51 protein-coding genes and 3 tRNA genes (1 of these 54 running past the window's edge) are annotated in these 57,671 nt (G+C 40.5%); 17 read left to right on the forward strand and 37 right to left on the reverse strand.

Translation table 11 applies throughout. The annotated features are described in order from the left end of the window. Nucleotides 1-115: 115 nt before the first annotated feature. Nucleotides 116-922 carry a substrate-binding periplasmic protein gene (locus ORQ98_RS20370; RefSeq protein ID WP_274690665.1) on the reverse strand — a complete coding sequence of 269 codons (807 nt, stop codon included), beginning with the start codon at nucleotides 920-922 and terminating at the stop codon, nucleotides 116-118. Nucleotides 923-1,350: 428 nt separating this feature from the next. On the opposite strand from ORQ98_RS20370, the gene ORQ98_RS20375 reads away from it, so the two are divergent. Continuing rightward, the gene (locus tag ORQ98_RS20375; RefSeq protein WP_274690666.1) at nucleotides 1,351-1,491 is read left to right on the forward strand and encodes a hypothetical protein; all 141 of its coding nucleotides are present in this window, start codon (nucleotides 1,351-1,353) and stop codon (nucleotides 1,489-1,491) included. 137 nt (nucleotides 1,492-1,628) lie between these two features. Here ORQ98_RS20375 and ORQ98_RS20380 read toward each other — a convergent pair whose 3' ends face one another. The 3 genes from ORQ98_RS20380 to ORQ98_RS20390 all read right to left on the reverse strand — a co-directional run bounded on the left by ORQ98_RS20380 (nucleotide 1,629) and on the right by ORQ98_RS20390 (nucleotide 3,068). Continuing rightward, the gene (locus ORQ98_RS20380) at nucleotides 1,629-1,985 is read right to left on the reverse strand and encodes a PilZ domain-containing protein (protein ID WP_274690667.1); all 357 of its coding nucleotides are present in this window, start codon (nucleotides 1,983-1,985) and stop codon (nucleotides 1,629-1,631) included. Between the two features lie 162 nt (nucleotides 1,986-2,147). Continuing rightward, the gene (locus ORQ98_RS20385; protein WP_274690668.1) at nucleotides 2,148-2,387 is read right to left on the reverse strand and encodes a PAAR domain-containing protein; all 240 of its coding nucleotides are present in this window, start codon (nucleotides 2,385-2,387) and stop codon (nucleotides 2,148-2,150) included. Between the two features lie 444 nt (nucleotides 2,388-2,831). Continuing rightward, nucleotides 2,832-3,068: an HP1242/YdcH family protein gene (locus tag ORQ98_RS20390; RefSeq protein WP_180570912.1), complete on the reverse strand. Its 237-nt coding sequence runs from the start codon at nucleotides 3,066-3,068 to the stop codon at nucleotides 2,832-2,834. Between the two features lie 620 nt (nucleotides 3,069-3,688). Between ORQ98_RS20390 and ilvG the strand changes: the two genes are divergently transcribed. Together ilvG and ORQ98_RS20400 are read left to right on the forward strand one after the other, a co-directional pair. After that, the gene (ilvG, locus tag ORQ98_RS20395; protein ID WP_274690669.1) at nucleotides 3,689-5,350 is read left to right on the forward strand and encodes an acetolactate synthase 2 catalytic subunit; all 1,662 of its coding nucleotides are present in this window, start codon (nucleotides 3,689-3,691) and stop codon (nucleotides 5,348-5,350) included. Continuing rightward, on the forward strand, nucleotides 5,337-5,594 hold the full coding sequence (locus ORQ98_RS20400; protein WP_274690670.1) for an acetolactate synthase 2 small subunit: 258 nt from the start codon (nucleotides 5,337-5,339) through the stop codon (nucleotides 5,592-5,594). Before ilvG ends, ORQ98_RS20400 begins: the two co-directional genes overlap by 14 nt. A 195-nt stretch (nucleotides 5,595-5,789) precedes the next feature. On the opposite strand, the gene ORQ98_RS20405 is transcribed toward ORQ98_RS20400, so the two are convergent. The 7 genes from ORQ98_RS20405 to ORQ98_RS20435 all read right to left on the reverse strand — a co-directional run bounded on the left by ORQ98_RS20405 (nucleotide 5,790) and on the right by ORQ98_RS20435 (nucleotide 11,845). After that, the gene (locus tag ORQ98_RS20405; protein ID WP_274690671.1) at nucleotides 5,790-7,040 is read right to left on the reverse strand and encodes a diguanylate cyclase; all 1,251 of its coding nucleotides are present in this window, start codon (nucleotides 7,038-7,040) and stop codon (nucleotides 5,790-5,792) included. Nucleotides 7,041-7,192: 152 nt separating this feature from the next. Then, the gene (locus ORQ98_RS20410; protein WP_274690672.1) at nucleotides 7,193-8,278 is read right to left on the reverse strand and encodes a nucleotidyltransferase domain-containing protein; all 1,086 of its coding nucleotides are present in this window, start codon (nucleotides 8,276-8,278) and stop codon (nucleotides 7,193-7,195) included. After that, nucleotides 8,262-9,227: an HprK-related kinase A gene (locus ORQ98_RS20415; protein WP_274690673.1), complete on the reverse strand. Its 966-nt coding sequence runs from the start codon at nucleotides 9,225-9,227 to the stop codon at nucleotides 8,262-8,264. Before ORQ98_RS20415 ends, ORQ98_RS20410 begins: the two co-directional genes overlap by 17 nt. Next, on the reverse strand, nucleotides 9,224-9,532 hold the full coding sequence (locus ORQ98_RS20420) for an HPr-rel-A system PqqD family peptide chaperone (protein ID WP_274690674.1): 309 nt from the start codon (nucleotides 9,530-9,532) through the stop codon (nucleotides 9,224-9,226). The genes ORQ98_RS20415 and ORQ98_RS20420 overlap by 4 nt, the downstream gene beginning before the upstream one ends. A 55-nt stretch (nucleotides 9,533-9,587) precedes the next feature. Continuing rightward, entirely contained in the window at nucleotides 9,588-10,160 is a 573-nt protein-coding gene (locus tag ORQ98_RS20425; RefSeq protein WP_274690675.1) for a hypothetical protein, read from the reverse strand. 219 nt (nucleotides 10,161-10,379) lie between these two features. Further along, nucleotides 10,380-11,234 carry a sulfurtransferase gene (locus tag ORQ98_RS20430; RefSeq protein ID WP_274690676.1) on the reverse strand — a complete coding sequence of 285 codons (855 nt, stop codon included), beginning with the start codon at nucleotides 11,232-11,234 and terminating at the stop codon, nucleotides 10,380-10,382. Nucleotides 11,235-11,347: 113 nt separating this feature from the next. Next, complete coding sequence (locus tag ORQ98_RS20435; protein WP_274690677.1) at nucleotides 11,348-11,845, reverse strand: hypothetical protein; 498 nt, start codon at nucleotides 11,843-11,845, stop codon at nucleotides 11,348-11,350. A 439-nt stretch (nucleotides 11,846-12,284) separates the two neighbouring features. Between ORQ98_RS20435 and ORQ98_RS20440 the strand changes: the two genes are divergently transcribed. Both ORQ98_RS20440 and ORQ98_RS20445 read left to right on the forward strand, forming a co-directional pair. Further along, the gene (locus ORQ98_RS20440) at nucleotides 12,285-12,737 is read left to right on the forward strand and encodes a cereblon family protein (protein ID WP_274690678.1); all 453 of its coding nucleotides are present in this window, start codon (nucleotides 12,285-12,287) and stop codon (nucleotides 12,735-12,737) included. A gap of 76 nt (nucleotides 12,738-12,813) precedes the next feature. Continuing rightward, nucleotides 12,814-13,581 carry a substrate-binding periplasmic protein gene (locus ORQ98_RS20445; protein ID WP_274690679.1) on the forward strand — a complete coding sequence of 256 codons (768 nt, stop codon included), beginning with the start codon at nucleotides 12,814-12,816 and terminating at the stop codon, nucleotides 13,579-13,581. Nucleotides 13,582-13,670: 89 nt separating this feature from the next. Here ORQ98_RS20445 and ORQ98_RS20450 read toward each other — a convergent pair whose 3' ends face one another. Then, nucleotides 13,671-14,366, reverse strand: coding sequence for a tRNA/rRNA methyltransferase (locus ORQ98_RS20450; RefSeq protein ID WP_274690680.1), 696 nt, complete (start codon nucleotides 14,364-14,366; stop codon nucleotides 13,671-13,673). A gap of 428 nt (nucleotides 14,367-14,794) precedes the next feature. On the opposite strand from ORQ98_RS20450, the gene ORQ98_RS20455 reads away from it, so the two are divergent. Then, nucleotides 14,795-15,064, forward strand: coding sequence for a hypothetical protein (locus ORQ98_RS20455; protein ID WP_274690681.1), 270 nt, complete (start codon nucleotides 14,795-14,797; stop codon nucleotides 15,062-15,064). A 68-nt stretch (nucleotides 15,065-15,132) separates the two neighbouring features. Here the strand turns inward: ORQ98_RS20455 and ORQ98_RS20460 are convergent, their stop codons facing one another. Then, nucleotides 15,133-16,260: a M14 family metallopeptidase gene (locus ORQ98_RS20460; RefSeq protein WP_274690682.1), complete on the reverse strand. Its 1,128-nt coding sequence runs from the start codon at nucleotides 16,258-16,260 to the stop codon at nucleotides 15,133-15,135. A gap of 158 nt (nucleotides 16,261-16,418) precedes the next feature. On the opposite strand from ORQ98_RS20460, the gene ORQ98_RS20465 reads away from it, so the two are divergent. The 5 genes from ORQ98_RS20465 to ORQ98_RS20485 all read left to right on the forward strand — a co-directional run bounded on the left by ORQ98_RS20465 (nucleotide 16,419) and on the right by ORQ98_RS20485 (nucleotide 19,602). Further along, nucleotides 16,419-17,234, forward strand: coding sequence for a substrate-binding periplasmic protein (locus tag ORQ98_RS20465; RefSeq protein ID WP_274690683.1), 816 nt, complete (start codon nucleotides 16,419-16,421; stop codon nucleotides 17,232-17,234). A gap of 231 nt (nucleotides 17,235-17,465) precedes the next feature. After that, nucleotides 17,466-17,738, forward strand: coding sequence for a hypothetical protein (locus ORQ98_RS20470; RefSeq protein WP_274690684.1), 273 nt, complete (start codon nucleotides 17,466-17,468; stop codon nucleotides 17,736-17,738). Between the two features lie 209 nt (nucleotides 17,739-17,947). Beyond that, nucleotides 17,948-18,088, forward strand: a complete 141-nt coding sequence (locus tag ORQ98_RS20475) for a hypothetical protein (RefSeq protein ID WP_274690685.1) — start codon at nucleotides 17,948-17,950, stop codon at nucleotides 18,086-18,088. 304 nt (nucleotides 18,089-18,392) lie between these two features. Next, on the forward strand, nucleotides 18,393-18,947 hold the full coding sequence (locus tag ORQ98_RS20480; protein WP_274690686.1) for a cytochrome b: 555 nt from the start codon (nucleotides 18,393-18,395) through the stop codon (nucleotides 18,945-18,947). Nucleotides 18,948-19,020: 73 nt separating this feature from the next. Next, nucleotides 19,021-19,602 (forward strand): YceI family protein, encoded by a 582-nt coding sequence (locus ORQ98_RS20485; protein ID WP_274690687.1) that lies wholly within the window; start codon nucleotides 19,021-19,023, stop codon nucleotides 19,600-19,602. Between the two features lie 146 nt (nucleotides 19,603-19,748). Here ORQ98_RS20485 and ORQ98_RS20490 read toward each other — a convergent pair whose 3' ends face one another. From ORQ98_RS20490 to ORQ98_RS20525, 8 genes are all read right to left on the reverse strand, one after another. Continuing rightward, complete coding sequence (locus tag ORQ98_RS20490; RefSeq protein WP_274690688.1) at nucleotides 19,749-21,239, reverse strand: glycine betaine ABC transporter substrate-binding protein; 1,491 nt, start codon at nucleotides 21,237-21,239, stop codon at nucleotides 19,749-19,751. Between the two features lies 1 nt (nucleotide 21,240). Further along, nucleotides 21,241-21,990 carry an ATP-binding cassette domain-containing protein gene (locus ORQ98_RS20495; protein ID WP_274690689.1) on the reverse strand — a complete coding sequence of 250 codons (750 nt, stop codon included), beginning with the start codon at nucleotides 21,988-21,990 and terminating at the stop codon, nucleotides 21,241-21,243. A gap of 102 nt (nucleotides 21,991-22,092) precedes the next feature. Further along, nucleotides 22,093-22,995: a phytanoyl-CoA dioxygenase family protein gene (locus ORQ98_RS20500; protein WP_274690690.1), complete on the reverse strand. Its 903-nt coding sequence runs from the start codon at nucleotides 22,993-22,995 to the stop codon at nucleotides 22,093-22,095. Between the two features lie 333 nt (nucleotides 22,996-23,328). Further along, nucleotides 23,329-25,812 (reverse strand): carbohydrate binding domain-containing protein, encoded by a 2,484-nt coding sequence (locus tag ORQ98_RS20505; RefSeq protein WP_274690691.1) that lies wholly within the window; start codon nucleotides 25,810-25,812, stop codon nucleotides 23,329-23,331. A gap of 198 nt (nucleotides 25,813-26,010) precedes the next feature. After that, nucleotides 26,011-26,265 carry a hypothetical protein gene (locus ORQ98_RS20510; protein ID WP_274690692.1) on the reverse strand — a complete coding sequence of 85 codons (255 nt, stop codon included), beginning with the start codon at nucleotides 26,263-26,265 and terminating at the stop codon, nucleotides 26,011-26,013. 184 nt (nucleotides 26,266-26,449) lie between these two features. Continuing rightward, the gene (locus ORQ98_RS20515) at nucleotides 26,450-28,696 is read right to left on the reverse strand and encodes a type I secretion system permease/ATPase (RefSeq protein ID WP_274690693.1); all 2,247 of its coding nucleotides are present in this window, start codon (nucleotides 28,694-28,696) and stop codon (nucleotides 26,450-26,452) included. A gap of 1 nt (nucleotide 28,697) precedes the next feature. Beyond that, the gene (locus ORQ98_RS20520; protein WP_274690694.1) at nucleotides 28,698-30,086 is read right to left on the reverse strand and encodes an HlyD family type I secretion periplasmic adaptor subunit; all 1,389 of its coding nucleotides are present in this window, start codon (nucleotides 30,084-30,086) and stop codon (nucleotides 28,698-28,700) included. Between the two features lie 13 nt (nucleotides 30,087-30,099). Continuing rightward, entirely contained in the window at nucleotides 30,100-32,235 is a 2,136-nt protein-coding gene (locus ORQ98_RS20525; protein WP_274690695.1) for a type I secretion system permease/ATPase, read from the reverse strand. Between the two features lie 576 nt (nucleotides 32,236-32,811). Between ORQ98_RS20525 and moaC the strand changes: the two genes are divergently transcribed. Genes moaC through ORQ98_RS20540 form a run of 3 tightly spaced genes read left to right on the forward strand, consistent with a single transcriptional unit; the run spans nucleotide 32,812 to nucleotide 34,001 of the window. Continuing rightward, the gene (gene moaC, locus ORQ98_RS20530; protein ID WP_274690696.1) at nucleotides 32,812-33,303 is read left to right on the forward strand and encodes a cyclic pyranopterin monophosphate synthase MoaC; all 492 of its coding nucleotides are present in this window, start codon (nucleotides 32,812-32,814) and stop codon (nucleotides 33,301-33,303) included. 2 nt (nucleotides 33,304-33,305) lie between these two features. Continuing rightward, nucleotides 33,306-33,551 (forward strand): molybdopterin converting factor subunit 1, encoded by a 246-nt coding sequence (moaD, locus tag ORQ98_RS20535; RefSeq protein ID WP_274690697.1) that lies wholly within the window; start codon nucleotides 33,306-33,308, stop codon nucleotides 33,549-33,551. A gap of 3 nt (nucleotides 33,552-33,554) precedes the next feature. Next, nucleotides 33,555-34,001 (forward strand): molybdenum cofactor biosynthesis protein MoaE, encoded by a 447-nt coding sequence (locus ORQ98_RS20540; RefSeq protein ID WP_274690698.1) that lies wholly within the window; start codon nucleotides 33,555-33,557, stop codon nucleotides 33,999-34,001. 210 nt (nucleotides 34,002-34,211) lie between these two features. Here ORQ98_RS20540 and ORQ98_RS20545 read toward each other — a convergent pair whose 3' ends face one another. Further along, nucleotides 34,212-34,706, reverse strand: coding sequence for a PIN domain-containing protein (locus ORQ98_RS20545; protein ID WP_274690699.1), 495 nt, complete (start codon nucleotides 34,704-34,706; stop codon nucleotides 34,212-34,214). Nucleotides 34,707-35,444: 738 nt separating this feature from the next. Here ORQ98_RS20545 and ORQ98_RS20550 point away from each other — a divergent pair. Both ORQ98_RS20550 and ORQ98_RS20555 read left to right on the forward strand, forming a co-directional pair. Further along, entirely contained in the window at nucleotides 35,445-38,036 is a 2,592-nt protein-coding gene (locus ORQ98_RS20550; RefSeq protein ID WP_274690700.1) for a collagenase, read from the forward strand. 169 nt (nucleotides 38,037-38,205) lie between these two features. Then, nucleotides 38,206-41,145 (forward strand): Ig-like domain-containing protein, encoded by a 2,940-nt coding sequence (locus ORQ98_RS20555; protein WP_274690701.1) that lies wholly within the window; start codon nucleotides 38,206-38,208, stop codon nucleotides 41,143-41,145. Nucleotides 41,146-41,195: 50 nt separating this feature from the next. Here the strand turns inward: ORQ98_RS20555 and maiA are convergent, their stop codons facing one another. The 8 genes from maiA to ORQ98_RS20595 form a co-directional block, all read right to left on the reverse strand. Further along, the gene (maiA, locus tag ORQ98_RS20560; RefSeq protein ID WP_274690702.1) at nucleotides 41,196-41,837 is read right to left on the reverse strand and encodes a maleylacetoacetate isomerase; all 642 of its coding nucleotides are present in this window, start codon (nucleotides 41,835-41,837) and stop codon (nucleotides 41,196-41,198) included. A 1-nt stretch (nucleotide 41,838) separates the two neighbouring features. After that, nucleotides 41,839-42,828: a fumarylacetoacetate hydrolase family protein gene (locus ORQ98_RS20565; RefSeq protein ID WP_274690703.1), complete on the reverse strand. Its 990-nt coding sequence runs from the start codon at nucleotides 42,826-42,828 to the stop codon at nucleotides 41,839-41,841. 244 nt (nucleotides 42,829-43,072) lie between these two features. After that, a complete protein-coding gene (locus ORQ98_RS20570; protein ID WP_274690704.1) occupies nucleotides 43,073-44,200 on the reverse strand; it encodes a homogentisate 1,2-dioxygenase in 1,128 nt (375 codons plus the stop codon). After that, nucleotides 44,193-45,269, reverse strand: a complete 1,077-nt coding sequence (hppD, locus tag ORQ98_RS20575; protein ID WP_274690714.1) for a 4-hydroxyphenylpyruvate dioxygenase — start codon at nucleotides 45,267-45,269, stop codon at nucleotides 44,193-44,195. Before hppD ends, ORQ98_RS20570 begins: the two co-directional genes overlap by 8 nt. Nucleotides 45,270-45,492: 223 nt before the next feature. Further along, the gene (gene tyrR, locus ORQ98_RS20580) at nucleotides 45,493-47,046 is read right to left on the reverse strand and encodes a transcriptional regulator TyrR (RefSeq protein WP_274690705.1); all 1,554 of its coding nucleotides are present in this window, start codon (nucleotides 47,044-47,046) and stop codon (nucleotides 45,493-45,495) included. A gap of 398 nt (nucleotides 47,047-47,444) precedes the next feature. Beyond that, nucleotides 47,445-47,786: a 4a-hydroxytetrahydrobiopterin dehydratase gene (locus ORQ98_RS20585; RefSeq protein WP_274690706.1), complete on the reverse strand. Its 342-nt coding sequence runs from the start codon at nucleotides 47,784-47,786 to the stop codon at nucleotides 47,445-47,447. A gap of 149 nt (nucleotides 47,787-47,935) precedes the next feature. Beyond that, nucleotides 47,936-48,733, reverse strand: a complete 798-nt coding sequence (gene phhA / locus ORQ98_RS20590; RefSeq protein WP_274690707.1) for a phenylalanine 4-monooxygenase — start codon at nucleotides 48,731-48,733, stop codon at nucleotides 47,936-47,938. A gap of 258 nt (nucleotides 48,734-48,991) precedes the next feature. Beyond that, nucleotides 48,992-49,564 (reverse strand): Tim44 domain-containing protein, encoded by a 573-nt coding sequence (locus ORQ98_RS20595; RefSeq protein ID WP_274690708.1) that lies wholly within the window; start codon nucleotides 49,562-49,564, stop codon nucleotides 48,992-48,994. A 363-nt stretch (nucleotides 49,565-49,927) separates the two neighbouring features. Between ORQ98_RS20595 and ORQ98_RS20600 the strand changes: the two genes are divergently transcribed. Beyond that, the gene (locus tag ORQ98_RS20600) at nucleotides 49,928-51,448 is read left to right on the forward strand and encodes an aldehyde dehydrogenase family protein (protein ID WP_274690709.1); all 1,521 of its coding nucleotides are present in this window, start codon (nucleotides 49,928-49,930) and stop codon (nucleotides 51,446-51,448) included. Between the two features lie 778 nt (nucleotides 51,449-52,226). Here ORQ98_RS20600 and ORQ98_RS20605 read toward each other — a convergent pair. The 7 genes from ORQ98_RS20605 to alaS all read right to left on the reverse strand — a co-directional run. Continuing rightward, on the reverse strand, nucleotides 52,227-54,314 hold the full coding sequence (locus ORQ98_RS20605) for a putative bifunctional diguanylate cyclase/phosphodiesterase (protein ID WP_274690710.1): 2,088 nt from the start codon (nucleotides 54,312-54,314) through the stop codon (nucleotides 52,227-52,229). Between the two features lie 466 nt (nucleotides 54,315-54,780). Further along, a tRNA-Arg gene (locus ORQ98_RS20610) sits at nucleotides 54,781-54,857 on the reverse strand. A 137-nt stretch (nucleotides 54,858-54,994) separates the two neighbouring features. Next, nucleotides 54,995-55,071, reverse strand: a tRNA-Arg gene (locus tag ORQ98_RS20615). 96 nt (nucleotides 55,072-55,167) lie between these two features. Further along, nucleotides 55,168-55,260 (reverse strand) — tRNA-Ser (locus ORQ98_RS20620). Between the two features lie 60 nt (nucleotides 55,261-55,320). Next, nucleotides 55,321-55,506 carry a carbon storage regulator CsrA gene (csrA, locus tag ORQ98_RS20625; RefSeq protein ID WP_163834898.1) on the reverse strand — a complete coding sequence of 62 codons (186 nt, stop codon included), beginning with the start codon at nucleotides 55,504-55,506 and terminating at the stop codon, nucleotides 55,321-55,323. A gap of 240 nt (nucleotides 55,507-55,746) precedes the next feature. Further along, on the reverse strand, nucleotides 55,747-56,982 hold the full coding sequence (locus ORQ98_RS20630) for an aspartate kinase (protein ID WP_274690711.1): 1,236 nt from the start codon (nucleotides 56,980-56,982) through the stop codon (nucleotides 55,747-55,749). 190 nt (nucleotides 56,983-57,172) lie between these two features. Then, nucleotides 57,173-57,671: the end of an alanine--tRNA ligase gene (gene alaS, locus ORQ98_RS20635; protein ID WP_274690712.1), read on the reverse strand. The gene runs 2,105 nt beyond the window's last position; only the last 499 of its 2,604 coding nucleotides appear in the window; its start codon lies beyond the right edge, outside the window; the stop codon is at nucleotides 57,173-57,175.

Raw genomic sequence — 57,671 nt, forward strand, 5'->3', positions numbered from 1 at the left:
TCAAATCCTCTCATAACAGTGGATTATACACATGATGCTGTATTATTGAACCTAGAAATGATTCGCGACTGGTATAATTTATCAAGTTTTGGGCTTTTGCTAATTATCGACTCACCTATTGTAAATATAGCTTATTAATTTTTTCGATAGTACCATCAGAGTACATAGCATTTAAGTTAACATTCAATTTTTCTATTAACCCTGGTTTATTATCAATCTTTGCAGCTCTAGAGATAATTAAATATGCGCCTCTTGGCTTTCTGACAGGCCGAGGCAAATCAACTACTTGGTCGAGTAATTTGAGTTTTTTTAACTCTAATATTGTTTCGTGATAATTGGTCACAATACCAACAACTCTGTTAGCCATGAGTCTATTAATATTAGCTTGAATATCTACTGCTTCTACAACATTAATTTTACCTGCAACTGCAGCTTGATCAAACACTTCTCCACTAAGAAAGCCGAGGTTTCGACCAATAGTTTTTCCATATAAGTCTTCTATTTTTTCAAATTTCAGATCACTATTTTTTTTGACAAATACTTTATAGGTACTGTAATGAATAGGCATATCAAGAATATGACCAAACTTTTTTCTTGTTGATGTTATAAATGCAGAGAACCCACCATCACTTTTTCCTGTTTTTATTTCAAATATTACCCTTTTCCATGGACGAAAACTGATATTGCACTTAATATTGCTACGTCGACATAGTTCTTTGACTATATCGACATCAATTCCTTTCGCACTATTACCTTCTTGCCAGGTAAATGGAGCAAATTTATCAAGGGTGACTAAATTCAAAGTTTGTTGAGCTAGAGTAAGCCCTGTAAAGATGCTTATATAAACAACACATAGGCTTATGATACATTTCTTCATAGGAAAGTTTATAAGTAATACATTTTTAGTTAATACGTTGGTCATACTAACTTTAGCAGATGCCTTTAAGCTTTTCTTGGAGCTGCATAGGGCTACAGGATATCTGGACAAATAGTATTCTCTTATTGGATCCCAACCATAATTGATCAGAAATTAATCGCTTCCAAGCAAATCAAGCATAATGCAACTTGATACTACTATAGCGCACTTCTAAAAATAGACGCCCAAGGTTCTGGTTTAGCACTCATACCTAAGAGCATAATACGAGTATGCAATGATTGCTTGATAGGTCAATTTCGGCTTATCTGATCTAAATGACACTCTTTGTGCAAAATATTAACTGAATGACAACAACTTTATCCTACAGCAGACATATATAGCTACTATAATGTGGACTCAAGTCAGAGATATTCTAATTTTGATGTAGAAACATGGTAGCAAAAATATCAGTGAAACCACTTAGGTGAAGAGTGATGGAATTTTATATTAACTTTTTTATTGTATTAACAGCCTTCTTTATCAGTGTAGTTGTTCCCTCTTTGGGGTTACTCACTTATGCAGGCTATAAACGAAATAAGTACTATCAGGACTATACAAGCAAAACCACACTTTAGTCCCAAATATTTCAACAGTGACAATAATTTGAACGAATATTACAAACTATTTCATTATCGTAAGTATACTTTTAGTGATGAATTTAGCAATGCTTAACAAACGTAATTATTTATAACGCCGTAATGGGGACTGCTAATTAAATTGAATTCTCTACAAAGCGATAAATAAATTTTTTAGCTAACGGCTGTATTTTTTTAAACTGCAAACCAATATGATAATCACTTTTTCTTTTTATCACATGTTTCACCTCAGCTATTGCATAAATAATCAGTTGATTATTAAGATGATGCGCTTTAATCATGATGGATAATTTTTGCTTTATTTGAAAGGAAACCGATGTGGTTAACAGTACCCCTTGCACAGAAATATTAATAGCCTCCGCAGGTAATGCTTCACCATGATCTGTTCCTTTAATTGCTGTCTGCCAGTTTATCTCTTTACGGGGATAGGCACGCTGTTCCTGAGATACTGGTACATCTATCAGCTTGGTCATACTTAACTGTTATACACTATATACCATTGAGTGGCTCGGTATCTGGCTGTTCATATTGCTTTTCAGCCCATGCTCTTTATATAGATATTACTAATAAAGGGCCATAATACCTACCCTCAATATCAAAAAGCTAATAATATTAGGCTAGTAATAAAATCTCTTTTATAACTGAGTTATTGAAGCCCCTTCAACTAATTTATTCCCATTACTCACATCACTACCAGTAATAGCCACTGGCCGACCATCAATCTTAATAAAAGGATGCCCTGTAGTAATCACACTACCATCACTTAGTTTATCGCCAACTCGAGCTACAGCCTTACCACTCTCTATATGATTAGGACTCCCCTCAACGATGACATTGCCTTTTGTGTCTTTATCACCAACAAGAGCCCATTTCATCTTACTACCCTTCTTTAATATCTTTGACCATGGCAAGCTTGCTATAAGCTAGTACATTTTGTATTACCTGACTTAAGGGAGTTTCGATAATAGTAGCTTCAAGGATAGCCTTAATAATTTACATTTCTTATTAACTAAAGCTTAGCTTATTCACACCCAGCTTGTAGCTAGTCGATTGCTAGTTAATTAACCTCATTATTATCAAGTTTTGATTAAGAAACCAATTAATAATAAGGTATTATTTTACAGTCAATTAATACATCAAACCTTGTACTATTACCTACAGAGACAATACTTAGAGACAACCATCAAAACAAAAAAATCATAAGCTACAGTTTTTAAAGCTGTAGACTTACTTAGTCCTAAAATACTATATTTCAAAATAGTGTTTACAATTTAATAAAAAAAGGTGATGCATAAGGCATCACCTTTTCAATTGACTCACTAATGGGAAAGCATAGCGTAAATCTGGTCCTTTAATTTCATTCGACGTTTTTTTAATGAAAGATAGTTTTCATCACTCGTCGGAATGTCTCTCATCATCAAGCCACATAGCTGGTGATCAAGCGTGTGATATTCAGCTGCCATTTTGGCAAAGGTGGGATTTTCATGTTTTAGTTTATTAATTTGTTCCCGGCATTGAGGGAACTCATCGACTAGGCTGTGTTTATGCCTCAACATTGTTTTCCTCCCTATTACTCATCATTAAGTCTAGTAAGCCGTCGTTTACCACGCCAGCTAATTTTTCAGCTATGTTAACCTTCTCAAACAAACAACATCACTTGCAGCAGACTCAAGGCAACCTTATTAGTGCCGATTAACCTTTGCCAGCACTTAAGCGATTAACAAACCACAGAACTATGAATAACGGAAATAACCTCACGACTTATTGATGCGAGTCAACTTTCAGTAAAGCCACTTATGACTCTTGTTTTTTCCATCAAACTATGCTCTGATTAAAGAGGTGGGTGATAGGATATGCATTACACCGTTTCTTATACATCACTCGCTTCATGTTTGACAGGCTTGTTTCCTGAACAAGTAACAACTAAGACGCTATTAGACTATTCAATACGTGTTAGGTGTGGTTTAAGTAAGTTATCTAGTGATAAGTTAAATTGTAATGAATGCTTTGTTAGCCATTAAAAAAATTATCGTGAAAACACTTGTGGTGATTATTATTATGCACCAACAAGGGGGTTCACGTGGCTAACCAATAACCGAGCTACCGAATACTAAAACCCCCGACTTGAAAAAGCCGGGGGTTTTTTTTTGCAACAACAGTGATGTGAATTGACTCTATGAACGGCGCCCAGCACATTATTAAAACCCTAGAAACAGCAGGCATCAGCACATTATTTGGCTATCCCGGCGGAGCAATCATGCCCGTTTATGACGCACTCGTTGATAGCAAACTCAACCATGTTCTCTGTCGCCATGAACAAGGGGCTGCCTTAGCTGCTGATGGCTATGCCAGAAGCACGGGAAAACTAGGTGTTTGTTTAGCGACCTCCGGGCCAGGGGCTACCAATCTGCTTACGGGTATTGCCAATGCTCACTTAGATTCTATACCCATGCTGGCCATTACTGGGCAGGTTGCCAGTCCATTTATTGGTACGGATGCCTTTCAAGAAGTGGATATCCTTGGCATGGCTTTGCCTGTGGTTAAGCACAGCTTTCAAGTGCGAGCAGCCAATGAATTACCTTGGATGCTGAAAGAAGCAATGCAAATCGCAATGTCAGGACGCCCAGGACCTGTATTAATTGATGTACCAAAAGATATTCAACTTGCTGAAATACCTTCTTTAGTAGGCTTTCCTACAGCAGACTACAGTTTGCCTACAGCCGGCCCTGGTACAATTGAGGAGGCTAACCTACTAATCAAGCAAGCAAAGCGCCCATTACTATACAGTGGCGGTGGCGTTATGCTGGGTGGTGCAGTAAACGCCTTACGGAAATATGCCCAACAATCTGGTATCCCCTCAGTTAGCACCTTGAAAGGCATTGGTAACCACCTACCTGATGACCCTTATTATCTTGGGATGCTCGGCATGCATGGTACCAAAGCAGCTAATTTAGCTGTACAGCAATGTGATTTACTGATTTGTATCGGTGCTCGTTTTGATGATCGAGTCACAGGTAAACTGGACAGCTTTGCAGCAAAAGCAAAAATAATTCACCTGGATATTGATGCCGCCGAGTTTGGCAAACTTAAAATACCAGATGTCATTATCCATGGTGAGCTCAATTACAGTTTAAGCCAGTTAACTAATCCTGCTGCAATTGGCAATTGGCAACAATACTGTACAACACTGAAGCATCAGCACGCCTTCACTTACCCCAGCAACCCTCCTTCAATTTACGCTCCTCAGTTAATTAATCGCTTATCACAACTCGCAACTGAAAAAACCATTATCAGTTGCGATGTTGGCCAGCATCAAATGTGGGTAGCCCAACATTACCAGTTTACTCACCCCCGCCACCATCTTAGCAGCAGTGGCTTAGGCACTATGGGATACGGCCTTCCCGCTGCAATCGGAGCCCAGTTTGCCAACCCTGATGCCCAAGTGATTAATATTTCTGGTGATGGCTCATTTATGATGAACATCCAAGAGCTGGCAACCATTATTCGTTATCAGTTGCCCATTAAAATTATCATTATTGATAATCAACGACTGGGTATGGTAAGGCAATGGCAGACTCTATTTTTTACTGAAAGATACAGTGAAGTTGATTTATCAGATAACCCTGATTTTGTTAAAGTCGCCCAAGCATTTGGTTTAACAGCCCAATGTATTACCCAAGCAGAAGATGTTGAGTCTGCTCTGCAAACCTTGCTCAAAGCAACAACACCTTTTCTTTTACATGTATGTATCAACCCTAAAGACAACGTATGGCCACTAGTCCCCCCTGGTGTACCTAATGATGAGATGCTGGAGTGTACAAAAAATGAATTATTATGAGTTACAACTGGTTGCCCGTAACACCCCCGGTTGTCTAGAGCGGATTTTAAATACCAGTCGGGTTCGTGGCTTTGAAATAAAACATTTCAACGCCAAGTTACACCCCAGACACAACCATTTTAAAATTGAACTGGCTGTCGCCAGCAACAGAAGCCAACAACATTTGGTTATGCAACTCGCTAAGCAATATGACATTCGTGAGCTATCTCCTGCCAAGCGAAAATTTGCCGCTATAAAAGCATAATAAAGACTTACCTATTAAAGGCGACATATTTTACGATACTACATCACATACGAATGATTTTTAGATGCGACCATCAAATGCGAAATGCCATGCCCTTATAAATAAGTGGTGATTGGAGTGATGATAACAAAACCTGGAAATCACTCGTGAAAGGTATATTTTCTTATATGCTTTGTTAAGATTAGCTTGTGATATTTAGTCAATAATGAGTAAATTTCGGCCAGCTTGTTTTGCCCGATATAAGCATTTGTCAGCTATCGCCAGCATGTCACTGAGCGAGCTATATGTATTATCTGTTACTCCTATACTTATAGTGAAGCCTATATCGATACCACCAATAGTTAACTTCTGCTCAGCAACCAAACACCGAAAACTGTCTAGTAGTTGCTGACTTTTATCTACATCCAACCCTTTTAACAAAACGCAAAATTCTTCACCGCCCAATCTAGCTACAATAAATCGTGAAAACTTCTCTTTTAACACATCAGCGACTTTTGTTAATACATAGTCTCCAACCTCATGGCCATAACTATCATTGATCTGCTTAAAGTGATCAATATCTAGCATAGCCAAACTCAGTGGCTTATTCTGCTCTACAGCATTTTCATAGAGTTTCTCAGCCACCTGAAAGAAGTAGCGTCTGTTAGATAGGCCAGTTAAATAATCACTATTAGCTGCATCCTTCACTGCTTCGAGCAATTCCATTTCCTCTAGGTTATGCATTAACCTACAGTGTAACTCTTCATGATAAAAAGGTTTACGTAAAAAATCATTTGCGCCGTTTTTAATAAACTTAGCCGATAAGGCTCCACTACCCTCAGCAGACAAACCAATAATAATTAAGTTTTTATTATTCTGCTTATGCCGAATATTTTTTACTAGCTCATAGCCATTCATATTAGGCATATTATAATCGACAATCATCAATCGAATATCGGGTTGCTGCTGCAACATAGCTAAAGCTTCAATACCATCCTCTGCTTCCAATACTTGATAGAGATGCTGCTTTAAAGTTTTTCTAATAAAAGCACGGGTAGATTTTGAGTCATCCACTACAAGTACTTTAATAAACTGATTTTTTTGCAAACGCAAAATTAACTTAATAACATACTCATAAGAATAACGACTTTCTTTAAGTACATAATCAACAACCCCCTTATCTAACAGGGCTTCCCGCTTCTTATCATTATAAGAACCTGATAACACAATACAGGGAACATTCGCTGCAAGCACTTTATTAACCACTTCACCATTTGGCGCATCCGGTAAATTCAAGTCCACCACAGCTACTAAATAAGAACTATCTGACTGGTTCAGATATGACTCAGCTTCACTTAATGTTGCCGCAAATAATGGGGACAAATCTTGCTTCGCTTCAAATAAATGCTTAAGCACCTTTAAAACCATTGGGCTATCTTCAACAATTAGTACTGCACTCCCCTTCATACAGGCTTCCACTAGTAAAAGGCAGATTTATATACCACTATTTATATACAGCTACAGTGCAATGAGTCATTGAACCTTTTCATGACGGCTAGATAACAGTCATATTAGCTTAATAGTAGAGTATAGCAGTGTATCTCTTCAGCTAGAGTTAACTAAGCTTTTCCTGTCACTCGCATCCAAGATTTACGGGAAAGATGATTTAACAGCAATAAAGGAGGCATTTTCAGCCAATGGGAGCGTAAATAGAGCAACTGGCTTGCAACCTGTTTTCGTATTCGTTTTTGGCCTCTAGCCAAAGGCAACATAGCCTCTGGCATTGCCCAGCATTTAATACGCTGGAAAATACTGGTTGAACATTTGGGAAGCCTTGTCATCAGCTGCTCATTAACTGGAGTAGCAAAAAACTGCTCCAACAACCACAAAATATCAGCTAGTGGCAGCGTTACACCGAGCTTTAAAGCCCTCTCCTGCAGTTGCAGCCAAAAATCAGGAACATGCTTCTCCCCATAACGCAGTAGTTGATCAATATCGTATAAATCTCTAACTCGATTATGGTAATCCGCGTCATAGCCCAAATGCACGATGGTATGCAACACCATATCAGGCAAACACAAGGTGTTTAATCCTGGCTCAGCCAACGGAATAGATGCGGTTAGCAATAAAGATGGATCCGGGTTTAAACGACTGGTGCGGGGTAAAATTCGGTGATGAATATCAACATCATACAGCCGTTCACGATGACGATAAGGCGGCAGTTCATGCATCCACTGATGGTAGTATGCCTTATCATAGTCATTTTGCTTCGCACACTCCCAGCCATTGTCGATTAACAAGGTTTCGATTGTGGGCAAGTCAGCCTCATCAAATAATAAGTCAACATCTGCTAATAGCCGCCCTTCACTAACAGGAATTTTGTGATATAGGTATGCAGCTCCTTTTAACAGAGTCATTTGATAGCCAGCAGGATAGAGTACTCGCCTGAGCCGATTGATTTCCCAACGAGCATTACGTTGTAAGTATTGAGCAAATTGCAAAGCATCTTGGCACTGGCCTTGAACAGCTTCAGGTAGTTGTTGCCAAATCTGCTGTTGTTGAAAACTATTGGCTAAGGTAGCTAACATACCGGCTTGCTTAGCTTGAAAAAGTAAAACGTTCCACTGCTCTACTGAAAACTGGACTACAGTTGATGGTTGCTTTAATACCGTCAATAAATAGTGACTTTCAATCTGCTGTTTCATTAACCACTCGGCTTTTGTTATTGACTGGTGGAGAGACGAACTCCTGCTCATAAAGGCTAAGTAGCAACGGAATAACTGCCCGTAAGCTATCAAAATTCAATTCATAGCAATTACACTGATCTACTAACTGACGTGCAGCTTGAAAACCTGTGGTCGCTAATAATTTATAATTAAATGCATTATTGGCCAGTCTTAACAATGCTTGGGATTTCTCTACAGGAACCAATACATTATTAGCCCCTGCTTTGTAACGAGGGAAGATAATCCAGCGTGGTTGTGCTTTTTCCTGAGCCTGCTCAATACTTGCAGCAGGTGGACGAAAATGAGCCACCATTCCTTTGCGGGTTTTTTCAAATAAAGGGCCAATAACAGCTTCTGGGCTAAACCGCTTCATCACTTCAATTGAAGTATTTTTCAGTGGAGTCAACTTAGGCAATGGTTGTAATAAACCAGACTCTGGCTCGAGCAAACCAAACTCATCTGATAACATACGCCAGCCGCTGAGTGACAAAGCAGCACATAATGTGCTCTTGCCAGAACCCGGCCAAGCAGGAAATAGAATCGCATGGCCCTGCCGTTCTACTACAGCAGCATGCAACATTAAATAGCGATGAGCATGAGTCGCGATACACCAGTTGCTGCCCCACTCCAGCATGGGTAATGCGTGGTCTAGTGGAAAGGGCGCCATACCTGGATCGCCATCCGCTTTAAATTCCACCTGTGGTCGCCACCAACGACGCCATAACCGTGGTCGCCTTACCTGGATAGCAAAATCTATCAGTTGTGGTTGGGAAAATGTTGGATAATGAGCAAATAACCAATGTAGTTGGGAAACAAGTGTTTTACAGTTTTTAACGGTTAATTGAAATTTAAATGGACCTATTTGATACACCAAACCATTGCGAAGCCGCTCCTGTAGCTCCATTACTGTTAAATCAGCAATTTTCATGTAAATTCCGGCTCAATTAACCCTAAACAGTCCAAGTTATGGATCAAGCTACTGATTGATTTAGCAATCTGCTCTAAAGGCTGCTGCCATTGCTTAGCAAGGCTGATTATTAGTTGTTCAGCTGACATTGGCTTTTTAGCTAATAACAATAAGACATCTAACGACATGGTGTTTAATAAGTGTGTATCAGCAGATAAGCCATTAAACACAATAGTGTCTTCTCCCCAATCTGCCCACAGCAGCTGACCAAGGTCTGCCAAACGCCAGTTAATAGCTTCATCTTGTTGTTGGGTAAACGTTCCCATGGCTTATAGGGTAGACCAGATTAGTGTTGTAACCCAAGGGCTACAACACTTTTGTTCAGGGGCTTGGTTGGATGGAGACCCAACAAGAGTTAGTCAAGGGTGAGGTGCCTGGAGCGCTTTCAACACTCATTTGACGCATATCATCAAAGTGGACGAGAACACTCACGCTTTCAGAGCTTAACTGCCCTTCATTATTACTAACTGCTTGCTGCCATTCCATGAGTTGATCTTGATTGGGTGCTTCCGTTAATTGATTCATGTTTAACACATAGAGTGTACCATTAACTTCAATAACCTCTTGAGGCTCACCATTAGGGAGTGGCATAAAAATGTGCTTAGTACCCATTGCCCTTACCCAGCTTGGATCTTCACTCATACCATCCGCCTCAGATACCACCGCATCGGGAGCTGGTAAATTAGCCTCAGCTAGCTTCATGTCACAGGTTGCGCTGGTCGCCGCTAAAGCTGCACCACTTCTTAGGGTTAATACTATCGGCGCCCCAACTGCAGAAGCTTTGAGAAACTTCCGGCGCTGCACCTGCTTACTTGATAACTGCTCAAGGTCACTGGTCAAGGTTGTCTGCTGCCCATTCTCAACTGATTGCTTGCTATGCTCATTATTACTCATTGTCCCGCCAACTTGTTATCCGTTAAAAACTATCCTTTATTAAGCAAGGTTTGGTCCATACAATAATTTTATTTATACCTACAGAGCCAATAAGCGATTGACCATTATTACGATAATCCGCTATTAGCCTTCTGTAAAATTATGGGACAACCTTAGCCAGTCTATTTCAGCGAATATTTAAGGCTCTAACAAAGTCCTCCTGCTGATTTACTGTAGTAGTTATCCCTTATTTTGGACCACAGCAACTGGCCTGCTTGCGCTGGCCACCCATTCACTCCAAGAGCCAGGGTATAATCGAGGCCGCCCTATGCCTGCCAGTTCCATTGCAAAGATATTATGGCAAGCAGTCACTCCAGAGCCACAATAGCACACCAAATCTGTGACCTCTTTAACTGGCAAGGCTTTAAATCGCTCAGCTAATTGATGCTTCGGTAAAAAGCATCCTATTTTTGTTAAATTTCCTTGAAAAGGTAAATTAAGTGCACCAGGTATATGGCCTGCAATAGGGTCGATTGGCTCCTGCTCTCCCGAGTAACGCATTGCAGCCCGAGCATCAACCAAACACCACTTTGGTTGACTCAATTGCTGTAACACCTCATCAGTTGATACCCACATATCGGAATCTGGCTGCCCTACAAAGTTACCCAGTATTTTAGTCGGCAGCTCTGTCGTCACTGGCAACTTAGCCTCCTGCCAGGCCTGAAAGCCACCATCTAGAATAGCGACTTGAGTCTTACCCAACCAGGTTAGCAGCCACCAGAGCCTTGCAGCCTGACTACTATCTTGTTGATCATACACAACGACTATTGAGTCCTGGTTAATACCCCAAGTCCTCAGTTGCTCATTTAAACGATTTACATCAGGCAACGGGTGTCGTCCTGTTTCACCCGGCACAACTTGGCCAGACAAGTCTTTTTCTAAGTCAGCGAAAACGGCACCAGGAATATGCTGCTGATCATAAGCTTGTTGGCCAGCATCGGGATCAGCCAGAGAGAAACGACAATCAATTATGCATAAGTTATTATTAAGAGAAAGCTGCTTTGATAGCCAGTGGGGTGTTACCAGCATGTCCATAAAAACGACCTTGTAATTAGAGAAAGAAATAAAACCTAAGCTGTATTTTTATTTTCCCAGCTGATTTTAATTGGTAACACATATTTAAGAAATAGACATTTAAGAAACACTGCTTAGCTTTCTTCATCCATGGTCTTAATCGCTTCTTCAGCCGAAAGTTCTTTACCTTTTAGCTCAGCCATCACATCAACCCCATCTAACACAATAGGATCTTTAACTATAATTCTAGTTCGTTGGTTTCTAGTAGCAGTTGATAGATTATCTTGATCTATAGAAGGCTGAAGATTGTCCACTGTTTCAGTCATAGCCTGACTAGGAGTTGGCTGCAGCGCTTGTGCAGTGCTCTGCACCCCATTCGTTGTATGATTAACCTTTTCGCTGGACTGAATACTATCGTTATCATTCTGGATTAAGCTGCTTGGCTGTGAGTGTTGAACCGGCTCAATTACTTGATTGCTCAAGCCATCTTCCTTATTGCTTAAATTGTTTTCTGCCGACTGTTGATCAGTAGAGTGTAAATGCTCCTTCCAAGCATCCCATCCAACTCCAGCAACACCTACCGTCACTACCGTAGTCACTATTAATACAGCCCATAAGGTTTCTTTACTCATCTGGCCAACATCCTCTTAATCGTTTGTTACTGGCAAGCAATCATGAGTCTACTAGAATTAAGTAGATACTTAGCAGAAAATAACCATTACTTGATGATAGTGGAAAAAACCATCATTAATGTGTTCTTATGCCCAAAATATAGGGGTTATATTTAAGTAATACTTGTGGGGTGGTGAGATTTACTCAATTTCTTGTTATTTAACGTTTGCTGGTATTTAACAAAAGCAACATAACTGACACTCTACTATGAAAAGTAACCAACATATAGTAACCACCTCTGCCAATTGTAGTCATAAGGCTGATGAAGTACCATGCAGTATGAACTGACGAGGCTAATGCAAGGAACTGCATTTTAGCTCAAGGGCCTATTGGCGTTTGCCGAAGATACGCTTTTGTAAGCAAGCGCAACTTTAGTCTGTTCGCTCTTGGATGACGTGTATGTATAGCAGCTACTTATTACTCAGCCCTAACATTTTGATTACAAGTGCCTTACCTGTTATCGCTGAGCCTGAAGTCAAGTCTCAGGTTGATGAGTTGGTTGAACTGCTTGAGCAACCGGCCTCTGCTCTCCTATGTAAACACTGCCTGAATACCATCACTTATGAACATGAACGCATTGAAATCAGCGGTCAGCATATCCACTTAAAAATGAACCCGGCAGGCTTTGCCTTTGAGTTTGGTTGTTTTTGTGCTGCACCTGGTTGTAATCAATATGGCCAATATCATTCAGAAGCCTCCTGGTTCGCTGGATGCAGTTGGGCCATTAGCCTGTGCACTTGTTGTCAGCAGCATTTAGGCTGGCACTTTCGACAAAATGATGACAATAGCAGCTTTTATGGAATTGTTCTTGATAAGCTGGTTATGTCAAACCCACCAGAAGTTTCCGGCTAACGCTTAATAAGCCTGGCAACCTGTTCTTTTTCAGCTATTTTTCATAGAAAGCTGTCTATGTAGTTCGGTGCTTGTAATGCGTAAAATTGGCTGGATAGGATTATTTTTATTAACGACCCTTTTTTCTAGTTACTCATCAGCCCGAGAAAAAATCACCTTATCCACCCTTAATTGGGAACCTTACATCGGTCAAGAACTGGAAAACAAAGGCTATGTTAATGAAATTGTCAAAGCCGCTTTTTCAGAAGTGGGGTATGACTTAGAAGTTTTATTTTTTCCTTGGGCACGAGCATTACATGTTGCCACCCTTGGTCATGTTGATGGGTTATTTCCAGAGTATTACGATGAAAATCGACTCACTGATTTTGTATTTTCCGATCCATTTCCAGGGGGACCCGTTGGCTTTTATAAACGTAAAGACAAAAATATAAAATTTAGTGCAGACCCTCGCAAAAACCTTGCTGAAGCTCTCAAAGAGTTACGTAACTACCGATTTGGCGTGGTACGCGGTTACATCAATACCAAAGAGTTTGATGAAGCAGATTATTTAATAAAAGAAGAAGTAATCAATGACGATACTAATATAAAGCGTTTATATAAAAACCGAGTGCAACTTATTTTTATTGATAAATACGTTGCCCAATACATTATAGCCAAACGTTACCCATGGTATGCACTAGAACTGGAGTTTTTAGACCCTCCTTTAGAAATAAAACCTTTGTATATTGCTTTTTCTAAAAAAGCGCCTGACTACCAAAAAAAATTAGCGTTATTTAATCGTGGTCTTAAAACAATCCAAACAAATAAATTAATGGAAGAAATTATGATGAAACATGGATTTTAATGCATTTCAAGCCAGCAACTAAGTGGGGCTAAAATAGAGCCCCTTATCCTCTTCATAAATGAATGTTAGGATTTGTTACCAGCAATCGTTTATTTACTTTCATCGTCATCAAACTGCTTTAATATATCACTAGAAAAAGTATGTAAAAAATGGATATCTTTTTCTGCCAGTGCACCTAACCTTTCCATTGCCCAACGATACTCCACTGCAGTAGAAGAAATTGCCAAATATTCAAATACCTGAGCTAACTTGGCTTTTAGTGCTTTCATTTGCCCTTCTGGCGCGGATAATTCCAGATTATGGTCAACTGCCACTTTGGACAAAATATAGGCGTAAAGCATGACACTTTGACCAAGGTTTAGGGATGGCTGAGGGTTAGCTAATGGAATACTACTGGCAATATCACAGTGTTGTACTTCTTCTGAAGTTAAACCACTTTCTTCCCGCCCAAACACAATCCCTACTGACTTAACGGTTGTTCCTTTTGCCTCAATCAGCTGCTTAACCTCTTCAGGCGTATAATAATGACGTTTAGTGCTGCGCTTTTTGACGGTAGTGGCTACTGTAAAATCAAGATCTGCCGTGGCCTCTTGCAACTGATTAAAATGTTGTACATTTGCCAGTATTTCTTTCGCGCCATGAGCAACCCACTGCGCCTCTGGCACCAGGTGAGCCTGGCTATTAACTATCCGTAACCCATTAAACCCCATGGTTTTCAAAGCCCTTGCGGCCGCACCAACATTTTCAGGACGTTTGGGCTCAACCAAAATAAAATCAATTGACATATTTCCACATCATCACTGCATCAGATTAGTTCTCTGATTATACCGCAACCTCTAGGAATATTGCTTCTAACCTCCTTCAGTTCCAGACAGCAGCCCCTGAACGCCTATCACTTCATAATTTCCCAACTATTACGAATAGTCTCCAAAGAGAACACCATAACTTAATGAACAATAAACAATCTTAATTGTTACCTACCTCTCGAAAATAATGACTAAGATCACCAATGCGTATATTCCGCAACCAGATAGCCTTGAGTGATAGAATAATTCCAAGCTATGATGCGCCAGCCAATATAAAACAATATAAGCACAACAATAGGTGCCCAAAAGTAGCAAATCGAAGGGGGTTGTTGCAAAGCATCACCAATATTCTGGTTATACAATGCGTGATATTTTTGTCTCAACGTCTGATCGTTAAAGGAGCATTAATGAAACACTTACTACCTATTTTTTCAATTGCACTATTGACTGCCTGTGGCAGCAACCAAACAACCACAGACACTCATAGTGAAACAACTGAGCCTGTTAGCACCCAAGTTGAACCTGTTGAGCCAACACCTGTTGATACTGAAGCCGATAAGTTACGCCGCTTATGGGAACGCTACTGTAACCACGAAGCATTAACTATTGAAGAACGTCAGATGATTGCTGACTCCGAAATGCCTGAAGATCTACGTGGTCAGTGCACACAAAAATAAGCTGTGTAAGTTTTCAGTATACAGTTTCTAAAAGCCAGCAACTGCTGGCTATCAAGCAAGTAAAAGCGCTACCTTTCTATCAACTCTAACGTCTGCCAAATTGAGATTAACACATCTTTACCTAACTGCTTGGAACGCTCAGCTGACCAGCCTGTTAGAGGATCAGCCAGTAACTGGTTATCCTTAAACGGCATTTCCAATGTCATTGACAAGGTTTGAAAGTGATTGGCTAAATAACTGGCTGCCATTGACAGGTTCGCTTGGCCTGGCTGATCAACTGGATAACCGTGTTCTACTTGAAACTCAGGAGTTACCTGTAAAAGTACATCTTTAAACCGCTGCTCTAGGTTAGCAATATAGTCACTGTAATTAGGTATGCCTTCGGCTGTTACAACAAAATTATAAGGCAATACTTCATCACCATGGATATCTAAAAAGATATCTCCCCCTATTTCATGCATTTTCTTTCTTACCAAAAATACTTCGGGGCTTTTTTCTAGAGATGGATTTTGCCACTCCCTATTTAAATTAATACCTGCTGCATTGGTCCGCAAATGCCCTCTTACACTACCATCAGGGTTCATATTCGGCACAATATAAAATACAGTTTGTTTGAGTAGCTGCCTGGCCACCCCCAAATTAGGGTTTAATAAGGCTTCCAGGGTTCCTTCAATAAACCACTCAGCCATGGTTTCCCCAGGGTGCTGCCGAGCAATCAGCCAAACCTTATAAGGGGCTGTCGCTTCTCCTACTTGCAACATATTAAGATCTCTACCATCAAGCGTTTGCCCTAACAGATGGATGGATACACGCTCATCTACCATTGCAGCTTGTAGTAAATCCAAATGTCTTTCATAGGAATAAGGTTCAAAATAGGCAAAAAACAGGCTTGCTTCTTCTAGCCCAAACTTGACTGATAACACACCATTTTCATATTGAGTGGGCATCCGAAACCAGTTTTCTCGATCATAACTGGCAAGTACTTGATAGCCATCCCACCCATCTGCATAGGCAGCATTTGCTGCATTGGTAATATGAAACTGGTACTTTTCGCCCACTTCACCAACGAACCTAAAATAAAACCACTGATAAAAATCAGACTGATGATCTCTTTTTATTTCCAGCTGGATATTGTCAGCATCTTCTAAGGAGACAACGGTTATATTTCCACCGTCAAACTGATCACTGATATGCATTCGAACTTCCTTAAGTGAGTCTACACTTACATAAGCATTTATATAGATATGCTTTTTTATTAACAAACAACTGCCCAAAAAAGCTTTAGCGAAACAATTACTCGCTTATCTACTACTAATCAAAGCGAGTAACAGCAAGAATGAGGTTGCTACGTTCGATGGCTAAGCTCCTGTTTATATTAATGATAATACATTGGCTTCCCTTTACTCTGAGTTCCTTTGCTGCGCCTGTTATTAAGGTATACACTACTGATGAACCTCCTCTCAACTTTTCTACTGGCAAAAGTAAAGATTCAGCAGCAGGTACTGAGGTATCAGGTTTTGCCACAGATATTGTTAGAGAAATTCTTACACTTACCCACAATACCACCACACCTATCGTCTTACTGCCATGGGCTAGGGCCTATCAATATACATTACATAGCGAAAATGTATTTTTATTTAGTATGGGCCGCACTAAGCAGCGAGAACAGCTATTTCAATGGATCGGTCCACTGGCGGAAAAAAAAGCGGCTTTATATAGTACCCAACAGACTCAAGTCACCATTAATTCACTGGATGATGCGAAAGCTGTCAGTAGTATTGCAACCGTTATTGATGACTCTAAAGAACAGTACTTAAAAAGCCAGGGGTTTACTAATTTAAGTAGTAGCCCAAAATGGAGCCAAGCCATACAAAAGTTATTTATCAATAGAGCCGCCCTATTAGCTCAAACAGACTTAGATATTCCATTTATTATTCGAGAGGTCGGTTATTCAATTAATGCTATCAAGCCTGTTTATAAGCTTTATAAGTTCCAGCTGTTTATTGGCACTTCAAAAAAAACCTCAGCTCAATTAGTCAACCAATGGCAGCAAGCTTTAAACACTTTGAAAAAAAACGGTCGCTTCAAAGAGCTGATAAAAAAATGGTCACATCACTATCAGCTGACTAACTGGCAGTTCCAAAATGGAATGTTACAAGTCAATGATTAAGCTAAGTTGATACTACCATTGATAATAAATGGTTTCAGTTATTAAAAGGCTGCTGCACTTAACCACATTAAAACCTTAACAAGGTCTACACATTTGGTTTTTGAACTTATTGTAAATAAACTATACAACTCTCGTCCCAGTACTTCTTTTCTATATCACTATCATCAAACAGACTAAACCCTCCTTCATGGAGAGTCACTAGCCGATAGATATTTAAAGGAGTAAACCTAAATGAAAATTAAACCCATACTGCTGACAATTACTCTTTCATTAGCAACCGTTGTCAATACCAGTTATGCTCGCCCAGATTCCCAACCTCTTTCATTAGAAGATGCACTGAAAAAGCTTGAGTTAACTGCCGAGCAACAAGCCCAAACAGGTACCATTGTTGCCGAAGACAATAAACGTCATGAGGACATATTAGCTAAGCACAGTTTAACGGATGAACAGTTAACAACCCTATTAAAAGACTTTTTTAAAGCCAATACTGTAGACAGTTTTTGAATTATAAAACATTGCTCTACAGGCCATGTACCATAGGAAGGAGGAGTTTATTGCATGTTAAGCCTCAGGCTATCTTGCAATAAAGTATATGAGAGTAGAGCACTCCCCCCGTAAACACTAACATACAACACCTATAAAACTGTCCGCAGTATTGTAAAGCAAAACACACAACTATTCGATCTTTGAAACAAGTGCTGACAGCAGCCCAAATGGAAAGACTCATTCGTCTCATGAAACCACGTCGCCATAACCGCCCTTGTAAACCCAACCCTGATGACCAAAGCATCAAGCCCTGTAAAAAACCTAAACCAAGTGATGTGGTCATCTTAGACTTGGTAGAAAGTAACTAACGCTGTCTGCTCCAACAGTTTTTCTACCTCCCTTTTTCCAGCCACTCTGGACTATGGCTACAGAGTGGTTACTTTCTACAGTGATGAGTGCTTCCTCAGCTAAACCACTACTCAGTGACAAGCACTAACACAAAAAATTCATCAGTTTTTTTGATGAACTTATTCAGAATTTTATAGCCTATGTTACTGTTATCTGTAATAAGCTAACTCCATTATTTGATCAGATATCGAAGAGTCTGAACACTTTGGCTAATGTGATAGCCAAAATACAACTATGATTTCAGTGCGCTAGGCTTCTACATCAATGCATTTAAAAAACACCCAGAAACAGTATGGTTTAGTGAGCATTCTGCTTCACTGGTTAACAGCCTTGACGATTATTGGCCTGTTTGCGTTAGGCCTGTATATGGTGGAACTTGATTATTATGACCCTTGGTATAAACAAGGCCCTGATTTACACAAAAGCATTGGGCTGCTACTTCTGGTTGTGCTGATTTTTCGAACTGGATGGAGGCTTTTTACAAACTCACCGAAGCCATTAGAAAGTCATAAAATTTGGGAGCGAACGCTTGCCCACTTAACGCATATAATGCTTTATTTACTAATCTTGCTGGTTATTTTTAGTGGCTACTTAATCTCGACTGCTGATGGCCGGCCAGTGAGTGTTTTTGGTTGGTTTGATGTACCAGCACTAGTCACTGGTATTGACCAGCTGGAAAGCTACGCAGGCACTGTACATTATTACCTGGCATTTACATTAATAGGCTTAGCATCTCTACATGGACTGGCAGCAATTAAACACCATTTATTTGATAAAGATGATACATTACGACGGATGTTAGGAACTGTAAAAAAATAACAGTTACACAACACATTCCTTACAATAAATAAACCACAAACAAGCAACCATAAACAAACAACAGGAGCAATCAATGCGATTAAACAAAGTAGCTGGCATGTTCATGGGATTTATCCTACTAGCCTCAAGTCAGTTATGGGCTGCGGACTACAAAATTGATACCCAAGGTGCCCATGCGTTTATTCAGTTTAGGGTAAAGCACCTAGGCTATAGCTGGTTATATGGCCGCTTTAATACTTTTGAAGGGTCTTTCAGCTACGATGAGAAAAAGCCTGAAGCTACCAAAGTAAATGTCACTATTGATACTGCTAGTGTTGACTCTAACCATGCAGAGCGGGACAAACACTTACGCAGCGATGACTTTTTAGATGTAAAAAAATACCCTAAAGCCACTTTTGTTAGCAAAAAAGTCATACCAAAAGGTGATGATAAAGCCGTGTTAGTAGGTGACTTAACGCTTCATGGCGTAACCAAAGAAGTAACTATTGATGTAACCGCTATCGGCGGAGGAAAAGACCCATGGGGTGGCTACCGTCAAGGTTTCCAAGGCTCTACTTCCTTTAAACTAAAAGACTTCAATATCAAAAAGGACCTTGGGCCTGCTTCTCAAGAAGTTGAATTAATTCTCTCCATTGAAGGTATCCGTCAAGGTTAATACGCGAAAGCTGCTTCCCCCTTTTCAAAGGGGGAAGTCAGATTGCACCATAGCTCTAGTCACCCTATTTCCAACAGCAGTTTCAAAGCACTCTATCACTCCATATTTCCCGGCTTTTGCAATACCCTTTAGGGGGAGAAAAACTGTTATTTCCACTGATCCCTTAAGTGAGCCGGTATCCAGCGGATTTCTACTAATTCAAAAAACAACTCAGTTATCACCGCAAGCAGTGCAGCGGGTATTGCTCCATATAACACCAACTGAAAGTCATTCAGCGCTAATCCTGTAACAATCGGCTCCCCCAAGCCACCAGCACCAATAAACGCTGCCAAGGTTGCAGTACCAATATTGATTACTGCTGCAGTCTTAATACCAGTAAACATAGCAGGTAAAGCCAAAGGTAAATAAATTTTTCGCAGCTGTTCTTTATGGGTTAACCCCATTCCAACTGCTACCTGCTTTAATACCGGATCAATAGTTAATAAAGCAGTTGTAGTACTTCGAACAATAGGCATTAATGAATACAAAAATAACGCTACAACAGCGGGTAACCAACCAATACCAAATAGTGGAATAAATAGTGCCAATAGCGCAATAGAGGGAATTGTTTGTAATAGTCCAGTACTATAAATAACCACCCGACTGACAGTTCTATTACGATAGCAGAAAATGCTTAGGGGAATACCCAAAACACATGCAGCAGCCAAAGCAATTAATGTCAATTTCAAGTGTTGCAGAATATTTTTTGGTAACTGCTGCCAGGGTCCTACTAATTGTATTTCAGTTGTTTGCTTCAGCCCTTGGCTGACTAAAAACTGATGAGCAACTTCAGCGAAGGTTTTACCCTGATTAACCACTTCACCGTTCAAACGCTGCATAGTTGCTTCATCAAGAATACCTGATAACGCCTCTATACTTTTCACCATCACAGGGTTTGCATCAGCTCTTACTAACGGCACAGCATCATAACGCGGGAAATAACTATCGTTATCTTCTAACAGCAACAGGTTGAACTTATCGATGTCGCCATCTGTAGAATAAGCATCGGTAATATCAATTTTTTCCGCTTGAATGGCTTCATAAGCTAAGCCATGTTCAATACCAACAGGCTGATGATTTAACTGATAATGGATGGCTAGTTTTTCCCAGCCGTCTTCTCGTTTAATAAACTCGTGGGTCAGACCAAATTTCAGTTGAGGGTGTTTAGCTAAGTCAGCAAGTGTTCTAATTCCTCGTTTATTAGCCTTATTTTTATCCATCACTAACGCATAGGTATTATTAAACCCTAAACTCGGTAATACTTTTAGTTCATGTTGCTTGGCCAAGTCATTAAGTTGCTCAAGAGGTGGGGTATTTTTCAGTTTAAAAATAGCCTGGGCCAAAGTGCCGGTATACTCAACATAAACATCAATATCGCCATAACGTAATGCTTCGTAAGTAATAACTGTTTTTCCCAACCCCAGTTTACGCTCTACCTTAAAGCCGTCTGTTTCCAGCTTTTGAGCGACCAACTCACCTAACAAATAGCCCTCATTAAATGCCTTACTTCCTACCGTTATTGTCGTATTAGCATTATTAACAGACCCAAGTGCCCACTGACTTACCCAAAATAAACTAACTAAAAACAGTAACCGCATATTAAATATGATCCTTAATAAGACGTGCTATATAGTCATTTGCGGGCTGATCCATAACAGTAGACACTGTTCCGTGCTGCACAATCTCTCCCTTGTGCATCACCGCAATTTTATCAGCTATTTTCACTGCCTCTCGCATGTCATGGGTGACTAACAATACCGCTCTAGGCTCTTCTTGGTGTAATTGTAAAAACCGTTCATGCACTTCCTTACGAGTAATCGGATCAACAGCTGAAAAAGCCTCATCTAATAATAAAATACCCGGCTTTACCATAAGTGACCGACACAGGCCTACTCGCTGCGCCTGACCACCCGACAGTTGGTGGGGATAACGCTGTAATAATGTAGAGGGTAATCCCATGCACTCTGCAAGATAAGACACACGCTGTTGAATTGTTTGCTGTTGCCAATCATCTAGCTTTGCTAATAAAGCAATATTCTCGTAAGCACTCAAATGAGGAAATAAGCCTATTTGCTGAACAGCGTAGCCAATGCCTCGTCGAACTGTTGTATTAAAAGGATGAGTTTGAGACTGACCATGGAGTCGAATAGAGCCAGAAGCAGGAGGAACTAGTCCGTTGATAAGTTTTAGTAGAGTAGACTTACCACAACCACTTTCACCTACCACTGCTGTAATTTGTTGTTGAGGAAGCGCAAAATCAAGCTGATTAAACACCGCCAGTTGCTGATATTTTACACTTACCTGAGCAAGTTCAACTGCTAACTCATTGCCATATCTTGTCGTATTCAAACTGATTTCTCAATAATTTTGGTTAGGCTATGAGGTAACATAGCCTAACATGAAAACTATTTGAGTTCTAATGAGGAGACCAATGTGGGATTACTACTGTAATTAATTATTCACCTGTAACCAGTTATCCTCTAAATAATGACGCTCTTCGTCAATCAAGTGCAGTGTCAATGCCTGACGAGATCGGTTGGAATGGTTCTGTTTGCTAAAATGTGGCAACAAACCATTTAATATAATCAAACTCCCTTGCGTTACTTCTAAAGGAATAGCCGCACTGGTATCCCATTCTATATTTTGCAGGTCAACCATATACATTTCGCCATCCTGACGACAATAACGTTTAGCAAGTCCTTGCCTATGACCACCAGGAAGTGCGTATAAACAACCATTTTCAATGGTGGCATCTTCTAAAGCCAACCAAAGTCCTATTACACTAGTCGGTTCTGTATAAAGAAATGCTGCATCTTGATGACAATTAACTTCACCACCAATATAAGGCTGTTTAAAAATAATCATCGACTGAATAATTTTAGGTACTGACAAGGGCAGCTGGTTTATTAATTGGTTTAATTGATGGTTTTCTACAAACTGCTTAAATACCGGATCAAATCGATGTAAAGCATGGCCAATTTTATTAATTGCATGCTGTTTTTTCCTTGGTAAACAACCATCATCATCCATTGCCAGCTCTTCATAAAAACAACGAATATCATTGGCTGATTCGATAAAGTAGCGCGACTTATCATGTTGACGCTGCCTGGTTGAAAAAATGACTGGCTGTTCTTCACCGTTATTTTTGTGCTGTTGATTCTCTTGTTGACAGTGATTGTCAACTATCGCTTCTGCTTGACCCATTAATTGCTGGCAAATTGGTTTAGGGATAAAATCATTGATTATAAGAAAACCATTCTCATCGTAAAACTGCCAGGCATCACTCGCCATTCCTGGTTGCTGGCTCCAATTAAATTGTTGTGGCTTGTTAATTTCTCGCACTCTAGCGTCCATTCACTTATCCATTTATCTTCATACAGATATTGTAACTAATACTGACAACGAAGAATATTGAAGACACAAGATAATGATGTAAAGAGGGAATGGTTAGAATATTTGATTTTCAATATAATATCTGAACTAACAGGGTATCCTAAAATTAATTCAGGTATGAAAAGTTGGCCATCCATAGCCAACTATAGCCTTCTCGAATGATTTTTAGGGTTTGTTGTCGTCGCTCTTCGCCCAATCATTTATAAATACATAAACTCATGGGTCTCATCACTCGACGGCCGCCCCTAAAAACCATTCGATTTGGCTACATACGCTTCATGAGGAGATTTATAATTATTTTTTCTCTAACTTAATACTATCGACATAAAAATCAACTTTTGGCTCAGGACCAAAAATATACAGCTCTGCCGTTTTAAGTTTGCCTTTTGGTTTTAAATTAAAATCGGCTGCTAGCTCGTACCACTTATCTCCTTTGGGAAGCTTCATGTTATTTATACGCTGCCAATGGTAGCCATCGTCATCTACATAAAATAACTGTACATCCAGCATTTGGCCTGACTTCGCATCCGCTCCCAAGCTCGCAGAAAGTGAAATTTTATAGTCTGTATTTGCTTTTAAAATATCGTTAGTTTTCAGTGACAGGCCCGCATACCAATGGTTACGATCGGTTACTTGAACACTCCACTGGCCTTGATGGCTCATTTTATTCGTACGCTCAAGCTTGCCCATTTTAAATGCAGATTGCCATCCATTTAAATCATTTTCAAAGCCATGCTCAAACACCTTGTTATCATCAGGCTTCGGGTCTGGGTCTGGATTAGGTTTATCATTGATTGGAGAAATTTTCACCTCATCAATTAACAATGCTTTATCAGCTTTAGGGCCAAATAAGACAATATAAGCTGCTGTTACTTTACCCAATGTATTAACTTTAAATTGTTTTTTCAGCTCCTTAACATTTTCATCTACCTGATTAATGGCTAAATACTGGTAATAGTAAGCACCCAAATCATTTTTTAACAATAAAGTGACCATTGCTAAATCTTTTTCAGCTCCTTTAGGTAGTTTTACCTTAGCGCTAAATAGATACTCTTTATTTTCTTCTAATGGTTTTGCTAGTTTTTGTAATGCCCCATCATAATATTGTTTACGGTCAGTCACCTTAAGCCAATTATCTAGCCCACAGTCTTTTTTCATTTGCTCAACAGCATGTTTAATTGATTTGGTATAAAAGCGCTTCCAGGGGTTGAGTTCATTAAAGTCTGGTTCTCTAATTAAATTATCCTTCACCAAGTCAGGCTTTTTACACATAGGGTTGGGTTTTGGATCTGGCTTAGGATCGGGTTTTGGGTCTGGCTTAGGATCAGGTTTTGGATCCGGCTTAGGATCAGGTTTTGGGTCCGGCTTAGGATCAGGTTTTGGGTCCGGCTTAGGATCAGGTTTTGGGTCCGGCTTAGGATCGGGTTTTGGGTCCGGCTTAGGATCGGGTTTTGGGTCCGGATTAGGATCGGGTTTTGGGTCCGGCTTAGGATCAGGTTTTGGGTCCGGTTTCGGATTAGGGTTATTAATATCATCTGGAAAAGGGATAGTGTGCTTCCGTCGGCTAGACATTTCTGCCGCACGCTCTTTCCATAACCGCACTAAATTTGCCGTATTTTTATCACCGAGGGGTAAACCATTAGCATCTTTAATATCAGGGTTTGAATAAAAGTTGGAAGAATTTCCACACATATGGGTACGGGTTTTACCGTTATTGTAACCAAATGCATACGGCCACCGTTTCGCTTTATCTGCCTCATAACAGTGCCAGCCCCCTACGTTATGGCCTACTTCATGACGCCAGGCATTCGGCCATGGCGCACCAACTACTTGGGTATAACCCGTTACCCCTGCCCATCCTGCAGTACTATCTGGATGTTTAGTAGGCATTTGCACTACACCGACTAAATCAGGGGCATACTTTTCTACATCAGCTGCAAACCACTTTTCAACTTTACCTAATACATCACCAATAACACCTGGATTTTGATCGGTTATACCAATCCCCACTAGCCTTAACTTAATATTATTAACGCCTGAGTTTGTCAAACCGTTATTTACAGAAGCCACATACTTTTCTGCCTCTGCTTTAGGATCACCCACTTTGCTTGCTGCCTGATTGGAAAAACCAAGATATACATCGATAATGAAATTACCTTTTTTGTCGGTTTCACCTTTAGCCGTTTTATCTCTACCTTGGAACTCAGCCACTTGCCAGTTTTGAGCAGGTAGTACATGCTGGTCTAGCATTTCAGGCATTCGCTGCTTGCTGATCGTGTATCGGCCATTTTCATTTGGCTGTACTAAATAGCTATCATATTCAGTTTCAATCAGCCCTGTTAGCTTATTGGTGTCGTGGTTAATTGTGAAAATAACATTGCTATAGTTTTTAATATGATCAAAACCACTATCAAACACATATCCATAAATAATTTCTACATTATTAGTAGTCGACTGCTCCCGTCGCTTCACCTGCAGATTAAATGATTCTCCTGAAAATAAATTCAGCGTTGTTTGCTCTGGAAAAACTATTTTTCCATCCACAGTTTCAAGCTGCAGATCAACTTCTCGTTTCGCCTGTGTGTATTCAGCCTCAGCCTTAGAGATAGAGCCATACTGCTGATAACTACCATTAATTGGTGAGAACAGGTCTTCAGTCGCTGACACATTTATAACAGTTGCAGCAGCTTGAGAAACCAAAACTGCCGAAAGCAGCACAGTGATAGGTGACTTTTTATTTTTTAGTCTCATCGTTGTTTCGCTCATGGGTCGGGTCATAGAATGACCATACCCTAACGAAGCAGACGCTAACCCATCGCGAAACAAACCACAGATAGCAAACTAAATTTAATACCTGTAATCGAGTATATTAATTTGTAAAACAACTAATCAGAAATTATTAAAACTTTGCCTAGCAGGCTTATGACAAGCTTATGGTTTTGAATATATATTCCTTTATAACGAGACTTTTTACATTTAACTTAGCACCTCATTAATTAACTCACGTGCTCGATCAAATATCCCACCATTCAATCCTTCTCTATCTAACAATTGTTTTAGTTTTTCTGCTTCCTGCTTGGCTTTTTCCTCGTTACTTAACTCACGAGCTCGCTCAATTCTTGTCATAATATGGCTCACCTCAATAGCAACTTGAGACTTGCCAGCACCTTTCAATAAGGTAACCAACATTGCTATCAGCACAGCTAAAAGTGCCAACACAAACCAAATCATATGCTCCTCTCACTAATCATAAAAAGTAATACTGTCGAGTATAGTTGAGAAAGCGGCAAGGAAGGCAGATAAGGTGTATTAAATAAAGGATTGAAAGCAGCTCTATTCAAAACGACCTAGTGGTCCATGCGTGAAGTTGGGTAACAACTTTACGCATGAACCACTAGGCTACATTATCAGATGATTAGAACTTAAACGAAGCATTTAAACTAAATGCTGGGGCTTGAGTGGCTGTGGATTGATTACTTGCAGTATTTGGCTTCGACTGATTACTGGCTGTTTGCAGCTCCCATAACTCTGCATAATGACCACCAGATTTTACCAACTCGCTATGGGTGCCTTGCTCCGCAATTTCACCTTTATCTAACACCAAAATATTGTCGCAATGCTGTAAAGCATTTAAGCGGTGAGCAATGACTATAATCGTTCGCCCTTTAGCAATTGCAGGCATATTCTCCAGAATAGTTTGCTCAGATTCATAATCCAAAGCGCTAGTTGCTTCATCCATAATCAAGATTTTCGGGTCATTAATCAGTGCCCGAGCAATTGCCACTCGCTGTCGTTGACCGCCAGATAGATTTCCACCACGTTCTCCAACTGGTGTATCATAACCTCCTTGTAACTCACCGATAAACTCATGGGCACCCGCTAATTTAGCCGCATTAATCATATCCTCCTCAGTGGCTGAGGGGTTACTGATTATAATGTTTTCTCGAATAGTGCCATTAAATAAAAAGCTTTCTTGCAGTACCACACCCGTATTTTGCCTTAATAAAGCAGGGTCTATTAGAGCTAAATCCATTCCATCCACTAATACCTGACCGCTTTGTGGCACATATAAGCGCTGTACCAGTTTAGTGATAGTACTTTTACCTGAGCCAGAACGCCCCGTTAAACCAATCATTTGTCCTGCTTTTACTGTTAAGTCAAGACGCCTTAAGGCTTCAGGCGCATCGTCATGATAGCGAAAAGTCACTTTACGTAATTCAATTTCACCTTCAATAGTAGGCTGAGAAGTTTTGCCTGCTTGAATATTATTTTCGGCAGGATGATGCATAATATCACCAACCCGCCGTAAGGATATGGAAGCCTGCTGGAACTCTTGCCAAACTTGCGCGAGTCTTAACACTGGCATCGTCACATGGCCAGCCAGCATATTAAAGGCCACTAGCTCACCCACTGTCAGCTTACCTTCAAGCACTAGTTTAACACCAAACCATAAGAGTAATGCTGAAAATAGTTTTTGAATTAAACCAATTCCCTGCCCAGCAATATTACCAAGCAGCGAAGTGCTAAACGCTGATTTAACATAATTGGCTAATTTTTCATCCCACTGCTTATTGAATTGTGGCTCTGTTGCAGAGGTTTTGATGGTTTCAATACCAGTCACTGTTTCAGTTAAGAATGCAGTGTTATCAGCATTTTTTTCGTATTGCCGCTGTACTCGTTGGCGTAAGCTTGGCGTTATACACAACCAAAACCCAGCATAAATAACAAAAGAACCAATAACCAACCAGGCTAATAATGGCGCATAACTAAACATGACCGCCATAAACACACCAACAAATAATAAGTCCAACACTAAAGTTAGTGCTGTGCCTGTCATGAAGCTGCGTACTTGATCCATTTCCCGAATTCGCGCAATAATTTCACCGGTTTGCCGAGTACGGAAAAAAGCTAACGGAAGCCCTATTAAATGCTGGTAGACATAGCTGGTCAACTCCGAGTTGACCCGGCTGGCCAAGTGGGAAAAGACAATGGAGCGAATAAAGGTAAAAATAGGCTCAAATAAAGCCAAACTGAGTAAGCCAATGGCTAATACATGCAAGCTAGATAAACCGCGACTCACCAATACCTTATCAATGACCGTTTGAAATAGAAATGGCGTGACTAGAGCAAATAGCTGCAAGAATATGGAGACGATCATAACGTCACGAAATTGCTTGCGATACTTTTTGATAAACTGCCAGAACCACTGAAAGCCAAAGGGTAATGCATTCACTTTTACCACATCAGACTTATTCAATAACATCACTTGCAGTTTTTCTATTATCAGTAATGCTTTAACACTGATATTAACTACTTGCTGTGTTTTACCATTAAAAAGCTGCCAGCTGTTACTTTCGGCATCATTTTTTTCTAATACCCAATAATGCCCTTGCCAAAACAATATGGCAGGTACCGGTATTTTTTCTAGCGCTTTGGTTTCAATTGTCTGCCATTTAGACTTAAAACCATAACGCCCTGCACAACGTGCTATATCCAGCTCATCGTAAGCAGATTCATAGTTGCCATGACGATGCTGCAACTGTTGTGCATCAATAGCAATATCAAATAACTGACCTACCCTAACTAAACAACTAATGGCTGACTGGGTTTTGAGTTGGTTCAGTGCGGTATCCTGCTGATCTTGTTGCTGCTCCTGCTGCATATTACCGCTCCTTTAATGCTTCTGACTGGTATTCTTGCAAGGGGCTAAGCAAATATTCGATAACCCGCCGCTCACCCGTTTTGATTTCAGCGGTAATCGTCATCCCTGGAGCTAAGTTAATAGCATGACCATCAACCATTATTTGATCAGTTTCCATTTCTACCCGAGCAGGGAAAACTAATCCTAACTGTTCATTTTCCACTGCATCTTTAGAAACGTTGCTGATAACACCTCGAATAGTGCCGTATTTAGTATAGGGAAAACTATCAATTTTAATTTCCACTTCCTGACCAGGAATAACAAAACCCACATCCTTATTTAGCACTAATGCTTCAGCCTCTAATAATGCATCTTTCGGCACTACTACCATCAGAGTTTGTGCAGGGCTTACCACCCCACCAATGGTGTGTACAGCCAGCTCCTGAACCACCCCTGTAACCGGTGCAATTAAGGTTTGTAATCTGGCACGCTCTTTTGCTTTAATCAACTCTTGTTGAGATTGAGAGATGGTTTTTTCCGCTTCAGAAAGCTGTTGGCGCCACTGGCGTTCACGTTCAAATACCGCCTGATTACGACGATCAATAATATTGACTGCCGCAGCTTGTAGCTCTAATAATCGACTGCCTAAAACCGCTAAATCCGTCTCCAATTGTAGTTTTTCTTCTTCTAACTCTAGATATTGTATTTTTGGAAAAGCATCGCGTTTAACCAGGGAGTCCTGTGCAGCTAATCGTTTTTTAATGCTTTTTAAGACTTTTTTACGGCTAACCAGCTCTGTTTGTGTAGATGTTTGCTGAGCCTGGTTTTGCTTAATTTCACTGGCATAGGTTTTTTTAATGGCTTGTTTTTCACCATATTGACTCATCATCAATTGCTTAGCTTCTTCAGTTTGATTCAGCATTGCATCTTTTGGTGGAGTAAAGTTTTGCTTGGGGTTATCACTTAATAATGCCCGCAATCGAGCTGCATCCAACTGGGCAAATAACAACTGCTCTTTCAAACGCTGAGTATCTGCTACAGCGCCCGTGGGGTTTAACTCAATTAATACATCACCCTTTTTAACACTTTGCCCATCACGTACATGAATCGCAGAAATGACCGCTGTTTCAAGAGGCTGAATGACTTTGGTTCGGCTGCTTACCATCACCTTACCAGTAGCACTGGCAATAATATCGATGTGCCCCAAGCTTGCCCATAAGACAGTTAAAAACAATAAACCGCAAATTCCCCAGGCAATTTTACGAGATAATGGTGCAGGCGGTTTATCAGTTACTTCTAAATAAGCAGGCAAAAATTCGTATTCATGCCGCTGCCGTTTAACTGGCGCTGGCTCGTCTTTTAATTGCTGGTAAGCCGCAGCGGCTGTTTTTACATGTTTTCCAATACTCATATTTACTACCCAATCACACTCGCTGCATTGACCATAACTTGGCATAACAACCATTAGCTGCCATTAGCTGATCATGGTTGCCTGCTTCTACTATCTGTCCTTTATCAACGGCAATAATTCGATCACAGGCTTTAACCGTTGATAAACGATGAGCAATAACGATGACTGTACGCCCTTGACAAATATCAGCCATATTTTCTTGAATGACCGCCTGGGAAATATCATCCAGCGCACTAGTGGCTTCATCAAAAATTAATATCGCCGGGTCATTTAATAAGGCTCGGGCAATGGCAACCCGCTGGCGCTGGCCACCTGACAGGGAAGAGCCATTTTCGGCTAAAACCGTGTCATAGCCATCAGGCAGTTCAATAATAAATTCGTGGGCACCGGCTAACTTTGCTGCTCTCATCACCTGATCCATCGTAGCTGCCGGTTGGCTAAGTGCAATATTGTCACGTACTGTTCGGTTAAATAAATAATTCTCCTGCAGTACAACACCAATATGACTACGCATAGAGTTAGGATCTAACTGCCTAATATCTTGCCCATCTAGCAGCAGCCGGCCACGCTCAGGGATATACAACCGTTGAATCAGCTTTGTTAAAGTGCTTTTTCCTGAACCAGAAGGCCCCACCACTCCAATTAATTCACCTGGCTGAATAGTGAGTGACATTTCATTAATAACTGGTGGTAAATCGGGTCGATAACGAAAAATGACATTATCGATATCAATGCGCCCTTTGGGTTTCTCTAATAAACGAGCACTTTCTTTATTTTGCTCTGGTACTGTATTTAACACATCCCCTAGACGGTCCACTGATACCCTGGCCTGAACAAACTGTTGCCATAATTCTGCTAAACGAATCACTGGTTGGCTGACATGATTAGCCATCATATTAAAGGCAATTAACTGACCAATAGATAGCTCTAGATCAATTACCATTCTTGCCCCAAACCATAAGACCAGCACCATGGTGACTTTTTGAATCATCTGTACACCTTGGCTGGTTAGCACTTGTAACCACTGCACCTGATAGTTGGCTTTTACATAGTCATGGGTTTGGCTTTCCCAACGACGCTGCAGTTGAGGCTCTAAGGAGAGGCTTTTAACCGTTTCTACCCCACTAACCGTTTCAGTTAAAAAGGCATTATTAATTGCCCCACATTGAAACAGATTTTCAATTCGGCTTTGTAACGGGTTAGTGATTAAAACAGATAATCCAATATAAAGAGGCACTGACAATAAGACTAACGTTGCTAAAAAGAATGAGTAATAGTACATCACCGCAAAAAATACGATGGTAAAGGTTAAATCCACTAATAACGTCAGGCCAGCTCCAGTGATAAATTCACGGATAGTGTCTAACTCTCGAATCCGCATGACTGTTACCCCGACACTGCGGGATTTAAAATAAATAAGTGGTAAATTCAATAAATGCTTGAATAACTGGCTGCCTAATTGTACATCAATTCGCGTGGTGGTATGGGCAAATAAATATTCACGCAGCCCCTTTAGTACAATTTCAAAAATCGCCACAACAACCAAAACAATAACCAACACATCCAGTGTAGATAGCGCCTGGTGCACCAATACCTTATCCATCACCACCTGGAAAAATAAAGGCGACACCAAAGCCACCACTTGCAAAAAGAAAGCAGCTATAATGACTTCCTTTAGCAGCTTGCGGTGACGGATAAATTCAGGAATAAACCAGCTAATATCAAATTTTCGCTTCGCCCCGTCAGCAACAATTTTGCTTGACACTGAAATAATCGGGCCTTGCCACATTTGTTCTAGCGCAGTAATTTCTACTACTTCTGGGCGACCTACAGAGGGCCGTTGGATCAATGCTTGTTTATCATTCAGCTTAAGCAATAAACAATATTCACCTTCTGTCGATAAAAACAGCAGCGGTAATTCTAGACCAGTCATTTTCTCTGCTTTAGCCGCAGTTAATTTAGCTCTTAGCTGCAACTGTCGTGCAAATTGTTTAGTGGCTTGTTTGATTGGTAAACTAGAGAGCTCATTCACTAGCGCTTCATGCTGCTTTGGATCTTCAACTGCTTGTAATAATACAGCGATAGTCAGCATCCCTTGCAGGGCTGTTAGCGTGGTTTGACTATCTTCAGCGGTAGGCTGATACTTCATTCGACTACTCTTAACAACTCAATAATATGTAAAAGCTATTTTGCTTTAGAACCTGCTAAAGCGTATTGCAAAAAACGTTATTTCTTTGCAATAAACTCTCTCGGCTATGCTCTAGATATAAGCCACTCTTTGTATTCATCACGCTTATAACGGCACACTGAATTATTGACAGCCCAAATTCTGATCAAAATTCACCCAAAAAGCCGGCATATATGAACACAGTCATAATTAAAACACAAACCAAAACACAGCCAGAACCTAGGAGAAGATCACAGTTCAACCAATCGAATTTGCTCTAAGCATCTACTCCCATACACTTTTTAATTTTAAATCAAAGAGTTAGCAATAGCCTTGAGTTTATAATCAGGCAAACTCAAAAATACAAAACAAGACGACAATCCTGATGATTTTACCTACAGCCCAATGAGAAAATCAGCTGTTACTCCTGCTTGAGCCAGGTCATTGCATCGGCAACTACCAATTTAGCCCTTATTATTTATTCTGGTTCCCCTTGCAGCCTGGGCGGTGCTGTATTAAAACAGGCTCAATAGCCAATGTATTTAAGAAGTTATCCTTATGGAAAAACCGAACCAAACACTGACCCATATTGACCAGCAGGGTAATGCGCAAATGGTGGATGTCACTGAAAAGCCTGCCACCCACCGGGTAGCAAGGGCTCAGTCCATCATCACTATGCAACCAGATACCCTGGCAATGATTATGTCAGGTAGTCATAAAAAAGGAGATGTGCTGGCAGTGGCTCGTATAGCCGGGATTCAGGCCGCCAAACGCTGCTCAGATATCATTCCTCTTTGTCACCCTCTCATGCTAACCAGTGTCAAAGTGCAGCTGCTACCTGAACCTAAGCATAATCAGGTTCGGGTCATCACTGAGTGCAAAGTCACTGGCCAAACCGGAGTAGAAATGGAGGCACTCACTGCCGCTTCAGCCGCGACCTTAACCCTGTACGATATGTGTAAAGCAGTGGATAGAGGGATGGTTATTCAAGAGACCAAGCTGCTGGAAAAACAAGGTGGCCGCAGTGGCCATTGGCAAACAGAGGATTAACAATGATTAAAGTACTATTTTTTGGCCGTTTGAGAGAGCAATTAGCCGTTGACAGCATCGACTTAAACGACGACGTTGAGTCACTATCTGTGATGATTGAGCAACTCAAGCAACGCGGCGACAACTGGCAGCAAGCCCTATCCAACCCCAATCTTAAAGCCGCCATCAACCAAACCATGATGCCTTTTAATAGTGCTGTAAAAGACGGCGATGAAGTGGCTTTATTTCCGCCAGTAACAGGAGGCTGATTCATGATCAGCATTCAGCAAGCCCCTTTTGACATTGCTACCTTTGATCAAACGCTTCGCAAGCACTCCCCAAAAGTCGGTGCCATTGCCACCTTCTGCGGATTAGTCAGAGACTTCAGCGAACGACCCGATGTCACCGCAATTTACCTGGAACATTACCCAGGCATGACAGAAAAAGTGCTTAATGAATTAATGAAAGAAGCCAAGCAACGCTGGTCAATTATTGATGCGATTATTTGCCATCGCGTCGGTCAGCTATCATTGGGCGAGCCTATCGTATATGTCGGCGTCGCCAGCGCCCACCGCAAAGCATCCTTCGCCGCCTGTGAATTTTTAATCGACAAATTAAAAACCACCGCTCCTTTTTGGAAAAAAGAAATAACCTCTAAGGGAGAGCATTGGGTGGATGAGCGGGATAAAGATCAGCAGTCGGCGGCAGAGTGGGATTAGTAGTAGATAGGTTTGGCTCAAGTTCGTTTCTGTGTGTTCGATTTGGGCCAGCCAGTACACTCACTATAATGTGTCAAATTTTATAACAAGCATTTTTTTGATATTTGATCATAGAAATCAAACTGCGCTCTTTATATCACTTATCATCCACCAAATACCACACAGTAACTTATTTAATCTTTGTCAGTTTGTGTATCATTAATAATGAATTTATAAGCTCATCTTTTGAACGAGACTTTCAGGTGTCATAACAGGCATTGAAAAATGTTCATTAATTCTTTTTGCCGGACCAGAGCCTACGAGTTGTTTATCAGAAGTAATGAAACCGTCACACTTATTACATAGCGCATCTAAGTAAGCACCTCGATCCCTAATATCATTTCCAGACTTTGCCAGCTTTTCTAATTCTTTTTGTATTTCATCATTTTTTTTAGCATCATTCCAGCTACCTACTTGTTGTACCCAATTACCTACTTGATCGTCCCAACTTCCTATAGGCCAGTGATCCAATACAAAGAAAGTCTTAGCTAAATTCCATGCTTCATCTTTCTTTTGTTCAAGTTCATACAACGTATGAAGACTTACAACTATCTGTATAATTCCATTACGAGCAGCTTCTAGTATTTGTTGTAATGGTTGATAAGAATGTGAGTTTGAATTTACTGCATCAATAAAACAGTTAGTATCAAAAGTGTACTTTTTCATTTAGCCCTTCATAGTTATCTAGTTTTGCTCTCTAACTAAATCCCTTTTTATAGTCTAGTGTATTAAATTAATAACTGTATGATTAGAATACTAACTCCGTTCTATTAATTATAGACTTTCAATGAAAACTGGTTATTTAATAGACTTAAACCAACCAAAGGAAAATCGCTAAATATCTATCGTTCTTCAGTTACGTCTCGTTTTAACCGTTTTCCTCCTCTCTTAGAATCTATCTCAAAAGCTAGAGGATATGGAGTAACAAGGTATTCTGTAGCGGCGACATGGATGTCGCTTTAGCTTTTGATGGGCCAGGGAAGGCCCTTCAAGAGTGGTGAAGAATAGCTTGTTACTCCATATCAAACCCTCAAAACAAACCCCTTAAAAATCACACACTTAGAACGACAGTAAAGACAAATTAAAACTGCATACCATTTCACAAAACAATAAAGCTTGCCGGACCTTAAAGTTGCCGACCTGCTATTATTGCTTCGCGATTAAATAATAAGCCGCCTGTCTACTTTGGATGATTTTTGTACCGTGATTTTACCCTGCATCAGGGGTGTATCTTAATCGCATCAACTATTAAGGCGTCAACAACCGTATTTGTGGTTTCACATCTATGTTGAACAACGCCAAATAAATAACGACTGGAACTACTAACTGCATTTTCTAGGCAAACAGTGCTACACAAGCTGTTCTTATGCCTATTACAACATATAAGGAAAAGGCAACCCGACTATGGCTAAACACATACTGCCAGTTACCTTGGCTCTTGGCTTAAGTCATTTATCTACTGCGGTTTGGGCGGCTAATCAAGCACCTATTACCCAAAGCCACAGCGAAACAATCATCTCATCAGGCCCCCATAAAAGCTGGGTTTGGGCTCAAGACCCTAATAATGACTCCCTGACTTACCAGGTTGTGACTCCTCCTAAATATGGCCAGGTTAAACTGGACCCTAAGACAGGAAAGTTCATCTATACCCCAACATCAACTGTCGCTTATGATGAGTTCTCTTATCAGGTTTCTGATGGACAACTACAATCCAACCAGTCATCTGTACAGTTGAATTTTGAATCAACTGATCAGGCATCACAGCCTAAATCTACCAACCAGCCTAATAATCCAAATAATAATTCACCTGTGGTACAAGGCCATGCTGAACAATTAACCGAATACAAATTACACAACAGTCGGGTGTGGGCTAAAGACGATGATAATGATCCACTAACCTATCAAGTAGTCAAACAGCCTAAACATGGCCGATTAACCTTAGACCCTAAAACAGGCAAATACAGCTATCAGCCAACCAACCCTAGCGCAACTTATGACGACTTTAGTTATCAAGTAACTGATGGTAGCAGACAGTCAAACACAGCTACAATACAGCTGACGTTAGCGTTTGGTAATAGCACAGCTAATCCCGTTAATAATACGCCTATTCCAAATAACCCAACCACTAATAATCCTACGACTAATCCCCCAACAACAGAAAACCCAATTATACCTACAACTAACACACCTAAGCCTACCAAACCACCAGTCGCTACCAACCCAACAACCTCTGTCAAAGGTGATAGTTATCGATCCAAACAAGACTTTTCAAATAATGTAACTGAAGTACTAAATAGTGACTTTTTCACTCCCAACTTTCAGCATAATTCTCCCAACCGACTGGCCGATGTCACCAAAGCCGTTATCTTTTTAGCCCAACAAAATGACATTGATGATCCAGACTTGGATAAACTGTTGTATTTTTTACGAGCATTTAACTATTACACCCCTTTATCAAAAGTGAATGCCAGCTTACGTCAAAATTTAGAGGCTGCCCTTTTTCAAGTCAGCCAGATGTCTGAATTGGTTAAGCTGAAAAAAAGTAGTGCTGCTGTCATTGAAGGTTATGTAGTCGCTCTAGCCGGTTTAATGCGGGTAGCTGATATGCAGCCACAAATGGATCGTCATTTGCCTACCATTGAAAAACTACTGACTTTTTATGCCCAAGATGATTTAGCCTCTGAGCGTCGATTTGGAGATTCAGTTTTCCAAACCCTTAACTTATTTGACGACTTAGGTTTACAAGCAAAACATCATAAAAATGAGGCTCTAAAAGCAACCTTATTAGCTAGCCAGGTACCTCAATTAATTAACAGTTTAGCCCTTAGCCAAACTGGCATGTGGAATGGTAAAGATCCATTTGTGATGTTCAATGCTATCGAAGCACTTGGCAACCTATGGCTAAGGGATGCAACTAACTGGAACCAGCAGTTAGATCAAATGGCTTCTAATATTGTACGACACTACAATAGCTATAAAGACCAGGAAGAGCTAAAAAGTAACTTCTACATGTATTATGTAGATAAAACCCGTTATTACGTGCGTACTGAAAGTGCTCAACAGGCCTGTGATACTACGTTCAAAAACTTATGCCATATCTACCAGGAAGAAGAAGTTCTACCTAAGCAGCATGTTTGTAGCACAACGCTAAAAGTCCGTGCTCAAGAGTTATCCAATGACCAGCTTGCTACTATTTGTTATGAGCTGAGCAATATGGAAACCACCTTCCACCAAAAAATGATTACTGGTAAACAGCCCGTTGCAGAAGACAAAAATAAAAACCTGGAACTAGTTATTTTCAATAGCCCAGAAGACTGGAAAAAATACGGTGGTATTTTATTTAAGGTCAGTACCGACAATGGTGGTATTTATATCGAAGGTGATCCAACCAAAGCCAATAACCAAGCAAGATTTTATGCCTATGAAGTGTTCAGACCTGACTGGCAAGTATGGAACTTACGTCATGAGTATGTACATTATTTAGATGGCCGCTTTAATCAATATGGTCGCTTTGGTCACCACCCATTAGATCTCACTACTTGGTGGGCTGAAGGGTTAGCCGAATATATGGCTCATGAAAAAAATAACGAGCGTGGTTTAACTTATCTGGTGCGTCTAGGTAATAAAAACCGCCCTGATATGCATGCCATTGCAAAAACGACATACGGTGATGAAACTATGGTGTATCGTTGGTCTTACATGATGCATCGTTATCTTCACGAAAACCACCCAACAGAATACTTGGATTTGCGTCGTACATTACGCCAGAAAGACTCAAGTCAATATAAAGCGAACCTGTTGGAGATGGCAACTCGCTACAATGACCTATTTATTAAGTGGCGTGACAATGTACTAACAGACTGGCAGCAGAAAAAAGGGATTACCCCAACAGCTGCAGATAGACAACCAGTTTATCACCGTCCACATAAAACAGCATTTGTGCACAGACCTTTGGATAAATCTAGCAGTTTAGCTCGCCCGCCAATGGATAACTAAATCGCATCATTGTTCAAGCATCGTAGCTAACAGTAATTATACAGCGAATGATTAGCTACGACGTTTGATATATAAAACCTGAAAATATTAATAATGTTTTTTAGCAAAAAATACACAACACAAGACGTTTTTATATCTATTACAGCATATAAGGAAAGGTAATTTTATTATGGCTAAACATGTACTGCCAATTACTTTGGCTCTTGGCTTAAGTCATCTAGCTACCTCAGTTTGGGCTGCTAACCAAGCACCTATAACCCAAGGTCATAGTGAGACTATCAGCAAGCCTGGCACTCACAACAGTTGGGTTTGGGCACAAGACTTAGATAAAGATGCTCTCGCTTACAAAGTGGTCACACAACCAAAGTTTGGCGAAGTAAAAATGGATCCAAACACTGGTAAATTTACCTATACTCCCACATCAGCTGTCGACTATGATGAGTTCTATTACCAAGTGACTGATACAACCGGTAAGCTCTCAAATAAATCTGTTGTACAGCTAAACTTTGACCTCGAAGGCCAAACAAATCAACCCACTAATACAACTGATTCTGCCCAAAAATGTAAAGTTTCTGGTTTTATTACTGGTATTGACCCAGAGACAACTGCCAAAGTAACCTTAACTTCAGCAGCTGCTCTGCAAACTCAATCAATAACAGGCAATGGTCAATTCTGTTTTAAACAATATTCCGGTGCAGCCACTATCAAAGCCCATGCATCTGGTTATGTATTAGCAAACCATCAAAGAAAAGTTACCGCAGAAGAAATAAACTTCAACTTCACAAAAGCTTCAACTGATGAATATTCATACCATTTCAAATGGGAAGATACTGAAGAATACGACAAGTCAGAATACCAAACTCATGTTAATAAAAAGCGAACTATTACATTTTTAAATCAAACCATTGAAGTTGTAGATAACTCTGCATCAGATGCACTCCTTCATGACTACAATATTGTATTAGTGGATACACCTGATCAAGCTTGGTCTTTAGAACATGCTAACCGCTTACTCAGCACTATAAGAATGATTCCTCAGCAAAAAAGAAATCCTTATGGTGAACAAAGTTTAAGTCAGTCTGTTTGGGAAATTACCAGCGAAGAACTAGCTGATGATATCGAAATCATCACTCAAGATAACGTTCGCAAAATACGCATTAATGACAAAGTATTTATTAATGCTGCTCCTCGCTTAGTAGAAATTGACGGAGTGAAAGGCCGTTTTTTTTCTAAAAGGCTACACCATGCATTAATAAATGTCGTTACCGACTTTGGTAATGATAGCGCTGCAGTAGAAAAAATAATGAATGAGCGCTTTGGCGTTAGCTTAAAAGCCAATATTAGCCAACTGACAGCCGGAATTACCAATGAGTCTGCCAACTACTTCCAAGAGTTTTTACCAAGGGAAAAGGTTAAATTAATTAATATTTTTGAAGATATGCCTACAGGCATGCACAGTATCAAAGGCCTTAGTCATCTGGTCAGACGGAAAAATGGTATGGAGCATCCCATCCATCCTACCGCACCTGCTGTTGCTTGGAGAACAGGTAAAAACTCAGGCAATAATGGTTATATCGAATTTATGGAAAGTGCTTTTCGTCAGCAGTCTGATGACTATATTCATCGTTTGATAGTCCACGAAAAAGCACACTTTATTTATGGAAAAATGCTGAATGAGCAAACTCAACGTGAGTGGGCTGAAGTCGGCGGCTGGTATGTAAACCCAAATGACAGTGATGGCTGGAGTACATCTAAGCAAACAGAGTTTGTTTCCGCCTATGCCCATGCCAAAAATCCCAACGAGGACATGGCAGAATCCATTGATTACTATATCATCAACCCTGATAAATTACGCTCAAGATCTCCGAAAAAATTCGACTTTATTCAAAAGCGAATTATGAAAGGTAGTCAGTATATTTCTATTATTGATCAAGATAAAACTTTTGAAGTCCTTAACCTGTATCCTGATTATATTTACCCAGGCAAAATCAAAAATGTAGAAATTGGCGTAACCACTGAAAGTAATGGTGACAAAAAAGTTAATGTCACTATTAAATTACATGCAAAAAACAGTCAATTGGAAGGTGCCACCGCCACGTCTGTACGAGTATTTAGCCCGATTGGCACTTATAAAGATTTTTGGTTAAAACCAGTCAACCAATCAGGCACTGAAGTAAAAGTGGGGCCCCTATTAAAAGGCAGCTTTACTATTGATAAAAATGCGCCTAGTGGTTATTGGCGACCAGATCAAATTGCCTTAAACGATAACAATGGCAATCAGCGATTTAGTGGTATAGATGACTTTGGTTGGAAATTAAACATTGGTAATGATAACCCAGATACCACACCACCTGCCTATGTACCTAACAGTTTAAGACTTAATGTTAGTCAAGATAATAGTTCTTTTGCAGAGCCAATAAACAAAGTCACTGCCGAGTGGCAAGTTATTGAAAAAGTTGGCATGGCTGATAGCCATCCTTGTTACGGCACACTAGTACATGAATCAGCAAAACTATATTCTATCTATAAATATGGTGATTTCAATGCAGCCTCTAATACCTGTAAGTTAGCCTATATTATGCCAAACTATATGGCTTCAGGCTCATATAGCATCCATCAAATCAGGATGAAAGATAAAGCCCTCAACGAAGGCAAATTTGACTTCTTTAAGGAAGATGCTTCTCCAAAAGTTACACTTAACTCAACTAACCCTGATACACAACCACCAACGCTTAACCTAAATCAAATTAGTGTTAATGCAACACCTGTTAACCCCAATAATCCTAACGGTGAAACTATCGTTACGATTCGTTATCAAGTAAACGATAATAACTCAGGGTTTAATTATGCAAGAATGAAGCTTCGTGATCCACAAGGCGTCACTCACGATTTCATTCATCAGCCAAACAATGATGGACGACTTTTCTTTAAAGGTAACCCAAGCGCCCCTAAAGTGTATACCAAAAAAATCCACTTACCGGCAGGTTCAATACCCGGTATTTGGGGAGTTGTTGAAATGAGTGTTTATGATATGGCAAGCAACTATCAAAACCATAATTTCACTGAAGTCGCTTTAGTTGAACCAACCTTTAACGTGCTTAACGACTAACAAAAAAGCGCCGAAAGGCGCTTTTTTTATTCCTATATAATTAAGCGTATTTATTCTGCATCAGGTTGCATTTCTGGTGCAGCATTCTTTACTGCAGGTATTGACTGACAGTGCTCATAAATACGGTCAATATTGGGAAAGTCACTTAAGGATAAATTAAAGCGATTAGCATTATATGCTTGGGGAATTAGCACAATATCAGCCAGAGAAAACTCGTCACCAAAACAGAATGTACCTGCCGTATTAGTCAGTTGCGCTTCTAATGCCGAAAATCCATTTACTACCCAATGACTATACCACTGCTGTTTTTGTTGATCAGAAACACCTAACTGCTGAGTTAAATACTGTAATACTCGTAAATTATTTAACGGATGGATGTCGCAAGCAATGGCAAGTGCAAATGCTCGAATAGCCGCTCTTTCTGCATTATCAGCAGGCAGTAGTGGTCGTTCAGGATAATGTTCTTCTAAATACTCTAAAATGGCCATTGACTGCCCAAGCGTCATACCATCCAATTGAATAGTGGGAACCAGCTCCTGAGGATTCAGTTCTTTGTAGCTTGACTGATGCTGTTGGCCACCCTCTTTAACCAAGTGTACCGGTATTGTGTTATAAGGAAGCCCCTTCCAATTTAAAGCAATCCTTACCCGGTAAGCCGCAGAAGAACGCCAGTAGCTGTATAGGTTAATCATTTCATGCTCCCTTATAGGGTGAAACCACCTGTTCTATGGCACCAAAAATAGACTGGCCAGACTTATCAAACATTTCTATTCGTACTGTATCACCATACTGCATAAAAGGAGTCTTTGCCTTACCTTGTTCAATTACTTCCAGCATTCTTTTTTCAGCAAGGCAGCTTGAACCTTTACTTCGATCATAATTAGACACTGTTCCTGAACCAATAATAGCACCTGCACCTAGCGGCCGAGTTTTTGCTGCATGAGCAACCAGAGTTGGGAAGTCAAAGGTCATATCAACCCCAGCTTCTGGTGCACCAAAAAACTCATTATTGAGCTTACTATGCAATGGCAAATGTACTTTTTTTCCATCCCAAGCATCCCCCAGCTCATCAGGCGTTATCGCTATAGGAGAAAAAGCACTAGAAGGTTTGCTTTGAAAAAAACCAAACCCTTTTGCTAATTCGCCAGGAATTAAATTACGCAATGACACATCGTTAACCAGCATAAATAATTTAATATTGTCCGCCGCTCGCTCTGGTGTAATACCCATTTGCACATCATCTGTCACCACAGCAATCTCTGCTTCAAAATCAATCCCCCAACTAGTATCTGCCATTTCAATGGGTGCATAGGGCGCTAAAAAGACATCTGAGCCACCTTGATACATTAACGGATCAGTCCAAAATGACTCTGGCATTTCTGCACCACGGGCTTTCCTTACCAACTCAACATGATTGACATAAGCACTACCATCTGCCCACTGATAGGCACGGGGTAACGGTGACAATGCTTGTCGCTGATCAAAAGGCTGGGCATTTTTAACCCCCCCTTTATTTAAGGCCTGATAAATTTCTTGCAAGGTTGGCTCTGACTGCTGCCAGTTATCCAACGCCTGTTGTAAAGTATTAGCTATTTCCGGCACAGCCACCGCTTCTGTTAACTGCTTATTAACAACCACTAACTGACCATCACGTGAATTATTATTGATTGAGGCTAATTTCATATTGAATATCGTTAATTTTACAGTTTTAGAATAAATTAATATTTAACAGTTCCGCAACAGCTAGCTGATATGGGGTGACAGGGTGTTCTTGTAGCTGCGACAAGGAAGTCGCTTTAGCTCTTGATGGGCTAGGGATGGCCCTTCAAGAGCGGCGGAAGAATACCCTGTTATTCCATATCGTACACTAGACTTATTTTCAACACCCTTTTGTGACAATCCCATCACGAGAGTGTTGGTAGTACCTTTATTTCACCTGCCAACTATTGACATAATTGGCATCTTCTACAACAGCAATACTCTCCCCCACCTCTAAGGCATCTCGGGTATCGAGCATCACTGCTACTTCATCAGTAAATTTTTTCTTATATTCACGCCCAGCCTGAAAAGCTTTAGGGTGTGGTCCATGAGTAAAGCCAGCAGGATGAAAAGTCACCATGCCCTTATCAATATTGTCACGACTAAAGAAGTCCCCTGCATGATAAAAAAGCACTTCATCGAAATCATCGTTATTATGATAAAAAGGCACTTTCAGCGCGCCTGGATCACTCTCAATTGGCCTTGGTACAAAGGTACACACCACAAACCGACTGGCTACAAATGTAGTATGAGCTGAAGGCGGCAAATGATAGCGGTGACTCATTAACGGCCGAATATCCCGCCAATTAATACGTGCTACTGATAACTCGCCATGCCAGCCAATTGCATCTAATGGATTATAGGGAAAAGTGACTACCGAAATCTGATCATTACGTTTAATTTGCACTGACCAAGGAATATCTGTTTGCTGTGCTTTAAACGCATCATCAATAGCTGGTACATCCAGCATCGCAGGATCAAAAATGGCTTGATCTCCCACTAGCCCTTTTTCTGGTAATTGATAAGAGTCATTAGTAGCCTCTATCATTAATACCTGCATAGTAGCAGCAGGCTCCAGACGCCACATAGTGCCTCTGGGAATCACCACATAATCACCAGCAGTCAGAGTTAAGTGCCCATAATCACAATAGAAGTTGCCACCCCCCTCATGGATAAATAATAAATCATCACCATCTGCATTGCGGACCAACATTTCCATAGCATTATTACATTGCCAGAACCGGTATTTACAATGAGCATTATATAATACGGTTGTTGCCTGCCATGGTGAGCCAGTGGTTTGCTCAAGGTTATTTAAATTAAACAGCCTTGGCCGAAGAGGGCCTTCCCACTGGGACCAACCAGTGGGCGGATGCTTATGGTGCATATGACTACTAGGACCAAAAAAACCACTCCGCCCTAGTTCTCGCTCGTAAATTGCTTCTTCAGGAAAGTCCGCATGGGCCTGACGGGATATTGTGCCTTCCTTGTGGGGGAACCGTATCCACTTACGCATCGGCTAATACTCCCCGCCGTATTTGGTCTTCTTCAATTGACTCAAATAATGCCTGGAAATTACCTTCACCAAAGCCTTCATTGCCTTTTCGTTGGATAATTTCAAAAAAGACGGGTCCAATTACAGTATCTGTAAAAATTTGTAATAAAATGCCGTCTTTTGCTGGTGCACCATCAACTAAAATACGTAAGTCCCTTAGTTTATCAAGATTTTCACCATGTCCAGGCACCCGCTCATCCACTTTTTCATAGTAGGTATCTGGGGTAAACATAAAGCGCAAGCCGCGTTTTTTCAGGTTAGCGACGGTCTCATAAATATCGTCCGTTGACAGGGCAATATGCTGAATCCCTTCACCATGGTATTCACGAATAAACTCTTCTATTTGTGATTTATCGTCAGACGACTCATTAATTGGTATTCTAATTTTTCCACAAGGAGCTGTCATTGCTTTGCTGACAAGTCCAGTCAACTTACCTTCAATGTCAAAATAGCGAATTTCTTTGAAATTACCCAGCCGCTCATAAAAACCAGCCCAAGCAGCCATATTACCTTGTCGCACGTTATGGGTAAGGTGATCTAGCTCCAACAAACCAGCATCATTATCTCTTAGTTGTTCTTGCCAATCAGAGTAAAACTTAAAATCGATATCATAAATGCTCTGATCACCATAACGATCTACAAAATAGAGTGTGCTCTCACCAATACCATAAATTGCGGGAATATTTAACTCCATCGGCCCCAGGTTACCTTGGAACACTTTGGCACCACAACTAACCGCTTGCTCTAATGCACGATTGGCATTCTCTACTCGAAATGCCATGCCACAGACACTTGGGCCATGTTGACGAGCAAATTCCTCTGCCTGAGAATGCGGCTCTGCATTAACGATAAAGTTAATATCGCCTTGCCTGAATAGCCACACATCCTTTGAACGATGTTTCGCAATTTCTGTAAAACCCAGCTGTTGAAAGAGTTCTTTTAAAGACTGAATGCCCTGGTGGTCAGGTGCCGTATACTCGACAAATTCAAAACCATCAGTGCCAAGCGGGTTAATCGTTGCATGACTCATCATTATTATATTCTCCGTCATCTCACTTAGTTTTTGACTCCATAGTTAAAGGAGTACTCCAGATAACGAGGAAAATAAACAGTAGTGATATATATCAATAGATGGATATATTTCCACTGTTTTGTAAGCTTTCTGTTACAGCTAAAAACCTCACTTAGAAACAATCATACCGGACAGCAAAATAGCTACTCTGCTGTCCATATTGGTTGCCAACAACGTAAACTTAAGTTGACGCTCGGTGCTTCCCAATTCCATACTCTTTCAGCTTTTTAGCAATAGCCGTGTGTGAGACCCCTAACTTCTTCGCTAATAGCCGCGAGCTAGGATAGGCAGGGTAAAGCCTAGTCAATAACTCACTTTCGAAGCGTTTAGTTGCTTCTTCTAAAGTGCCCTCAAAAGCGTGATCAAAATAGCCATAGCCAGAAGCATAAGATGGCAGGTGTAAATCTTCTGGGCTAAGTTCTCTACCCTCCGCCATGGATGCAGCTCGATAAATGGCATTTTCTAGCTGCCTAACATTACCTGGCCAGGGGTATTGTTGAATTAAGTTACAACAAGCTTTACTTAGAGCTAACTGCTCCCCTAGCGAGATAGCAAAGCGTTTTAAAAAATGTTCAGCCATTGGCACGATATCACCCTTTCTCACCCGCAGGGGTGGCAGCGCTAAAGACAACACATTCAGTCTATAGAACAAATCTTCACGAAAAACACCCTGTTGGCATAATGCAGGTAAGTTTTTCTGAGTAGTACACATAATTCTTACATTCACTTTAACGACTTGTTCACTTCCTATTCGACGAAACGTGCCGTCTTGCAGTAACCGCAACAGTTTTACTTGTAAAGTCGCTGACATCTCCCCTATTTCATCTAATAGGACTGTGCCACCATTGGCCTGCTCAAATAGACCTTTCTTGCCAGACTCAGGGTCATTACTATATGCACCTTGCACATAACCAAATAACTCTGTTTCAGCAACACTATCGGGTAATGCTGCGCAATTCAGCACCAAAAAAGGTTTATCTGCCCGGCTACTAGCAAAGTGACAGGCCTTCGCTACCAACTCTTTGCCTGTTCCCGTTTCTCCTGTAATTAGCAGTGGGGCTTCTAATTTAGCTAAATGGCGAGCTTGTCGGATAACGTGCTTCATTGAAGGACTTACTGTGAAGATATCGCTAAAGTCAATCGTTTTAGCCTGATTCAACTCACTAGGCTTAGTTTCCCGTTGACTTAGCTTAAAGCACACTAAAGCGCCGACTAAATTATTTTCCTCTTCTTCAGGAACCTCTATTGGTAGAATATCAACGCAGGCCTCCTGACTATGCCAACGTAGCATGCGACTATGAGAAGCCTGATCACCTTCATGTAGCCAACGAGCCAGGTTAATGCCTTTAAACCAATGGTTAAAGGCACTACCAATAAACTCATCCTTAGTCACTCCTAACAGTTTTAACAGAGCATCATTAGCAATAGAAATATTACCTTTGATATCAACCGATAATACTGGTGTTGGCTGGGTAGCTAATAACACCAAAAATTCGTGATGCTCCCTTTCAACTGGCATGCAAGCAACTGTGCGAACATCCTTTACCCCTGTAATATGGCGAATGGCAGGAAGCAGTAGCTGCAGCTTTTCAAAAGGTAAAGTGGGTAAACTCAAATAGATAACACCAGCCAGATCTATTTCAACCCCTCTTAAATTGATCTGCTGATTAGAAATTATTCGAAGTACTTCTTCTGCTATACCTAAACGGTCCTGGCAAGTAATTTCAAGCCGCATAAGCGGTATCCGTATCCGTCAGTGAGTCTTATTTTTTCTATGGCCTTAAACGACAGTAAAGGATATATAACTATCGTTTTACTAGCCGTGAAGGGATACGATGTTATTACAAATTACCCGTCAATGGCTATTAACAAAAAGCATGAGAGGGTGTCTAAAAGGCAAGGAAATAGGAAATATAGGATGTTCTGGAACTACTGTTTAGAGCAGCAAAAGCACTAAAGGTCATGCATGACCTTTAGTGTCGTGAAAGGATAACCCCGCTATTTCATCAATATTTACCCCCTGTATCCTTTCAAAGAATTCATGGGGAGGAGGGTCATAACCCGTTTTCACTCACTTCCTATTATAAAGAAAGCTTAATCTTATTTATTTCAAATTGTAATGCAATCGTACAACTATTTTTCCAGCAATTCATCTGTCTTAGCAGCCATAATAAAGTCATTTTTATGCAGCCCTTTAATAGCATGGGTCCACCAAGTTACTGTTACTTTACCCCATTCCGTTAAAATAGCGGGATGATGGAAAACCTCTTCAGCTAACTCACCTACTCGATTTGTAAACGCTATTGCTTGCTTGAAGTTTTTAAACTTAAACTGTCGTTCAAGCTGCATGATGCCATCCCGAACTGCTACTCCCCAATCAGGTATCTGGCTGATTAACTCTTTCAGCTCTTCATCAGATACTTTAGGAGCATCCGCACGACAAGCCTCACACGTCATACTTTTTAATTCACTCATTTTTATTCCTTATTTTTATCAAAAAAACCTATCGGTCTTAACTATAAGAAAACCTTATCAATATAGTCAAAATATTGGTTTTGTTCTCTTTAGAGACTATTTGTACAGGTACGGGGCGTTTCTAAAAATGCTATTTTTAGAAACGTTCTTTATGCTGTCATGGTTTTTGGTGGATACTTAGGTGGCAACAACCCCATTTTTTTTGCCTTCTCTACATAAACCATTAAATCCATTTTTGATAACTCAAATAAATCATCAATTGAATTAATAATAAAGTAAATCGGCTGCATTATATCTATACGATAAGGGGTTCTTAACATAGTGACCAAATCAAAGGGCTCTCGCTCAGGTTTATCGCTATCTAACGCGTATTGGGTTTCACCAATAGAAGATAAAATACCACCACCATAAATACGTAACCCTTTAGCTGAATGTAACAAACCAAACTCAACAGTTAACCAATACAGTCTAGCTAAAAATACTCGCTCTTCCTTCGATGCTTTGTAGCCTAGCTTGCCATAGTGATGGGTAAAAGCAGCAAAAGCCGGGTGGGTTAACATAGGACAATGACCAAAAATCTCATGAAATATATCGGGTTCTTGTAAATAATCTAACTCCTCCCAGCAACGAATAAAGGTGGCCACCGGAAACTGTTTATTGGCTAGCATTGAAAAGAATTTATCAAAAGAAATCAGTGCAGGTACTCGCGCCACTTCCCAACCCGTGGCAGCTTTTAATACCTTATTCACTTCTTCCAACTGCGGTATGCGATCATGAGGCAACTGGAGTGCATCTAGCCCTGCCAGATATTCATCACAAGCCCTACCTGGAATACAGTCCATCTGTCTGGTAATCAGCTGATGCCAAACCGCATTTTCATCATCGCTATAACGTATAAAGCCACTAGCATCCGGTTCTTTAGCAACATACTTGGTGCCCTTAGCCATAATGTCCCCTTATATCTTATAGTAATTAGAGATCAGCCACCTGAGCAGGCCAATTAAGTGGGTTTTATCCAACATATACAAGATAAGACAATCAGGTAAACACAACGGCACAGATTGACAGGATATTAAGCTGTAACGATAAATTTACAGCTAATACCTATTAAAACCTCCTTCGAGAAGATGGTTGAGCGGATAGAACACATGGGATTGAGTCGCTGGGCAGCTTTTTACTTTTAGCCCAGCATGTATCATAAATAATCAAGAAGCAGCTTTTTGTGGGTCTAAATCAAAAAACGGCGAGTCTTTAATAATGGTATCAAGAATCCACTGGTCTTGTTCCTGAGAAAATAACCAGATTTCATTGTTGGGCTTTAATAATTTATCCCCTTCTACCAGCCGCCCAGTAGGCTCATGGTAGAGGTAACTCACCATCCTGCTGTTGACAATAACCCAAATTAAATCTCGATCCGGGTATTGGTAGTTAAAACCGCTTACTAATTTGGCATCTAATAGTTTTTGTTTATCCAGCTGATAACCGTATTTTTTTTGTTCCCAACGAGCAAATAACTGGCTCATTTGTTGTAAAAAACCTTCACTGACATAGCCTTTTAAGCCATCAACATTTTTTTGCTGCCTTGCTTCATAAAGTTTGGCAAATAACGCTTTAATTTGTACTTTCGATAAAGCGGTATTGGAAGTCTGGTCGTTTTTTGTCGTTGCCTCACTAAGCAGCTGTTTAGTTCTGGCTAGGCGCCAACAAAGTACTACCAGAATAACCCCTATCAGCCCGACTAAACTAAACAAGATTTCTGTTCTTTCAAAATATTCCATGTAAAACAATCAACCCTGCTATACCCTTCGCTTTGAGTATGTATATTAACTATTCAGAGCTAAAATCAGAGCCAAAAAATAATCCGCGAATAATATAATGCGACTCTCTAATGCTCAAAGAACAAAACTATACGCAACATAGTGGGTGGAAGCACTTCACTAGTCCACAAAATTGAGGGCATCTCTAAAAATGTATACAGCCCTGAAAAACTGGTCAAAAACCATACAGACATCAAGAAAATTTATTCCACTATAGCCATATGCTACAGTGATCTAGCTTAAGGAAGCGCGATACCTATAGTAAGGCAGCAAAAATAAGACTTAAACCATTACAACAATAATAGAAGCCAATAAGGATAACTAATGATTTACCAAAAACCAGGTAGTGAAAATGCTTTGATCAACGTTAAAGCGCGTTATACCAACTATATAAACGGTGATTGGAAAGCACCTGTTAAAGAGCAGTATTTACAAAATATCAGCCCCGTAACAGGTGAAGTTTATTGTGAAATTCCTCGTTCAACAGCAGAAGACATTGACCTTGCATTAAATGCCGCCCATCAGGCTAAACTAGCTTGGCGGAATACTGCTGTGACAGAAAGAGCCAATCTGCTATTAAAAGCAGCTGATCGCATTGAGCAACACACAAAAAAGCTGGCACTCATCGAAACCTGGGATAATGGCAAAGCGATCAGAGAAACCCTACATGCTGACTTACCTCTTGTTATCGACCACTTCCGCTACTTTGCTGGCTGTATTCGGGCACAAGAAGGCAGTACCGCCGATATTAATGCGACCACTGCCAGCTACCACTTTTATGAGCCCATTGGCGTGGTTGGCCAAATTATCCCCTGGAATTTTCCACTTCTGATGGCTGCTTGGAAGCTAGCCCCTGCACTGGCTGCAGGTAACTGCGTTGTACTCAAACCTGCTGAACAAACCCCTGTATCAATTTTGGTATTAATGGAGTTGATTGGCGACCTATTCCCTCCTGGTGTTATCAATATTGTGAATGGATTGGGCCAGGAAGCAGGTGCCGCTTTAGCGGCTAGTAACCGAATTGCCAAATTAGCGTTCACAGGTTCCACCCCCATTGGCAGCGAAATTCTCAAGCAAGCCGCCGAGAAAATAATTCCTTGCACTGTTGAGCTAGGCGGCAAATCACCCAATATTTATTTCGAGGATATTCTCAAACAACCAGAAGCGTATATTAATAAAGCAGTTGAAGGCTTGTTATTAGGCTTTTTTAATCAGGGAGAAGTATGTACCTGCCCTTCCCGCGCATTAATTCATGACAGTATTTATGATGAATTTATGGAATTAGTGTTAAGTCGAGCAAAAACCATAAAACAAGGCAACCCCCTAGATACTGATACTCAAATAGGTGCCCAAGCCTCGGCTGAGCAAATGGATAAAATTCTCAGTTATATGGATATTGGTCGCCAAGAAGGTGCCGAAATTTTACTCGGGGGCCATAAAGCAGCCGTAGCTGAACACTTAGCCAACGGTTTTTATATCGAGCCTACTATCATGAAAGGAGACAACCAAATGCGGGTTTTTCAAGAAGAAATTTTTGGCCCTACTATTGGAGTTACTCGATTCAACAACGAAGCCGAAGCTATTAGTATCGCTAACCAAACCCAGTACGGCCTAGGCGCAGGGGTATGGACAATGGACATTAATCGCGCCTACCGAGCTGCAAGACAGATTGAAGCGGGCCGAATCTGGACCAACTGTTATCACCAATACCCAGCACATGCTGCGTTTGGTGGTTATAAAAAATCGGGTATTGGCAGAGAAACCCATAAATCAGCATTAACCAATTATCAACAAATAAAAAATATATTAATTAGTTATGACACTGAGGCATTAGGTTTATTTTAAGGGCAGACTATTTTTAGAGCCCCCCTTACCCCAAGAGGATGTCGCAAGAGGTTATGAGCGAAGCAAAGACAAGGTAAAAATCGGCGAAAAAGCGGAGTTTATACTTAATAAATACTCCGCACATCCTGTGCTCCACCTTAGCAGGCCAGCCAGAGGCTGTTCAAATTTGTTCCAGACAAATTTGTGAGTACTTTGAGCTGATTTTTAACGCTGTATTTGCAAGCACAGTAGTTTTGCGACAGCCTCCCAAACTGAGGATATTATCCTCAACTATCCACAAATGATGCCTTTTAGTTTTCTGACGCCACTTGCTATTTTTTAGACCACACTATTAGCTGTGGACAACTTCTGTGCAGTTACTCGTCAAAATTACCACACAATAAAACTAAGACAATACGACAAATATATACTGCGCTGGCTTTATGTCAGTCGTTACCTACCAGGAACCCCTTAACAAAATCAAAGACCTATAAAAATAATAGTAAAATCAATCAGTTAATTATTTAATTCCGATGTTAAATTAGCAGACAGGTTATGTAGAAGAAAGCTATAACAAACATCTATGCAAAAGCAAAACGTTATTAATATCATAAAAAAAATATGGCATTACCCACAGTATTTGTGGATAAGTCTGTGATCAAGTTTTGATTAAATGGCGAAAGGCTGCAAGCTTATGGTGACGACTGCAAATTGATCATTTTTTAACCAACAAAAACTCAACCCCTTCTTTTTATGTAAAATTTTTCAATTTCTCTGTGAATAAGAATGGCAGCCGTTATCAGTGGGTAACTGACTGTGGTGCCAACGTCGACTCCATATAAGCGGTTTCAGTTAATTGCTCATACTTTTCAAGCAACTGCTCTGCTGGTAAGGCAGGTGCAAATAAATGCCCTTGACAAATATCACACCCTTCCGCCTGCAAAAAACCCAGGGCCTTTTCGTTTTCCACCCCTTCCGCGATCACTTGTAACTTTAAGTTATGCGCCAGGTTGATGATTGCTCGCGCAATACTCGCTGCATCCTGATCATCTGGAATATCTTCAACAAACATTCGATCAATTTTTAAAGTATCAATAGGTAACTGCCTTAAATAACTTAATGATGAATAGCCTGTACCAAAATCATCGATGCTGATACTAACTCCCCGCGCCTTTACTTGATTTAGCTCCTTAATCGCAAAGTTAATATCATGCATTAGCATACTTTCTGTTACCTCTAATTCCAGTAACTGAGGAGGTAACTGGCTATTATGTAGTGCCTTATCCAGCACGGATAATAAGCTACCACTCATTAGCAAACGTGTAGGTAAATTAACAGCTATAGATGTATAAGGCGGCACTTTTCCGTCCGATATCCAAGCCCTATGCTGTATACATGCCGTTTCTAACAGCCATTCACTAACAGGTATTATCAGCCCGGTTTCTTCAAGCAGAGGAATAAATAAGCTTGGCAAAATAATACCCTCTGTTGGATGTTGCCAGCGTAATAAAGCTTCAAACCCAGCAATACAACCAAAGTGAATATCAATTTGTGGTTGATAATAAAGAACCATTTCTTGGTTAGCCAAAGCATAATGCAAGCGACTTTCCAGCTGTATACGATATTCTGAAACTGCTTTCATCTTTTCAGAGAAAAACTCATAGTGGTTAGGTCCTAACTGCTTTGCTTTATTCAATGCTATATCAGCTTGCTTTAACAGCGTTTCATGATTATCCGAAGGGGAAGTTAGTAAGCTAATACCAATACTGGCAGAAACAAAAATTTCCTTTTCTTGTAATTGAAAAGGAGCACTTAATACTTTTACAATGTGCTGCCCTACGACAGCTGCATCATTTTGATCAAAAGTATCCTCTAATATGATTGCAAACTCATCACTGCCTAACCTTGCTACAGTGTCTTCTTCTCTAACAGCTTGGCTTAAACGTAATGCAACTTTTTTCAATAGCTCATCACCTACAGCATGACCTAAAGTGTCGTTTATTACTTTAAAGCGAGCCAAGTTAATGACCAGTAACGCAACCTTTCGCTTTCTTCGACGAGCACGTATCACTCCTTGTGCCAGCCTGTCTTGAAATAGTGCCCGATTGGCCAAGCCCGTCAGCGGGTCATGGTATAAATAGTTCAGTAATTTCTGCTGCGAAAGAAACTGTTTAGCATTATCCCTTAACAACACTATTACCCAATGCTGCCCTTGAATGGATAATGACATCATTGTCATCATTACGAGTTGCGCTTTATTTTGGGTATTTAATAAAGTCACTTCTCGCCACTGCTTCCCCTCTCCAAACCCACTATCACTGCCAGCAAGCCATTGAGGTAAGGGCTCTTTATCATTTAGTTGTAACTCAGGAAACAACTGACTTATATATAAGATATTTTCATCACAGCCGCTCGTGATGCCCACCAGCTGCATTGCTGCTGTATTAGCATGTAGTAGCACACCTGATTGATTAAATAATAATGTACTATCTTGAATAGCATCTAAGATCGTAAACCAAGCAGCTAAATCAGCCTTATTATTAGCGAGTAAAGGTTGTTCAGTAATGGTGACTAATGCACCTCGACTGTCTTTTTTCTGAAAAGGTAGTAGTTGACACCACAACCGGCGTTGCTGGCCTGACTGACTAGAAGTGTGGGAAGGAATACAAAAGCTGGTTCCATGATCTGAATTGCTTAAGTCACGTACCAAGTCAATCCAGTCAGGCTGATATTGCCCGCTTGCTAATGCTGTTAACTCTCTTTCAAGTGCTTTATTTTTTAATAGCCACTGGCCTTGGGCAGTTAATATACCTACCCAGGGCTCATTGCTGTTTAAACCGGCCTGTTTTGTCTTAGCCTGATCATCATAAAACCGATCGAAACTCATACACAACCCTGTGTAAATACTGCAATATCAAAGACTCAGTATTGCAGTTAGCCATCATTTCCTTGATTAATAACTTGTCTTAAGCCGCTATTAGTTATTAACAAAACCAGGAGCAAATATACCCCCAGTATAGTGTATTGATAAATCTTTGGGCAAAACTATCAACAGGCCCAGCTATTTAGTTACCCACAAAAACTGTGGATAAACCTGTTAATTTGTTCTGATCAAATCACACCAAAGTCGAGCTAAAAGCACTTTGAAAGAGTGGCTGTTTTTTTAACCAAGCTGTCAACCTACACATCATGGCTTTAGAAAAGCCTTTATAAATAAAGGAGATTGTTTAATAGAGGAGTCATAACGATGATTAGTGAAAGGTAATAATTTCTTAATTATTGCCACACACAAAAACCCACAAGATTATGTGGATAACCTTGTGGGTTTTTTATTTCTCTTCTTACTTTGTATATGGCGCGTCCGGGAGGATTCGAACCTCCGACCGCCTGGTTCGTAGCCAGGTACTCTATCCAGCTGAGCTACGGACGCGTTGCTTGTGGGCGCGTAATATAGAGTTTTTTGCCATGAGAGTCAAACTAATTTTTGATTATGTTCAAATGAGCTATAAACAGTGAAATCAGCTTACCTAAAATAAAAAAGCCCGATCTAATCGGGCTTTTTAAAAATGGCGCGTCCGGGAGGATTCGAACCTCCGACCGCCTGGTTCGTAGCCAGGTACTCTATCCAGCTGAGCTACGGACGCACATCTTTGATACTTCATTACTTATAACAAAACAGCCAACAAAACTGCAGCTCAGCTTTGCCTAAATGAAAGCATCTACAACAGGCAAATAAACTTTGGCGGAGAGAGAGGGATTCGAACCCTCGATACGGCTACAAACCGTATACTCCCTTAGCAGGGGAGCGCCTTCAGCCGCTCGGCCATCTCTCCTTAGCGACGCGCGAAATAATAACAGATTCGCGCGAAAAGCAAAGTACTTTTTAAAAAAATTTAGCTGCCTACTTTTTCCTCTTTTTCTTTTTGAATACGTTGATAAATTTCTTCACGATGTACAGCAACTTCTTTTGGCGCATTCACACCAATTCTTACTTGGTTGCCTTTAACACCCAAGACAGTTACGGTCACGTCGTCGCCAACCATGAGAGTTTCACCAACACGGCGAGTTAAAATAAGCATTACTATCTCCTTCGCTTATTGAGATTAAACAACAACCACAGCTACTTGCAAAGCTATATAATCTCAATGGCTTGTAAATACTGATGTTGCTGCTATTTCTTCTACTACTGAATCAAACCAATTTAGTTAGATGTTATCACTGCCTGCAACAATGATTAAATTTTATACACCCACCTATAAATATAGTGTAGTCGCTAGGTGAGTGTAATCTATGCGTATTTTCACTAAACGCGAGTTTATTTAGCCTTCGCCGCCAGGCACTTGATCAAGTTCAAATGCTGAATGTAATGCACGTACCGCAAGCTCTAGATATTTCTCTGCAATCACGACAGATACTTTTATTTCAGAGGTGGAAATAATTTGAATATTAATCCCTTCTTTTGCTAAAGCATCAAACATAGTCGTCGCTACCCCTGCATGGGAGCGCATCCCTACCCCAACAATCGACACTTTAGCTATTTTATTATCACCCTCACACTCACTGGCCCCAAGTTCTTTAGCCGTTTCTTCCAGCTGCTCCATCGCTTGCTGGTAATCGTTACGGTGTACAGTAAAGGTAAAATCTGTAGTCTTATCTTCCGCGACATTTTGAATAATCATGTCGACTTCTATATTGGCACGACTGATTGGACCTAATATACGAGAAGCAACCCCTGGAATATCCGGTACTCCTTTAACAGTTAACTTAGCTTCGTCACGATTAAACGCTATACCAGAAATCAGCGGCTGCTCCATAGAGTCCTCATCTTCTAATGTAATTAGTGTACCTGGCCCTTCTTTGAAACTATGCAAAACTCGTAGTGGGACACTGTATTTGCCCGCAAACTCTACTGAACGAATTTGCAACACCTTTGAACCTAAACTGGCCATCTCTAACATTTCTTCAAAGGTGATTTTTTCCAGGCGTCGCGCATTATCTACAACACGTGGATCTGTGGTGTATACACCATCAACATCCGTGTAAATCTGACATTCATCTGCTTTCAGTGCAGCAGCCAATGCAACAGCTGTTGTATCTGAGCCACCACGGCCTAAAGTAGTGATATTGCCTTCTTCATCAGCGCCCTGAAAACCAGCTACCACAACAACCCGACCCGCAGCTAAGTCATTGGTCATTTTTTCTTTTTCAATGTCTTCGATTCGAGCTTTATTAAACGCGTTATTAGTTTTGATTTTAACCTGGCTGCCTGTATAAGACCTGGCAGGACAGCCCCGCTCATTTAACGCCATCGTTAATAAAGCAATGGTTACCTGCTCACCAGTAGAAAGCAAAACATCCATTTCTCGTGGAGTTGGCTTTTGTTGCATTTGACTACCAAGCTCAATCAGGCGATTGGTTTCACCACTCATTGCCGATACAACAACGACAATATCATCACCCTTCTCACGAAAAGTCTTAACTTTGTCGGCTATTTCTTGGATACGCTCAACGGTGCCTACAGAAGTACCACCAAATTTTTGTACGATTAATGCCATATTACGTTAGTTTTTGCATTCCGCATTTATAAGTGTGACGAACTAATCAATAACTCAGCTAATGTATCCCCTAATGCTGCATAGGTTTTTGGCCAAAAATCGTTTCTCGCCATCTTTAGCAACATTAGGGTAAAGCGACTTATTATAGAATGGTTAATCAGTACACACTACCCATTTTCAAGTTTTTGACTTAAAGCTTGTTAGCTAGCCAACCCTCAACCGAAGCCAATGCTTCTGCTACCTTTTCTGGCTGGCTTCCACCACCCCGGGCAAAGTCTGGTCTGCCACCACCTTTACCACCGACTTGTTCTGCCACAAATTTCAATAAATCGCCGGCTTTAATTTGACCACACAAGTCTTTAGTAACACCAGAGGCAATTGCTAACTTATCATCAGCTACTTTTATACTTAACACGACAACACCAGAACCTAGTTTATTTTTTAACTGGTCAATCGTGTCAGGTAACGCTTTCTGGTCTACTCCAGATAACTCTGCCGCTAGCATTTTCACACCCGATATTTCTTTAACCTGGGCCATTAAATCATTGCCTGCCGAGCTAGCCATTTTCTGTTGTAATTGACCTAGCTGTTTTTCCAACTGGCGTTGACGATCTAACAAGTCCTGCACTTTGGTTACCACATTATCACGACCGGCTTTCACCCAGCTGGCAATCGTCTGCAAATGTTGT

Source organism: Spartinivicinus poritis (assembly GCF_028858535.1).
Classification (GTDB): domain Bacteria; phylum Pseudomonadota; class Gammaproteobacteria; order Pseudomonadales; family Zooshikellaceae; genus Spartinivicinus; species Spartinivicinus poritis.

Coding starts and splice junctions, on each gene's coding strand:
- ORQ98_RS20370 (WP_274690665.1), bottom strand. CDS start 922: ATGACCAACGTATTAACTAAAAATGTATTACTTATAAACTTTCCTATG.
- ORQ98_RS20375 (WP_274690666.1), top strand. CDS start 1,351: ATGGAATTTTATATTAACTTTTTTATTGTATTAACAGCCTTCTTTATC.
- ORQ98_RS20380 (WP_274690667.1), bottom strand. CDS start 1,985: ATGACCAAGCTGATAGATGTACCAGTATCTCAGGAACAGCGTGCCTAT.
- ORQ98_RS20385 (WP_274690668.1), bottom strand. CDS start 2,387: ATGAAATGGGCTCTTGTTGGTGATAAAGACACAAAAGGCAATGTCATC.
- ORQ98_RS20390 (WP_180570912.1), bottom strand. CDS start 3,068: ATGTTGAGGCATAAACACAGCCTAGTCGATGAGTTCCCTCAATGCCGG.
- ilvG (WP_274690669.1), top strand. CDS start 3,689: ATGAACGGCGCCCAGCACATTATTAAAACCCTAGAAACAGCAGGCATC.
- ORQ98_RS20400 (WP_274690670.1), top strand. CDS start 5,337: ATGAATTATTATGAGTTACAACTGGTTGCCCGTAACACCCCCGGTTGT.
- ORQ98_RS20405 (WP_274690671.1), bottom strand. CDS start 7,040: ATGAAGGGGAGTGCAGTACTAATTGTTGAAGATAGCCCAATGGTTTTA.
- ORQ98_RS20410 (WP_274690672.1), bottom strand. CDS start 8,278: ATGAAACAGCAGATTGAAAGTCACTATTTATTGACGGTATTAAAGCAA.
- ORQ98_RS20415 (WP_274690673.1), bottom strand. CDS start 9,227: ATGAAAATTGCTGATTTAACAGTAATGGAGCTACAGGAGCGGCTTCGC.
- ORQ98_RS20420 (WP_274690674.1), bottom strand. CDS start 9,532: ATGGGAACGTTTACCCAACAACAAGATGAAGCTATTAACTGGCGTTTG.
- ORQ98_RS20425 (WP_274690675.1), bottom strand. CDS start 10,160: ATGAGTAATAATGAGCATAGCAAGCAATCAGTTGAGAATGGGCAGCAG.
- ORQ98_RS20430 (WP_274690676.1), bottom strand. CDS start 11,234: ATGGACATGCTGGTAACACCCCACTGGCTATCAAAGCAGCTTTCTCTT.
- ORQ98_RS20435 (WP_274690677.1), bottom strand. CDS start 11,845: ATGAGTAAAGAAACCTTATGGGCTGTATTAATAGTGACTACGGTAGTG.
- ORQ98_RS20440 (WP_274690678.1), top strand. CDS start 12,285: ATGTATAGCAGCTACTTATTACTCAGCCCTAACATTTTGATTACAAGT.
- ORQ98_RS20445 (WP_274690679.1), top strand. CDS start 12,814: ATGCGTAAAATTGGCTGGATAGGATTATTTTTATTAACGACCCTTTTT.
- ORQ98_RS20450 (WP_274690680.1), bottom strand. CDS start 14,366: ATGTCAATTGATTTTATTTTGGTTGAGCCCAAACGTCCTGAAAATGTT.
- ORQ98_RS20455 (WP_274690681.1), top strand. CDS start 14,795: ATGAAACACTTACTACCTATTTTTTCAATTGCACTATTGACTGCCTGT.
- ORQ98_RS20460 (WP_274690682.1), bottom strand. CDS start 16,260: ATGCATATCAGTGATCAGTTTGACGGTGGAAATATAACCGTTGTCTCC.
- ORQ98_RS20465 (WP_274690683.1), top strand. CDS start 16,419: ATGGCTAAGCTCCTGTTTATATTAATGATAATACATTGGCTTCCCTTT.
- ORQ98_RS20470 (WP_274690684.1), top strand. CDS start 17,466: ATGAAAATTAAACCCATACTGCTGACAATTACTCTTTCATTAGCAACC.
- ORQ98_RS20475 (WP_274690685.1), top strand. CDS start 17,948: ATGGAAAGACTCATTCGTCTCATGAAACCACGTCGCCATAACCGCCCT.
- ORQ98_RS20480 (WP_274690686.1), top strand. CDS start 18,393: ATGCATTTAAAAAACACCCAGAAACAGTATGGTTTAGTGAGCATTCTG.
- ORQ98_RS20485 (WP_274690687.1), top strand. CDS start 19,021: ATGCGATTAAACAAAGTAGCTGGCATGTTCATGGGATTTATCCTACTA.
- ORQ98_RS20490 (WP_274690688.1), bottom strand. CDS start 21,239: ATGCGGTTACTGTTTTTAGTTAGTTTATTTTGGGTAAGTCAGTGGGCA.
- ORQ98_RS20500 (WP_274690690.1), bottom strand. CDS start 22,995: ATGGACGCTAGAGTGCGAGAAATTAACAAGCCACAACAATTTAATTGG.
- ORQ98_RS20505 (WP_274690691.1), bottom strand. CDS start 25,812: ATGACCCGACCCATGAGCGAAACAACGATGAGACTAAAAAATAAAAAG.
- ORQ98_RS20510 (WP_274690692.1), bottom strand. CDS start 26,265: ATGATTTGGTTTGTGTTGGCACTTTTAGCTGTGCTGATAGCAATGTTG.
- ORQ98_RS20515 (WP_274690693.1), bottom strand. CDS start 28,696: ATGCAGCAGGAGCAGCAACAAGATCAGCAGGATACCGCACTGAACCAA.
- ORQ98_RS20520 (WP_274690694.1), bottom strand. CDS start 30,086: ATGAGTATTGGAAAACATGTAAAAACAGCCGCTGCGGCTTACCAGCAA.
- ORQ98_RS20525 (WP_274690695.1), bottom strand. CDS start 32,235: ATGAAGTATCAGCCTACCGCTGAAGATAGTCAAACCACGCTAACAGCC.
- moaC (WP_274690696.1), top strand. CDS start 32,812: ATGGAAAAACCGAACCAAACACTGACCCATATTGACCAGCAGGGTAAT.
- moaD (WP_274690697.1), top strand. CDS start 33,306: ATGATTAAAGTACTATTTTTTGGCCGTTTGAGAGAGCAATTAGCCGTT.
- ORQ98_RS20540 (WP_274690698.1), top strand. CDS start 33,555: ATGATCAGCATTCAGCAAGCCCCTTTTGACATTGCTACCTTTGATCAA.
- ORQ98_RS20545 (WP_274690699.1), bottom strand. CDS start 34,706: ATGAAAAAGTACACTTTTGATACTAACTGTTTTATTGATGCAGTAAAT.
- ORQ98_RS20550 (WP_274690700.1), top strand. CDS start 35,445: ATGGCTAAACACATACTGCCAGTTACCTTGGCTCTTGGCTTAAGTCAT.
- ORQ98_RS20555 (WP_274690701.1), top strand. CDS start 38,206: ATGGCTAAACATGTACTGCCAATTACTTTGGCTCTTGGCTTAAGTCAT.
- maiA (WP_274690702.1), bottom strand. CDS start 41,837: ATGATTAACCTATACAGCTACTGGCGTTCTTCTGCGGCTTACCGGGTA.
- ORQ98_RS20565 (WP_274690703.1), bottom strand. CDS start 42,828: ATGAAATTAGCCTCAATCAATAATAATTCACGTGATGGTCAGTTAGTG.
- ORQ98_RS20570 (WP_274690704.1), bottom strand. CDS start 44,200: ATGCGTAAGTGGATACGGTTCCCCCACAAGGAAGGCACAATATCCCGT.
- hppD (WP_274690714.1), bottom strand. CDS start 45,269: ATGAGTCATGCAACGATTAACCCGCTTGGCACTGATGGTTTTGAATTT.
- tyrR (WP_274690705.1), bottom strand. CDS start 47,046: ATGCGGCTTGAAATTACTTGCCAGGACCGTTTAGGTATAGCAGAAGAA.
- ORQ98_RS20585 (WP_274690706.1), bottom strand. CDS start 47,786: ATGAGTGAATTAAAAAGTATGACGTGTGAGGCTTGTCGTGCGGATGCT.
- phhA (WP_274690707.1), bottom strand. CDS start 48,733: ATGGCTAAGGGCACCAAGTATGTTGCTAAAGAACCGGATGCTAGTGGC.
- ORQ98_RS20595 (WP_274690708.1), bottom strand. CDS start 49,564: ATGGAATATTTTGAAAGAACAGAAATCTTGTTTAGTTTAGTCGGGCTG.
- ORQ98_RS20600 (WP_274690709.1), top strand. CDS start 49,928: ATGATTTACCAAAAACCAGGTAGTGAAAATGCTTTGATCAACGTTAAA.
- ORQ98_RS20605 (WP_274690710.1), bottom strand. CDS start 54,314: ATGAGTTTCGATCGGTTTTATGATGATCAGGCTAAGACAAAACAGGCC.
- csrA (WP_163834898.1), bottom strand. CDS start 55,506: ATGCTTATTTTAACTCGCCGTGTTGGTGAAACTCTCATGGTTGGCGAC.
- ORQ98_RS20630 (WP_274690711.1), bottom strand. CDS start 56,982: ATGGCATTAATCGTACAAAAATTTGGTGGTACTTCTGTAGGCACCGTT.